This window comes from Streptomyces lanatus (genome assembly GCF_014655715.1).
Classification (GTDB): Bacteria; Actinomycetota; Actinomycetes; order Streptomycetales; family Streptomycetaceae; genus Streptomyces; species Streptomyces lanatus.
Genome location: NZ_BNBM01000022.1, coordinates 1 through 56951, shown reverse-complemented (window position 1 = coordinate 56951; position 56951 = coordinate 1). Strand labels below are relative to the sequence as shown.

At 70.5% G+C, this 56951-nt stretch carries 55 protein-coding genes (1 of these 55 running past the window's edge); 37 read left to right on the top strand and 18 right to left on the bottom strand.

All coding sequences use genetic code 11. The features are described from left to right. Both IE325_RS39765 and IE325_RS39760 read left to right on the top strand, forming a co-directional pair. On the top strand, positions 1-1057 hold the final stretch of the coding sequence (locus IE325_RS39765) for a bifunctional acetate--CoA ligase family protein/GNAT family N-acetyltransferase (protein WP_190075060.1). It extends 1787 nt beyond the left edge of the window; only the last 1057 of its 2844 coding nucleotides appear in the window; its start codon lies beyond the left edge, outside the window; the stop codon is at positions 1055-1057. 109 nt (positions 1058-1166) lie between these two features. Then, positions 1167-1625: a hypothetical protein gene (locus IE325_RS39760; RefSeq protein ID WP_190075059.1), complete on the top strand. Its 459-nt coding sequence runs from the start codon at positions 1167-1169 to the stop codon at positions 1623-1625. Positions 1626-1631: 6 nt separating this feature from the next. Here the strand turns inward: IE325_RS39760 and IE325_RS39755 are convergent, their stop codons facing one another. Then, positions 1632-2864, bottom strand: coding sequence for an IS110 family RNA-guided transposase (locus IE325_RS39755; RefSeq protein ID WP_190075058.1), 1233 nt, complete (start codon positions 2862-2864; stop codon positions 1632-1634). A 586-nt stretch (positions 2865-3450) separates the two neighbouring features. On the opposite strand from IE325_RS39755, the gene IE325_RS39750 reads away from it, so the two are divergent. From IE325_RS39750 to IE325_RS39740, 3 genes are read left to right on the top strand one after another with little or no spacing between them, the layout of a single operon-like run. Continuing rightward, positions 3451-4038 carry a DUF5998 family protein gene (locus IE325_RS39750; protein ID WP_190075057.1) on the top strand — a complete coding sequence of 196 codons (588 nt, stop codon included), beginning with the start codon at positions 3451-3453 and terminating at the stop codon, positions 4036-4038. Next, positions 4038-5231, top strand: a complete 1194-nt coding sequence (locus IE325_RS39745) for an alkaline phosphatase family protein (RefSeq protein ID WP_190075056.1) — start codon at positions 4038-4040, stop codon at positions 5229-5231. The genes IE325_RS39750 and IE325_RS39745 overlap by 1 nt, the downstream gene beginning before the upstream one ends. 47 nt (positions 5232-5278) lie before the next feature. Beyond that, the gene (locus IE325_RS39740) at positions 5279-5926 is read left to right on the top strand and encodes a thymidine kinase (protein WP_190075055.1); all 648 of its coding nucleotides are present in this window, start codon (positions 5279-5281) and stop codon (positions 5924-5926) included. A gap of 15 nt (positions 5927-5941) precedes the next feature. On the opposite strand, the gene IE325_RS39735 is transcribed toward IE325_RS39740, so the two are convergent. Further along, positions 5942-6745, bottom strand: coding sequence for a VOC family protein (locus IE325_RS39735; protein ID WP_190075054.1), 804 nt, complete (start codon positions 6743-6745; stop codon positions 5942-5944). Between the two features lie 296 nt (positions 6746-7041). Between IE325_RS39735 and IE325_RS39730 the strand changes: the two genes are divergently transcribed. Beyond that, on the top strand, positions 7042-7893 hold the full coding sequence (locus tag IE325_RS39730; protein WP_190075053.1) for a sulfurtransferase: 852 nt from the start codon (positions 7042-7044) through the stop codon (positions 7891-7893). A gap of 70 nt (positions 7894-7963) precedes the next feature. On the opposite strand, the gene sepH is transcribed toward IE325_RS39730, so the two are convergent. From sepH to IE325_RS39715, 3 genes are all read right to left on the bottom strand, one after another. After that, positions 7964-9001, bottom strand: coding sequence for a septation protein SepH (sepH, locus tag IE325_RS39725; RefSeq protein ID WP_190075052.1), 1038 nt, complete (start codon positions 8999-9001; stop codon positions 7964-7966). Between the two features lie 451 nt (positions 9002-9452). Further along, positions 9453-10772 carry a D-arabinono-1,4-lactone oxidase gene (locus IE325_RS39720; RefSeq protein ID WP_190075051.1) on the bottom strand — a complete coding sequence of 440 codons (1320 nt, stop codon included), beginning with the start codon at positions 10770-10772 and terminating at the stop codon, positions 9453-9455. Then, positions 10732-11970, bottom strand: a complete 1239-nt coding sequence (locus IE325_RS39715) for an MFS transporter (protein WP_190075050.1) — start codon at positions 11968-11970, stop codon at positions 10732-10734. Before IE325_RS39715 ends, IE325_RS39720 begins: the two co-directional genes overlap by 41 nt. 186 nt (positions 11971-12156) lie before the next feature. Here IE325_RS39715 and IE325_RS39710 point away from each other — a divergent pair, with 186 nt between their 5' ends. Further along, positions 12157-13284, top strand: a complete 1128-nt coding sequence (locus IE325_RS39710; protein WP_190075049.1) for a ferrochelatase — start codon at positions 12157-12159, stop codon at positions 13282-13284. Positions 13285-13292: 8 nt separating this feature from the next. After that, a complete protein-coding gene (locus tag IE325_RS39705; RefSeq protein ID WP_190075048.1) occupies positions 13293-14108 on the top strand; it encodes an inositol monophosphatase family protein in 816 nt (271 codons plus the stop codon). A gap of 76 nt (positions 14109-14184) precedes the next feature. On the opposite strand, the gene IE325_RS39700 is transcribed toward IE325_RS39705, so the two are convergent. Then, positions 14185-14358: a hypothetical protein gene (locus IE325_RS39700; protein ID WP_190075047.1), complete on the bottom strand. Its 174-nt coding sequence runs from the start codon at positions 14356-14358 to the stop codon at positions 14185-14187. A 446-nt stretch (positions 14359-14804) separates the two neighbouring features. Between IE325_RS39700 and IE325_RS39695 the strand changes: the two genes are divergently transcribed. From IE325_RS39695 to IE325_RS39680, 4 genes are all read left to right on the top strand, one after another. After that, a complete protein-coding gene (locus IE325_RS39695; protein WP_007385219.1) occupies positions 14805-15458 on the top strand; it encodes a response regulator transcription factor in 654 nt (217 codons plus the stop codon). 6 nt (positions 15459-15464) lie between these two features. Further along, positions 15465-16706, top strand: a complete 1242-nt coding sequence (locus IE325_RS39690; RefSeq protein WP_190075046.1) for a sensor histidine kinase — start codon at positions 15465-15467, stop codon at positions 16704-16706. 405 nt (positions 16707-17111) lie between these two features. Further along, on the top strand, positions 17112-17408 hold the full coding sequence (locus IE325_RS39685) for a DUF4193 domain-containing protein (protein WP_005481602.1): 297 nt from the start codon (positions 17112-17114) through the stop codon (positions 17406-17408). Between the two features lie 13 nt (positions 17409-17421). Continuing rightward, positions 17422-18345: a hypothetical protein gene (locus IE325_RS39680; protein ID WP_190075045.1), complete on the top strand. Its 924-nt coding sequence runs from the start codon at positions 17422-17424 to the stop codon at positions 18343-18345. Between the two features lie 129 nt (positions 18346-18474). On the opposite strand, the gene IE325_RS39675 is transcribed toward IE325_RS39680, so the two are convergent. Continuing rightward, positions 18475-18936 (bottom strand): DUF3093 domain-containing protein, encoded by a 462-nt coding sequence (locus IE325_RS39675; RefSeq protein WP_190075044.1) that lies wholly within the window; start codon positions 18934-18936, stop codon positions 18475-18477. 112 nt (positions 18937-19048) lie between these two features. Between IE325_RS39675 and IE325_RS39670 the strand changes: the two genes are divergently transcribed. From IE325_RS39670 to IE325_RS39635, 8 genes are all read left to right on the top strand, one after another. Beyond that, on the top strand, positions 19049-19633 hold the full coding sequence (locus IE325_RS39670; protein WP_190075043.1) for a PaaI family thioesterase: 585 nt from the start codon (positions 19049-19051) through the stop codon (positions 19631-19633). Further along, on the top strand, positions 19630-20181 hold the full coding sequence (dut, locus tag IE325_RS39665; protein ID WP_190075042.1) for a dUTP diphosphatase: 552 nt from the start codon (positions 19630-19632) through the stop codon (positions 20179-20181). Before IE325_RS39670 ends, dut begins: the two co-directional genes overlap by 4 nt. A 1-nt stretch (position 20182) precedes the next feature. Then, positions 20183-20941 carry a DUF3710 domain-containing protein gene (locus IE325_RS39660; protein ID WP_190075041.1) on the top strand — a complete coding sequence of 253 codons (759 nt, stop codon included), beginning with the start codon at positions 20183-20185 and terminating at the stop codon, positions 20939-20941. 159 nt (positions 20942-21100) lie between these two features. Further along, positions 21101-22267, top strand: a complete 1167-nt coding sequence (locus IE325_RS39655; RefSeq protein WP_190075040.1) for an alginate lyase family protein — start codon at positions 21101-21103, stop codon at positions 22265-22267. Between the two features lie 133 nt (positions 22268-22400). Continuing rightward, positions 22401-24974 (top strand): DUF4118 domain-containing protein, encoded by a 2574-nt coding sequence (locus tag IE325_RS39650; RefSeq protein ID WP_190075039.1) that lies wholly within the window; start codon positions 22401-22403, stop codon positions 24972-24974. After that, positions 24971-25654, top strand: a complete 684-nt coding sequence (locus IE325_RS39645) for a response regulator (RefSeq protein ID WP_190075038.1) — start codon at positions 24971-24973, stop codon at positions 25652-25654. The genes IE325_RS39650 and IE325_RS39645 overlap by 4 nt, the downstream gene beginning before the upstream one ends. 19 nt (positions 25655-25673) lie before the next feature. Continuing rightward, on the top strand, positions 25674-26072 hold the full coding sequence (locus tag IE325_RS39640; protein WP_147994217.1) for an OB-fold nucleic acid binding domain-containing protein: 399 nt from the start codon (positions 25674-25676) through the stop codon (positions 26070-26072). A 3-nt stretch (positions 26073-26075) separates the two neighbouring features. After that, a complete protein-coding gene (locus IE325_RS39635) occupies positions 26076-26834 on the top strand; it encodes a DUF3159 domain-containing protein (RefSeq protein WP_190075037.1) in 759 nt (252 codons plus the stop codon). A gap of 80 nt (positions 26835-26914) precedes the next feature. Here IE325_RS39635 and IE325_RS39630 read toward each other — a convergent pair whose 3' ends face one another. Both IE325_RS39630 and IE325_RS39625 read right to left on the bottom strand, forming a co-directional pair. After that, a complete protein-coding gene (locus IE325_RS39630; protein ID WP_190075036.1) occupies positions 26915-27592 on the bottom strand; it encodes a potassium channel family protein in 678 nt (225 codons plus the stop codon). After that, the gene (locus IE325_RS39625; protein ID WP_190075035.1) at positions 27592-28263 is read right to left on the bottom strand and encodes a potassium channel family protein; all 672 of its coding nucleotides are present in this window, start codon (positions 28261-28263) and stop codon (positions 27592-27594) included. The genes IE325_RS39630 and IE325_RS39625 overlap by 1 nt, the downstream gene beginning before the upstream one ends. Positions 28264-28770: 507 nt before the next feature. On the opposite strand from IE325_RS39625, the gene IE325_RS39620 reads away from it, so the two are divergent. Both IE325_RS39620 and IE325_RS39615 read left to right on the top strand, forming a co-directional pair. Next, the gene (locus tag IE325_RS39620) at positions 28771-30819 is read left to right on the top strand and encodes an APC family permease (RefSeq protein ID WP_190075034.1); all 2049 of its coding nucleotides are present in this window, start codon (positions 28771-28773) and stop codon (positions 30817-30819) included. A 109-nt stretch (positions 30820-30928) separates the two neighbouring features. Beyond that, positions 30929-32257 carry a class I SAM-dependent RNA methyltransferase gene (locus tag IE325_RS39615; RefSeq protein ID WP_190075033.1) on the top strand — a complete coding sequence of 443 codons (1329 nt, stop codon included), beginning with the start codon at positions 30929-30931 and terminating at the stop codon, positions 32255-32257. Positions 32258-32272: 15 nt separating this feature from the next. Here IE325_RS39615 and IE325_RS39610 read toward each other — a convergent pair whose 3' ends face one another. Further along, a complete protein-coding gene (locus IE325_RS39610) occupies positions 32273-33136 on the bottom strand; it encodes a leishmanolysin-related zinc metalloendopeptidase (protein WP_190075032.1) in 864 nt (287 codons plus the stop codon). 261 nt (positions 33137-33397) lie between these two features. Here IE325_RS39610 and IE325_RS39605 point away from each other — a divergent pair, with 261 nt between their 5' ends. Next, the gene (locus tag IE325_RS39605) at positions 33398-34255 is read left to right on the top strand and encodes a caspase family protein (RefSeq protein ID WP_190075031.1); all 858 of its coding nucleotides are present in this window, start codon (positions 33398-33400) and stop codon (positions 34253-34255) included. A 71-nt stretch (positions 34256-34326) separates the two neighbouring features. Here IE325_RS39605 and IE325_RS39600 read toward each other — a convergent pair whose 3' ends face one another. Then, positions 34327-34695: a winged helix-turn-helix transcriptional regulator gene (locus IE325_RS39600; RefSeq protein WP_190075030.1), complete on the bottom strand. Its 369-nt coding sequence runs from the start codon at positions 34693-34695 to the stop codon at positions 34327-34329. A 47-nt stretch (positions 34696-34742) separates the two neighbouring features. Further along, a complete protein-coding gene (locus IE325_RS39595) occupies positions 34743-35135 on the bottom strand; it encodes a nuclear transport factor 2 family protein (protein WP_190075029.1) in 393 nt (130 codons plus the stop codon). Between the two features lie 228 nt (positions 35136-35363). Here IE325_RS39595 and IE325_RS39590 point away from each other — a divergent pair, with 228 nt between their 5' ends. From IE325_RS39590 to IE325_RS39555, 8 genes are all read left to right on the top strand, one after another. Beyond that, a complete protein-coding gene (locus IE325_RS39590) occupies positions 35364-36098 on the top strand; it encodes a response regulator transcription factor (protein ID WP_190075028.1) in 735 nt (244 codons plus the stop codon). Then, a complete protein-coding gene (locus IE325_RS39585) occupies positions 36095-37549 on the top strand; it encodes a sensor histidine kinase (protein WP_190075027.1) in 1455 nt (484 codons plus the stop codon). The genes IE325_RS39590 and IE325_RS39585 overlap by 4 nt, the downstream gene beginning before the upstream one ends. Positions 37550-37722: 173 nt before the next feature. Further along, positions 37723-38994 carry a DUF3500 domain-containing protein gene (locus tag IE325_RS39580; protein WP_190075026.1) on the top strand — a complete coding sequence of 424 codons (1272 nt, stop codon included), beginning with the start codon at positions 37723-37725 and terminating at the stop codon, positions 38992-38994. 103 nt (positions 38995-39097) lie between these two features. Then, entirely contained in the window at positions 39098-39523 is a 426-nt protein-coding gene (locus IE325_RS39575; protein WP_190075025.1) for a hypothetical protein, read from the top strand. A gap of 179 nt (positions 39524-39702) precedes the next feature. Then, the gene (locus tag IE325_RS39570; protein ID WP_229912376.1) at positions 39703-40116 is read left to right on the top strand and encodes a hypothetical protein; all 414 of its coding nucleotides are present in this window, start codon (positions 39703-39705) and stop codon (positions 40114-40116) included. Positions 40117-40302: 186 nt separating this feature from the next. Then, positions 40303-41391, top strand: a complete 1089-nt coding sequence (locus IE325_RS39565) for a PLP-dependent cysteine synthase family protein (RefSeq protein WP_190075024.1) — start codon at positions 40303-40305, stop codon at positions 41389-41391. Then, the gene (locus IE325_RS39560; protein ID WP_190075023.1) at positions 41388-42680 is read left to right on the top strand and encodes an MFS transporter; all 1293 of its coding nucleotides are present in this window, start codon (positions 41388-41390) and stop codon (positions 42678-42680) included. The genes IE325_RS39565 and IE325_RS39560 overlap by 4 nt, the downstream gene beginning before the upstream one ends. Positions 42681-42855: 175 nt before the next feature. Then, positions 42856-43986, top strand: coding sequence for an FAD-dependent oxidoreductase (locus tag IE325_RS39555; protein ID WP_190075022.1), 1131 nt, complete (start codon positions 42856-42858; stop codon positions 43984-43986). 121 nt (positions 43987-44107) lie between these two features. Here the strand turns inward: IE325_RS39555 and IE325_RS39550 are convergent, their stop codons facing one another. The 3 genes from IE325_RS39550 to IE325_RS39540 form a co-directional block, all read right to left on the bottom strand. Then, positions 44108-44587, bottom strand: coding sequence for a hypothetical protein (locus IE325_RS39550; protein ID WP_190075021.1), 480 nt, complete (start codon positions 44585-44587; stop codon positions 44108-44110). A 259-nt stretch (positions 44588-44846) separates the two neighbouring features. After that, positions 44847-45464, bottom strand: coding sequence for a TetR/AcrR family transcriptional regulator (locus tag IE325_RS39545; RefSeq protein ID WP_190075020.1), 618 nt, complete (start codon positions 45462-45464; stop codon positions 44847-44849). After that, on the bottom strand, positions 45461-45793 hold the full coding sequence (locus IE325_RS39540) for a non-heme iron oxygenase ferredoxin subunit (protein WP_190075019.1): 333 nt from the start codon (positions 45791-45793) through the stop codon (positions 45461-45463). The genes IE325_RS39545 and IE325_RS39540 overlap by 4 nt, the downstream gene beginning before the upstream one ends. A 335-nt stretch (positions 45794-46128) precedes the next feature. Here IE325_RS39540 and IE325_RS39535 point away from each other — a divergent pair, with 335 nt between their 5' ends. Beyond that, complete coding sequence (locus IE325_RS39535; protein ID WP_190075018.1) at positions 46129-46677, top strand: DUF1062 domain-containing protein; 549 nt, start codon at positions 46129-46131, stop codon at positions 46675-46677. A 79-nt stretch (positions 46678-46756) separates the two neighbouring features. Here the strand turns inward: IE325_RS39535 and IE325_RS39530 are convergent, their stop codons facing one another. Continuing rightward, positions 46757-47794: a LacI family DNA-binding transcriptional regulator gene (locus tag IE325_RS39530; protein ID WP_190075017.1), complete on the bottom strand. Its 1038-nt coding sequence runs from the start codon at positions 47792-47794 to the stop codon at positions 46757-46759. A gap of 236 nt (positions 47795-48030) precedes the next feature. On the opposite strand from IE325_RS39530, the gene IE325_RS39525 reads away from it, so the two are divergent. From IE325_RS39525 to IE325_RS39510, 4 genes are read left to right on the top strand one after another with little or no spacing between them, the layout of a single operon-like run. After that, positions 48031-48927, top strand: a complete 897-nt coding sequence (locus IE325_RS39525) for a carbohydrate ABC transporter permease (protein WP_229912374.1) — start codon at positions 48031-48033, stop codon at positions 48925-48927. Next, complete coding sequence (locus IE325_RS39520) at positions 48924-49745, top strand: carbohydrate ABC transporter permease (RefSeq protein ID WP_190075016.1); 822 nt, start codon at positions 48924-48926, stop codon at positions 49743-49745. The genes IE325_RS39525 and IE325_RS39520 overlap by 4 nt, the downstream gene beginning before the upstream one ends. A gap of 32 nt (positions 49746-49777) precedes the next feature. Further along, positions 49778-51043: an ABC transporter substrate-binding protein gene (locus tag IE325_RS39515; RefSeq protein ID WP_190075015.1), complete on the top strand. Its 1266-nt coding sequence runs from the start codon at positions 49778-49780 to the stop codon at positions 51041-51043. A gap of 14 nt (positions 51044-51057) precedes the next feature. Continuing rightward, a complete protein-coding gene (locus IE325_RS39510) occupies positions 51058-54180 on the top strand; it encodes an alpha-L-rhamnosidase (RefSeq protein WP_229912372.1) in 3123 nt (1040 codons plus the stop codon). A 5-nt stretch (positions 54181-54185) separates the two neighbouring features. On the opposite strand, the gene IE325_RS39505 is transcribed toward IE325_RS39510, so the two are convergent. Then, entirely contained in the window at positions 54186-55151 is a 966-nt protein-coding gene (locus tag IE325_RS39505) for an amidohydrolase family protein (protein WP_190075013.1), read from the bottom strand. Between the two features lie 186 nt (positions 55152-55337). Between IE325_RS39505 and IE325_RS39500 the strand changes: the two genes are divergently transcribed. Beyond that, positions 55338-56288: an SMI1/KNR4 family protein gene (locus IE325_RS39500; RefSeq protein WP_190075012.1), complete on the top strand. Its 951-nt coding sequence runs from the start codon at positions 55338-55340 to the stop codon at positions 56286-56288. Between the two features lie 17 nt (positions 56289-56305). Here the strand turns inward: IE325_RS39500 and IE325_RS39495 are convergent, their stop codons facing one another. Further along, positions 56306-56731, bottom strand: coding sequence for a DUF6174 domain-containing protein (locus IE325_RS39495; RefSeq protein ID WP_190075011.1), 426 nt, complete (start codon positions 56729-56731; stop codon positions 56306-56308). Between the last annotated feature and the right edge of the window lie 220 nt (positions 56732-56951).

Below are 56951 nucleotides of genomic sequence, written 5' to 3'. Positions count from 1 at the left end.
GCGGGTCCCGGGCAAACCCGTCCTGGTGGTCCACGTGGAACTCGGAGGGCTCGCCGAGGCACTGTCGGCCGCGGCCAGCACCGCACCCCAGGCGCGCCCGAAGCCCTCGGCCACCGCGACGCGCGCCCACCCCATCCGCCCGCTCGACTTCCCGGCCGAGGCACCGCCCGAGCAGTCGGACACCTCCGAGAGCCCCCGTCTCATCCCCGCCTACCCCGCCGCCGAGCGTGCCGTCCGCGCCCTAGCCGAGGCCGTCAACTACTCCCAGTGGCGACGCGAGGCGGCCGAGCCGGGCAAGGTGCCCGAGTACGAGGACATCGACGAGAAGGGCGCCGCCCGGCTGATCGACGGACTGCTCGCGCGCGGGCAGGGGCTCACGCTCGGCCCGGACGAGACCTGCGACCTGCTCGGCAAGTACGGCATCCAGGTGCACCGAGCCCTGCACGCCCCCAGCCCCGACGCGGCCGCCGACGCCGCCCGCACCCTCGGCTACCCCGTCGCCCTCAAGGCCACCGCCCCGCACCTGCGCCACCGGGCCGACCTCGGGGGCGTACGGCTCGACCTGACGGACGAGGAGCAACTGCGCCGTGCTTACGCCGAGTTGAACGAGCTGTTCGGCAGGCCGGAGGAGCTCAGGCCGGTCGTGCAGAGCATGGCCCCGCGCGGCGTCGACACCGTCGTACGGGCCGTGATCGACCCCGCGGCCGGCGCCGTGCTGTCCTTCGGGCTCGCAGGAGCCGCCTCCCAGCTGCTCGGCGACACCGCGCACCGGCTGATCCCGGTCACCGACCGCGACGCGACCTCGATCGTCCGGTCGATCCGGACGGCACCGCTCCTCTTCGGCTGGCGCGGCTCCAAGCCGGTCGACACCCCCGCCCTGGAGGAGCTGCTGCTGAGGGTGTCGCGGCTGGTCGACGACCATCCCGAGGTCGTCGCGGTCACCCTGGAGCCGGTCGTCGTCGCGACCCACGGCGTGAGCGTCCTCAGCGCCTCCGTGCGCCTGGCGCCACCGCCCGCCCGCGACGACCTCGGACCGAGGACCCTGCCCACCTACTGAGTGCGTGAGCGGTGCCTCGCAGTCAGTGCGCCCCCGTAGACACCTCAGGGGCCTAACTCGTCAAGTCTGGAGGCTCGTTGTTCGAGTCAGCATCGGTAGCATCATGAACATGCCCGATGTGTGGATCGGCTTCAGCTCTGCTGATCGGCAGAGGTACTGGTGGCGGAACGGCATCGTGATGCTGGCGCTTGCCGGAGTGACGGTGGCGGTGGGCCTGACCGCGCGTGCACCTGGCCGTTGGTGGTGGGTCGGTGGCTTCTCGGTCCTCTCCTTGGCCATCTTCGTCGGCACGATCAACTCGATCTATGGGCGGGTGCTTCTGACTGCGACGGGTGTGGAGTTCCGCACGTTCGTCAGCGGGCGCTCGATCCGTTGGGATGAGGTCGCCGGTATCGAGAGGCGGCAGCGAGCGTTGCGGAGCGGAATCTGGTGGGACCTGCGGATCGTCCGGGTTCGTGGGCGTTCGCTCACGATTCCGGGGACCTTCACCAACCGGATGATGGATGCCGAGCTTGAGCGGAAGCAGGCCGTCATCCATGAGCGCTGGTCCCGCGCAGTCGCCGGCTGAGGGATCTCATGCCGCGGCAGTCTCGGCGGTCGTGGGGAACGCGACGTCCTCGTCGAAGCGCTGTCCGTGCTGGAGGCAGTGGTAGAGCTGTCCGATCATGCGATTGAAGAGGTTCCTCTGGGCAGCTGCGTGCCAGTCTCCGTGGTCGTCGCGGCGGCGCCGGTAGTGGGTCTTGGCGCCGGGTGAGGCGGTGATCGCGGAGAAGGCCCAGAGGTAGCCGGCGTGGTTGAGGCGGTCGTTCTTGACCCACCGACGGGTGATGGCGGACTTCTTGCCGGAGGCCCTGGTGATGGGCGAGGAACCGGCGTAGGCCTTCAGGCCACGGGCGTCGGCGAAGCGATTGCGATCGTCTCCGATCTCGGCGAGCACCCGGGCGCCGAGCTGGACGCCGAGGCCCGGGAAACTGAGGACGATCTCAGCGTCCGGGTGCTTGGGGAAAGCATCCTCCACCGCCTCGGCAAGCTGGTCGGATGCGGTGCAGGCGGCCTCCAGCTGCAGGACGAGGGCGAGCATCTGCTTGCCAAGCGCTTCCTCGACCAGGGGCGGCTGGTGGGCCGAGTCGGCCCGGAAGACCTCGCGAAGCCGGTCGGCGTCGGCCGCGATACCGCGCTTACGGCCGGCCCGTTTGAGAGCGGCCTGAAGCTGAGTGCGAGTAAGCCGCGCAGCCCGGGAAGGAGTTGGCGCGAGCCGGAGGAGTTCGTGAGTCTCAGGTCGGCACAGACCGTTGGTCCACATCGCAAAAGCGTCCAAGGCAGCTGGGTAGTACTCGCGGAGCAGGGAACGGAGCTGGTTAGCAGTCTGCTGCCGATTCCAGACGGCGTCCTGCTGGGCGCGGGCCAGGACGGCGACGGCGCGAGCCAGGTCGCTGTCGCTGGGGAGGGGCCGGTGGGCGTGCATGTCGGTGCGCAGGATGTTCGCCAGGACCAAGGCGTCGCCGGGGTCAGACTTCTTGCGCGAGACGCTATGCCGGTCGCGGTAGCGGGCGGCGGCCATCGGGTTGATCGCGAACACCTGCCGCTTGCCGGTTCGCAGGACCGCCACCAGCAGGCCGCGGGACGTCTCGATCGCCACCGGGATCGGGTGCTCCGCCGTGTCGCCGTACTCGGCGAGCAGGTTCAGTAGGATCTTGTAGCCGGCAGTGTCGTCCGTGATGTGCCGTTTGGCCAGCAGCTGGCCGGCGTCGTCGACAAGGGCGACGTCGTGCGTCCTCTCCGCCCAGTCGATGCCGCAATAGATCAAGGTTCCTCCCAGTGCTGCCTTGCGTTTGTGCTGGTCACGAGCTCATGAGGAACCACGCAGCGACCTAATCCCAGGACTCGGCATCGTTGGCCGGTCCGCCACCTCAGTAGCTGTTCGTGGCACCAGCTCGTCGCACGGACCTCGGTCTAAGCGGGAGCTCAGGTCGGCTCGGGCGTTTCAAGAGGTCACCGTGTGGCGGGCTCGCACCACCAACACCAACGAGTGATCAGATGACAAGTGCTTGGCGGGCTCGGGACGCCGGTCGGTACCACTCTCTTCAGGGGCGTCAGGGCCACGTTGCGCTGAGGCATCCGACCCCGGCGACCACGAGCCCGACAAGCTCTCTGTGGCGGCAGCCGCGAAGACGCTGGACGCCGCTCGCTCTGTGGTGAGGCATCGAGGCCTGGATGATCAAAGGCATCCGTCCAGCGCCCTCGCAGCCGCCGCCACGACCAGAACCGTCCGCCGCTCTACGGGAAGGCCCCACGGCCCGGATGGGCGAAGGCATGACGGCCCTGCTGTTCGAACGGCCCCGGTGCTCTCGACTGGCCCGGACCGTCCTTACACGGGGATTAGGATGGGCGTCATGGCCAAGACCAGTACGACGACCCAGGGGCTGCGAGCGGCGATCGAGCGCAGCGGCTACTACCCGGCCCTCGTGGCCGAGGCGGTGGAGGCCGCCGTGGGCGGCGAGCCCATGCGGTCGTTCCTGGTCCACCAGGAGACCACGTTCGACCAGAACGAGGTGCGGCGACATGTGACCGTCCTCGTCCTCACCGGTAACCGCTTCATCGTCAGCCACACCGACGAGCAGGCCGCCGACAGCACCTCCCCGACGCCCTACGCCACGACCTCGACGGAGTCGGTCAAGCTCGGCCGGATCTCCTCGGTCGTGCTCAGCCGCGTCGTCGCCAACCCGGAGCAGTACACGGTGGGCACGCTGCCCCGCGAGGTCGTCCTCACCATCGGCTGGGGCGCCGTCTCCCGTATCGACCTGGAGCCCGCCGCCTGCGGCGACCCCAACTGCGAGGCCGACCACGGCTACACGGGCAGCTCCACGGCGGACGACCTCAGCCTGCGCGTCAGCGAGGCCGGCGACGGTCCTGAGACGGTGCGCCAGGCGCTCGCCTTCGCGCAGGCCCTCTCCGAGGCGACCGCGGACATCGCGCGCTGATGACGCAGTCCACCGCCTGGGACCCCCATCCGGAACCCCTTGCCGTCACTTCCGCGCCCCTCCCCGAGTACGGCAGCGGCTCGCTCGCCGACCTCCTGCCCACGCTGGCCGCGGGCATGGCCGTACCCGGCATGACCGCCACCATCACCGAGCTGACCGCCGCCGACCGCAACTGCGTGTTCCTGATCGACGGTCTCGGCTGGGAGCAGCTCAGGGCGCACCCCGAGGAAGCGCCCTTCATGGCCTCGCTGCTCGGCAGCTCACGTGGCGGCACCGGTCGCCCGCTCACCACCGGCTACCCGGCGACCACCGCGACCTCCCTCGCCTCCGTCGGCACCGGCCTGCCGCCCGGCGCGCACGGCCTGCCCGGATACACCGCGCGCAACCCCGAGACCGGCGAGCTGATGAACCAGCTGCGCTGGAACCCCTGGACGCCGCCGCACATCTGGCAGCCGTACCCCACCGTCTTCGAGCTGGCGCACCGGGCGGGTGTGCACGCGGCGCAGGTGTCCTCGCCCACCTTCCAGAACACCCCGCTGACCAAGGTCGCACTCAGTGGCGGAACGTTTTTGGGACGGCTCACCGGCGAGGAGCGCATGGACCTCGCGGCCGAGCAACTGGCCGCCGGCGACCGCTCCCTGGTCTACACGTACTACGCCGAACTCGACGGCGCCGGCCACCGCTACGGCGTCGACTCCGACACCTGGCGCGGCCAGCTCATGTACGTCGACCGGCTGGTCCAGCGCCTCGCGGAGCAGCTCCCGCCGCGCACCGCGCTCTATGTCACCGCCGACCACGGCATGATCGACGTGCCCTTCGACGACGAGCACCGCATCGACTTCGACGCGGACTGGGAGCTGCGCGCCGGCGTCGCCCTGCTGGGCGGCGAGGGCCGGGCGCGGCACATCTACGCGGTGCCCGGCGCCGCGAACGACGTCCTGACCTGCTGGCGCGAGGTGCTCGGCGAGCAGTTCTGGGTGGCCTCCCGGGACGAGGCGATCGAGGCGGGCTGGTTCGGGCCGCGGATCGACGAGCGGGTGTACGACCGCATCGGCGATGTGGTCGCCGCCGCCCGGGACGACGTCCTGATCATCGCGTCCGAGCGGGAGCCGAAGGAGTCGGCGATGGTCGGCAACCACGGCTCGATGACCCCCGTCGAGCAGCTCGTCCCGCTGCTCGAAGTACGCTCCTGAAATCTCCTCCCCAAACCCCTTCGTCGCCGAAAGGTGCTCAACTCCACATGCCCGAGCTGGTGTTCTTCTCCGGAACCATGGACTGCGGGAAGTCGACGCTGGCCCTCCAGATCGAGCACAACCGTTCGGCACGTGGCCTCGCCGGCATCATCTTCACCCGTGACGACCGCGCGGGCGAGGGCAAGCTCTCCTCGCGGCTGGGCCTGGTCACGGACGCGGTGGAGGTCGAGGACGGCATGGACCTGTACGGCTATGTCGTCGACCATCTCTCCCGGGGCGGCCGCGCCGACTACGCCATCGCCGACGAGGCCCAGTTCCTCGCCCCGGACCAGATCGACCAACTCGCGCGCGTCGTCGACGACCTGGGCCTCGACGTCTACGCCTTCGGCATCACGACCGACTTCCGCACCAAGCTGTTCCCCGGCTCTCAGCGCCTGATGGAACTCGCCGACCGGATCGAGGTGCTCCAGGTGGAGGCCCTGTGCTGGTGCGGCGCCCGCGCCACGCACAACGCCCGCACCATAGGCGGCGAGATGGTCGTCGAGGGCGCCCAGGTGGTCGTCGGCGACGTCAACCAGGCGGACGCCGTGGGCTACGAGGTCCTCTGCCGCCGCCACCATCAGCGCCGGATGACGGCGGCCGGCGCGAGGGCGGCGGCACTGTCCCCGGACGTCCTGCCGGTCCACCAGGCCTGAGCCGCGCCCTCCGTATCAGCGCGGATCCTGGATCAGCGAGAACCGGGCCCCCTCCGGGTCCGCCACCGTCGCCACCCGGCCGTGGGCGCTGTCGTGCGCGGCCCGCAGCACATGGCCGCCGAGCTGCACGACCTGGGCCAGCGTCTCGTCCGTGTCGGCGACCTCGAAGTACGTCATCCAGTGCGGACCCCGGTCGCGCGGCAGGGAGTTGCCGACGCCCTGGATACCGGCGACCGGCCGACCGTCGATGTTCAGGGTGACGTGGTCGACGTCGGTGGAGACCTGCGCCGCCTCCTCGTAGCCGAACACCGTCTCGTAGAACTTGGCGACGTTCACGGACTCGAAGGTCAGCAGTTCGTTCCAGGCTGGGGTGCCGGGCACGCCCGTGATGTCCGTGCCGAGGTGGGCCGCCGCCTGCCAGAGGCCGAAGACGGCGCCGGAGGGGTCGGAGCAGATCGCCAGCCGCCCGGCCTCGGCGGCGTCCAGCGGGCCGACGCCGACGGTGCCGCCGCACAGCCGTACCGTCTCGGCGGTCAGGTCCACGTCGTCCGAGGCGAGGTAGGGCGTCCAGGCGATGGGGAGGTGACGGTCGGGCGGCAGCCGGCCGATGCCGGCCACGTCACGGTCGTCCAGCAGGGCCCGCACATAGGGGCCGAGCTGCTGGGGGCCCGGCCGGAACTCCCAGCCGAACAGGGCCCCGTAGAACTCCTGGGTCGCGGCCAGGCCGTGCACCATCAGGCTCACCCAGCTGGGCGTGCCGGGCGTGTGCCGGGCGTGCGTCGTGCCGCTCTGGCCGGCCGACCCCCTTGCCTCGGTCATCGTCACTCTCTCCTCGGCCCCTCGCAGAGGCCGCGTCTTCTTCCGCAGTCCGGAACCCCGTGCCGATGCTCGCACCACCCATGGCCGGGCGCGCTTCGGGCGCGCCGCCGCACGAAGGCCGGTGACCGGAGGATGCCCGGTGTGCGATTTACCGCCCGTTTCCGTGCGATTGCCGACGGATGTCGATCGGCGGTACAGCATGTGCCCGATCCCGTACGCCTCGTGATCGGGTCTGTACGGCGGGAGAGTATCCGGAGCCGACCGCTGCGGCCACCCCGTGCGCAAGGATGGTGGCCATGAACGTCATCATCTCCGCGACAGACCTCGCGAGCGCGCTGACGGGGGAGAACCCGCCGGTGCTGCTCGACGTCCGCTGGCAGTTGACGCTGGCCAAGACGCCCGGCGAGCCACCGTTCGACGGCCGGGCCGCCTACGAGGCCGGGCACATCCCCGGCGCGGTCTACGTCGATCTGGACCGCGAACTGGCCTCCGCACCCGGCGCGCACGGCCGCCATCCGCTGCCCGACTTGGCTGAATTCGGTACGGCGATGCGCCGGGCGGGGGTGTCGTCCGGGACGCCGGTCGTCGTGTACGACGGCGGGCAGGGCTGGGCGGCGGCCCGCGCGTGGTGGCTGCTGCGCTGGACGGGGCACCCCGATGTCCGGGTCCTCGACGGCGGGCTGCCGGTCTGGCAGGGCCCGCTGGAGCGGGCCGTACCGACTCCGGCGGAGGGCGATTTCGAGCCGGTGCCGGGTGCGGCGGGCCTGCTCGACGCCGACGGCGCGGCGGCGCTCGCCCGGTCGGGCGTACTGCTGGACGCGCGAGCGGGGGAGCGGTACCGCGGCGAGGTCGAGCCCATCGATCCGGTCGGCGGCCACATCCCGGGCGCCCTGTCCGCCCCCACCAACGAGAACGTGGCCACCGACGGCCGCTTCCTCCCCGGCGAGGAACTCACCGCCCGCTTCAAGGCGTTGGGCGCCTCCGGGGACACCCGGGTCGGTGTGTACTGCGGCTCGGGTGTGTCCGCCGCCCACCAGGTACTGGCGCTTGCGGTGGCGGGCATCTCCGCCGATCTGTACGTCGGCTCGTGGTCGGAGTGGTCCTCGGACCCGTCCCGGCCGGTGGCCGTGGGCCCGGACCCGCAATAGCGAGGGATGCCGGTACGACGACGAGGGCCGCGCCGACTGCCCGGCGCGGCCCTCGTCGTCGTACCGCTTGCTACTCCTGCTTCTTCCGGCGTGTGCCGAACACGATCTCGTCCCAGCTCGGGACGGCCGCGCGGCGGCCCGGACGGACGCCGTCCGCCTCGGCCTGGCGGTCCGTGGCGCCGATGAGACGGTCGCGGTGGCTGCCGACCGAACGGGGCATGAGGACGTCCGCGTAGGCGGAGCCGGCCGACGCGGCCGGCGCCGGAGGCTCCTCCTCGGCCGGTTCGGCGGGCGGTTCCTCCACCTCGGGCTCGGTGGGCCGCTCCGGGACCACCATGTCGCCGCGGAAGCTGGGCACCGCCTCCAGCAGGCTGGTCAGCGAGTCCCGCTCCTCCGCGACCTCCTCCACCGGCTCGGAGGCCTGCGCGGGCAGGCTCGGCCGCGCGGTGTCGAGGGCACGGTCCATCGACCGCTCTCGGGGCAGCCGGGCGATGCGCGGCACGAACGGGAAGCTGGGCTCAGGTGCGGCGAGGTCGTCGGACTCACCGATCAGCGAGCGCGCCTCGTCGTCCACGGCCTGGACGAGCCGCCGGGGCGGGTCGTACGTCCAGCTGGCCGAGTGCGGTTCGCCCGCCACCATGTAGACCAGCAGCACTTCCCAGGTGCCGTCGTCGCGGCGCCAGGAGTCCCACTGCACGGTGTCCTTGTCGGCGCCGCGCAGCAGGAGTCGCTCCTGCACGGCCTCGCCGAGCTGGGGCCCCGCAGCGTTCTCGCCGGGCCGGCGGACGGGTGTCTTGCGGGCGCGCTCGGCCATGAAGGCGCGCTCGGCGAGGACGGGGCCCTCGAAGCGCCGGACGCGGTCGACGGGGATGCCCGCGAGCTGGGCGACCTCTTCCGCGGTGGCGCCAGCGCGTATACGCGCCTGGATGTCGCGGGGGCGGAGATGGCTCTCCACCTCGATCTCGATCTGGCCGAGGCGTGGCCGGTCGCCGCGCACGGCTGCGCGCAGGCGTTCGTCAATAGGAAGGGTGTACTCCGTTGCGTCGGCAGCCTTGAGCACCAGCCGTGTGCCGTCATTCGAGACGGCCACGACACGCAGTTCGGGCATGGGGACCTCCCGGGTGGTGCCTGCCGACGTCACGTGCGTCGCTGCTTCCGCTAGTCGAGTGTGGCCTGCCCGGGTGCAGCCTGCCACAACCTTGCCGAGTTGCCCGGCGTGTCGGGCCAGGGCCCTGGATCGCCGTTATGGCACGGTTACCTATTCGCAACGCTAAGTGACGAACTCCGTCACCCTGTGCAACTAGCCCCCTCCCGGCGGTCCTTGAAGGCCACGGATGCCCAGGCGGGAGACCGGACCCAGGGCTCGCCACAGTACTCCATTTGGGCCACGTGCGTGGATTGGCACGCCGCCCAACTTCTGGCAAGGGGCCTGAGTCGGCCGTAGCCATGGGTGTTCGGGCCTCTGAACGTGGCGTACTTCACGTAAACGTCAGAAACGGAACCAATGTGGGGAGTTGGTCCGAGACCGGGTCCGGGAGCCGGTTCGCGCCGGTCGGACGCTATGTCCCCAACACCCTCCGCAGGTAGTCGTTCTGGAACAGACGGTCGGGGTCGAGCCGGTCGCGCAGCGCGGTGAACTCGCCGAAGCGCGGATAGACGTGAGAGAAGTACTCGGCGTCGCGCGTGTGCACCTTGCCCCAGTGCGGGCGCCCCTCGTGCGCCGTGAAAATGCCCTCTGCGGCGGTGAAGTAGCGCTGGTACGGGGTGCCCTTGGCCATATGGACGGCGATGTACGCGGTGTCGCGACCGGAGGCGGTGGACAGCGTGATGTCGTCGGCCGGGGCGGTGCGCACCTCGACAGGGAAGCTGACCCGCAGGCCGGAGCGGTCGACCATGGTCTTCAGTTCACGCAGCGCCTCGACGACGCCCTCGCGCGGAAGGGCGTACTCCATCTCCACGAAGCGCACCCGGCGCGGTGATGTGAAGACCTTGTAGGGGATGTCGGTGTAGGCCCGCGCGGACAGCGCCTTGCTGGAGATCCGGGCGATGGCGGGGATCGTGGCGGGGGCCGCGCGGCCGACCCACTGGGCCACCTGGAAGACGCCGTTGGAGAGCAACTCGTCCTCGAACCAGCCCGCGAGCTGCCCCACCGGCTTCTCGGGGCCGGCGCTGCGGTTGTTGCGCTTGGTGTTGGTGCTGCCGGTGTGCGGGAACCAGTAGAACTCGAAGTGCTCGTTCTCGGCCCACAGTTCGTCGAACTCGGCCAGCACGCGCGCGAAGGGCATCGGCTCCTCCCGCGCGGAGAGCAGGAAGACGGGCTCCACGGCGAAGGTGATCGCGGTGACGACGCCCAGGGCGCCGAGGCCGATCCGTGCCGCCGCGAAGACCTCGGGGTTCTCCTTCTCGGAACAGGTGAGCACCGAGCCGTCGGCGGTGACCAGCTCCAGTCCCTTGATCTGGGCGGCGATCGAGGCCGAGTCACGGCCCGTGCCGTGGGTGCCGGTGCTGGTGGCGCCGGAGACCGTCTGCTCCATGATGTCGCCCATGTTGGTGAGCGACAGGCCCTCGCGCGCCAGGGCCATGTTGAGTCTCTTGAGCGGGGTGCCGGCCTCGACCGTGACGGTCATGGCCTCGCGGTCGACGGTGCGTATGCCGGTCAGCAGTTGAGGGCGGATCAGCACACCGTCGGTCGCGGCTATGGAGGTGAAGGAGTGCCCGCTGCCGACCGCCTTCACCTTCAGGCCGTCCTCGGCGGCCCGGCCTATCGCCGCGGCCAGCTCCTCCACGGACGCCGGAGTGACCTCCCGCGCGGGCCGGGCGGCGACATTGCCGCCCCAGTTACGCCACGTGCCGTTCTTCCCGCTCGCTGTGCTGCTCAACGGTGCCCTCCCGACGCGGAGCCGGCCTGCTGAGCCGGCGGTACCCCAGGAAACCGACCGCGACCGCGACGGCCCCGGACACCGCCGGAACCCCGTACCCGGCGTCCGCGCCGGCCGCGTCGATCATCCAGCCGGCCATGGAGGAGCCGAGCGCGACCCCGACCGCGAGCCCGGTGCTCACCCAGGTCATGCCCTCGGTCAATTGCGCGCGTGGTACGTGCTCTTCGATCAGGGACATGGTGGTGATCATCGTGGGAGCGACGGCCATGCCCGCAACGAACAGCGCCACGGCCAGAAACGGCAAGTTTCCGACCAGTAGGAGGGGGATCATACTCACGGCCATGGCGCATATGCCCAGCAGCCAACGACGTTCGGGCGCCCCCTTGAAGCGCAACAGCCCGAAGACGAGGCCCGCCCCGCAGGAGCCCGCCGCGTACAGCGCGAGGACCACGCTCGCGGCGCCCTTGTGGCCCTGCTCGTCCGCGAAGGCCACGGTGACCACGTCGACGGCACCGAAGATCGCGCCGGTCGCCACGAAGGTGGCCACCAGGACCTGGAGTCCCGGGGCGCGAAGAGCCGAGGCGCCGCCCTGCTTCTCGCGTGGATGCGGCGCGGGTTCGGTGGAGCGCTGCGCGGTCAGCCAGAAGACACCGGCCGCCAGGAAGCAGCCGGCCAGCAGCGGCCCGGCCTCCGGGAACCACGCCGTGGACAGCCCGATCGAGATGATCGGCCCGAAGATGAAGCACACCTCGTCGATCACGGACTCGAAGGAGTACGCGGTGTGCAGCTGGGGCGTCCCCCGGTACAGCGCGGCCCAGCGGGCCCGGATCATCGCGCCGAGGCTCGGCACGCACCCGATGCCGACACAGGCCACGAACAGCACCCAGTCCGGCCACGCGTAGTGCGCCGCGAACAGCAGCAGGGCGCCCGCCGCGAGCGAGATCAGCGTCGCCGGGCGGAGCACCCTGCGCTGCCCGTACTGGTCGACCATCCGCGAGACCTGAGGCCCCGCCACCGCGGCGGAGAGCGCGATGGTGGCCGACAGGGCACCGGCCAGGCCGTACCGCCCGGTCAGCTGCGACACCATGGTCACCACGCCGATGCCCATCATCGACAGCGGCATCCGGCCGAGGAGACCCGCGGCGGAGAAGGCCTTGCTGCCTGGGGCGGCGAACAGGGCGCGGTAGGGGCTGGGCACGGGGGTCTCCGGTCAGGCGGAAGCAGACGTGGACGAGTGAGGCTCTGGAGCGCGCGGTAAGGCGTGTCGCCAGCCGAGACAGCTTACGAGTCAGGCGACCCTAATGCACTCGTTCGGACTAACGGGGAACCCGGGCGGTCACCCCGCCGTTTCCCGGCTGTCAGCACCGGATGACAGGATCGACCCATGCCAGAAGCGCGCGATGCCCACCCCTACGACGCCCTGCTCCTGCTCTCCTTCGGCGGCCCCGAGGGCCCGGACGACGTGATCCCGTTCCTGGAGAACGTCACCCGAGGGCGGGGCATCCCCACCGAACGCCTGAAGGAAGTCGGCGAGCACTACTTCCTGTTCGGCGGCGTCAGCCCCATCAACGACCAGAACCGCGCCCTGCTCGACGCCCTGCGCAAGGACTTCGCCGAGCACGGCCTGGATCTGCCGATCTACTGGGGCAACCGCAATTGGGCGCCGTATCTGACGGACACGCTGCGCGAGATGGTCGCCGACGGCCATCGCCGCATCCTCGTCCTCGCCACCAGCGCCTACGCCTCCTACTCGGGCTGCCGTCAGTACCGCGAGAACCTCGCCGAGTCGCTCGCCGCGCTGGAGGCCGAGGGCCTGGAACTGCCGAAGATCGACAAGCTGCGGCACTACTACAACCACCCCGGCTTCCTTGAGCCCATGATCGACGGGGTGCTCCGCTCCCTCGCCGAGCTGCCCGAGGAGGCCCGCGCGGGCGCGCACATCGCCTTCTCCACGCACTCCATCCCGACCGCCGCCGCCGACAGCTCCGGCCCGGTCGAGGAGCACGGGGACGGCGGCGCGTACGTCGCCGAGCACCTGGACGTGGCCCGGCTGATCGCCGACGCCGTCCGCGAGCGCACCGGCGTCGACCACCCCTGGCAGCTCGTCTACCAGTCCCGCTCCGGCGCCCCGCACATCCCGTGGCTGGAGCCCGACATCTGCGACCACCTCGAGGAGCGGCACGAGGCGGGCGTCCCCGCGGTGGTGATCGCCCCCATCGGGTTCGTCTCCGACCACATGGAGGTCCTCTACGACCTCGACACCGAGGCCAAGGACAAGGCGGAGGAGCTGGGCCTGCCCATGCGCCGCTCGGCCACCGTCGGGGACGACCCGCGTTTCGCCGCCGCCATCCGCGACCTCGTCCTGGAGCGCGCCGCCGTGGAGCGCGCGGAGGAGGTCACGCCCTGCGCCCTCGGCGCGCTCGGCGCGAGCCACAACCTCTGCCCGGTCGGCTGCTGCCCGTCCCGCGCCCCCAAGCCCGCCGCAGCGGGCGCCGACAGCCCCTACGCATGAGGAGCCCCGTGACCGACGCCCCGCACACGGACCTGCTCACCCTGGCCCAGGACGCGGCCCGTCGCGCGGGCGAGCTCCTGCGCGACGGCCGCCCGGCCGACCTGGCCGTCGCGGCGACCAAGTCGAGCCCGATCGACGTGGTCACCGAGATGGACATCGCGGCCGAGAAGCTGATCACGGACCTGATCTCCGAGCAGCGCCCCGACGACGGCTTCCTCGGCGAGGAGGGCGCCTCCATCGAGGGCACCAGCGGCGTCCGCTGGGTGATCGACCCCCTCGACGGCACGGTCAACTACCTCTACGGACTGCCGACCTGGTCCGTCTCCATCGCCGCCGAGCAGGACGGCGAGACGGTGGTCGGGGTCGTGGCGGTGCCCATGCGCGGCGAGACGTTCCACGCGGTGCGGGGCGCCGGCGCCTGGGCGCGTGGGTCCTGGGACGGCGAGCGCAGGCTCACCTGCCGTCCCACGGCGCCGCTGGAGCAGTCCCTGGTCTCGACCGGGTTCAACTACGTCACCGAGGTCCGCACCCACCAGGCAGAGGTCGCCCGGCGTCTGATCCCGCTGCTCCGTGACATCCGCCGCGGCGGATCGGCCGCCATCGACCTGTGCGACCTGGCCGCGGGCCGCCTGGACGGCTACTACGAGCGAGGGCTCAACGCCTGGGACTTCGCCGCGGGCGACCTGATCGCCAGGGAAGCGGGCGCGCTGACCGGTGGGCGGCCCGGGGAGCGGCCGTCACGCGACCTGACGGTGGCTGCCACGCCGGGCGTCTTCGAGCCCCTCCAGCAGCTTCTGGAGGACTTCGGCGCCTGGCACGACTGACGCACGACGGATACGGACAGCAGCGGGCCCCCGGCGCTGGATTCGCCGGGGGCCCGCTGTCTTGCCTGCAAGCCGGTCAGACGCTGGTCGCGCCGACTTCCACACCATGCTCGGCGGCGAGGCGGCGCAGGTCGTCGAGCTCGCCCTGCTCCACCTCGACGAGAAACTCGTCGCCCTCGTCAAGCGCCCGCGTCAGGTCGGACTCGGTCGCCTTTATGCGCTGCAGAAGTCCTGCGGTGAATGCGTCCATGCTGCGCCCCCTCGTCCTGGGTCGTGGGTCGATGGCACGGGGGTGTGCCGTTCGGAAGGGGCGATCACGTCTCCGGTGGGTGCCCAGCGCTGCCCGCGCCGGGCGGCGACGGTGCCGGACACCCGCACCCGCTCTGCGGAAAGCGGATTGCTTCGTACCGCATGGTGGTGCGGTACAAGCAGAGCGTGATCGCGGGGTGTACATGCCGTCCTCCCCCCGCTCCCTTCCACGGAAACCTCAACCCATCGAGAAAATCTCGCATTCCCGGGCCTCACACCCGTGTCGAAGGTCCCCCTCAACCGTCTTACCGCCGACTTATGGCCGAAAAGGGCAGGATGGAGGCCAAGACACCCAGTCATGGCCTCTGGCCAGGACACCCGACCAGGACCCCTGCCCGCGGCGCGAGACCAAGCGCTACGCGGGTGGACACAGGAAGGACAAGCGACGTGCGCGTACTCGTCGTCGAGGACGAGCAACTGCTCGCCGATGCGGTGGCCACCGGACTGCGCCGGGAGGCCATGGCCGTCGACGTCGTGTACGACGGTGCGGCCGCCCTGGAGCGCATCGGCGTCAACGACTACGACGTGGTCGTCCTCGACCGCGACCTCCCCCTCGTCCACGGCGACGACGTCTGCCGCAAGATCGTCGAGCTGGGCATGCCCACCCGCGTGCTGATGCTCACGGCCTCCGGCGACGTCAGCGACCGCGTCGAGGGACTGGAGATCGGCGCCGACGACTACCTCCCCAAGCCCTTCGCCTTCAGCGAGCTGACGGCACGCGTGCGTGCCCTCGGCCGCCGTACGAGCGTGCCCCTGCCGCCCGTCCTGGAGCGTGCCGGCATCAAGCTGGACCCCAACCGCCGCGAGGTCTTCCGGGACGGCAAGGAGGTGCAGCTCGCGCCCAAGGAGTTCGCCGTCCTTGAGGTGCTGATGCGCAGCGAGGGCGCGGTCGTCTCGGCCGAGCAGCTCCTGGAGAAGGCCTGGGACGAGAACACCGACCCGTTCACCAACGTGGTGCGGGTGACCGTCATGACGCTGCGCCGCAAGCTGGGCGAACCGCCGGTGATCGTCACCGTGCCCGGCTCCGGCTACCGGATCTGATCGACCATGGCCGCGACCCCCGCGCCTCCTCAGGCGCCCCCCAAGCCCACCTGGGACCCCCGCCGGGCGGAGCCGCCCTTCCCGTGGCTGCGCCCGACCATCCGCATAAGGCTCACGCTGCTGTACGGCGGCATGTTCCTGATCGCCGGGATCCTGCTGTTGTCGATCATCTATCTGCTGGCGGCGCAGGCCCTCCATGAGGGCAGCGGCCAGTCGTTCCAGGTGACCGGCACGAACATAGACATCACCAGCACGACCTGTCCCCAGCTGGATGCGGCGAACACCAACAGCGAGCTCAACCAGGTCCTCAAGCAGTGCGAGGCCGACCAGCGCGCGGTCGCCCTGGACGACCTCCTCAGCCGCTCCCTCCTCGCCCTCCTCGGCCTCGCGATCATCGCCTTCGCCTTCGGGTACGCCATGGCCGGACGGGTGCTCTCGCCGCTGGGCCGGATCACCCGCACCGCCCGCGCGGTGGCGGGCTCGGATCTGTCCCGCCGTATCGAGCTGGACGGTCCGGACGACGAGCTGAAGGAACTGGCCGACACCTTCGACGAGATGCTGGAGCGCCTGCAGCGGGCCTTCACCGCCCAGCAGCGCTTCGTCGGCAATGCCTCGCACGAGCTGAGAACACCGCTCGCGATCAACCGCACGCTGCTCGAGGTGCACCTCTCCGACCCGAACGCGCCGATGGAGCTCCAGCAGCTCGGCAAGACGCTGCTGGCCACCAATGAGCGCAGTGAGCAGCTCGTGGAGGGCCTGCTGCTGCTCGCCCGCAGCGACAACCAGATCGTCGAGCGCAAACCGGTCGACCTCGCCGAGGTCGCCGAGCAGGCCGTCGACCAGGTGCACGCCGAGGCGGAGGCCAAGGGCGTGGTGATCCGCGGCGAGCAGAAGCCCGCGGTGGTCCAGGGCAACGGCGTCCTGCTGGAGCGCATCGCCCTGAACCTGGTGCAGAACGCCGTGCGGTACAACGTCCCGCAGGCCGGCTGGGTCGAGGTCATCACCGAGGTCGAGCACGGACAGGCGGTCCTGGTCGTCTCCAACACCGGGCCGGTGGTGCCGGCGTACGAGATCGACAATCTCTTCGAGCCGTTCCGACGGCTGCGTACGGAGCGCACGGGCAGCGACAAGGGCGTCGGCCTCGGGCTGTCCATCGTGCGGTCCGTGGTGCGGGCGCACGGCGGGCATATCGCGGCGCAACCGCGTGAGGGAGGAGGCCTCGTGATGCGGGTGACCCTTCCGGTCTGAGACCATGTGCGCCGACACCTGCCGCCACTACGGGGATGTTCGCTTTGCGCGGAATTTTCAGGGCACTCAGTGAGCGTTCCCGTGTGTGATCGATCACAAGGGCGAATTTCCGGCCATCTACTCTCCGTGATCATGTGGCCTGCCGGAAAGCCGGGAAAATCCGGGTTTTCGGGGGTCTTGATCACGGGAAGTACACGGTGAGACGCCTTTGAACTGCGGCATTAGGACCGTGTACGGTCCCGTTCGCCATCCAAGCCGATCACTCTTGAGGAGTTCGGTTGGGTGTCGATTGAGTAACAGACCTTGATGTGAGGCAAAATCTCCGCCTCGGGTCGGGCACAAGTCCGGCCTCTCACGCGTTACGTGCGCTGGAGACACCGCAGACACCCAGAGGGGGAGAGCGACATGGCAACGGATTACGACACCCCACGCAAGACCGACGACGACGTCGACTCGGACAGCCTTGAAGAGCTGAAGGCCAGGCGGAACGACAAGTCGACCTCCGCAGTGGACGTCGACGAGTTCGAGGCCGCCGAAGGCCTGGAGCTGCCCGGCGCAGACCTCTCCAATGAGGAACTGGCCGTCCGGGTGCTGCCCAAGCAGCAGGACGAGTTCACCTGCATGAGCTGCTTCCTGGTGCACCACCGCAGCCAGCTGGCCCGGGAGAAGAACGGTCAGCCGATCTGCCGCGACTGCGACTGAGGCAGGGTCGGGCATGACTGGCTCGACCTCTCCTCGGAAGCGCCGCTTCCGTAAGCGGAAAGCGGACTCAGGGCCGTCCGACGGCCCGTACGGCGTGCGTGACGACGAGCGGGGCTCATCAAGTGAGGGAGCCTCGCTCGAACCGATGTCCGGGGCTGACCTCCCGGCGACGGTCGAGGTTCCCGCACCCGTCGCGAGGCGCAGGGTCGCGGTGATCCGTGAGAGGGCCAGAGAAGGCGCCCGTAAGGGCGGCAGCGCCGCCAGAGCGGGCCTCGGGCACCTCGCCGACCGGATCATCGAGATCGCCCCGCGTATCCCCGTACGTGACCTCGCGACCCTTCGCCGGCAGTTCCCCGGCCTAGGGCCCGAGCAGCTCGCGGACAAGCTCGTGGCGGGCGCGGCGAACGCGAGCTCCACGGTCGGGGCCGGCGTGGGCGCGGCGGCGATGCTGCCGGTACCGCCCGCGATGCCGACCGAGCTGGCCGCCGAGATCACCGGTGTGGCGGCGATCGAGATGAAGCTGATCGCCGAACTGCACGAGGTCTACGGCGTACGCCCGCCCGGCAGTCTGCGTGCGCGCAGCACCGCGTATCTGTCCTCGTGGACCGAGGAGCGCGGCATCGACCCGATGAAGCCCGTGACGGTCAACGCAGCTCTCGGCGGGCAGATGAAGCGTGAGCTGCGGCAGCAGATCATGAAGCGCATGGTGCGCAATCTGCCGAACCTGATGCCCTTCCTGGTGGGCGCCGCCGTCGGTGCGGTCATGAACCGCAGGGACACCAAGAAGCTCGCGGCACGCATCCGCGCCGACCTGCGCAAGATCCAGGTGCCGTGGGAGGAGTTGGCGGAGCTGCCGGCGCTGGAGCGCCCGGCCGAGCCGCTGCCGATGGACGACTCCGCGCGCAGCCACTGGCGCAAGGAGCTCGGGGGCGGCTGAGATCCCGCTCTCAGGGGCGCGAAGCCCGTGCTCGACGACCCCGCATCGGCCGTTCGGCGTGCCGAGGCCGAGTTTTTGCCGTCGGGAGGGGAAATCTTGACCGGGCCGGTGAAAGCCCGATCTTGTGTGCTACGCCGAGGCCTTGGCGGCCCGGATCGCCTCCGCCAGACGCTCCGGCTCCCGCGTCGACAGATACAGGTACGGAGTGGGGTCCTCGGGATCCGTGACCTCCACGCGCAGAGCCGTGGGGATGTAGGCGCGCAGCAGCAGGAAGGCCCGGGTGTCGGCCTTGTAGGTGCGCCAGGCGCGGGCCTCCTCCGGGTCCAGCACGTGTGCCTCGCCCAGCGCCCGCACCGGGACCTTCGCCTCGCCCGCGATCAGCGATTCGCCCACCACGCGGATGCGGATGGAACCGTACGAACTGGCCGCCACGGCCGCCGAGGCGGTGCCGCCGGCCAGGCCCGCGAGCATGGGCAGCGTGCCGAACGGCAGAAGGATCAGGGCCAGGGAGAGTCCGACCAGGAACGAGATCAGCCACCAGGAGCGGGGGGCCGTCAGGCGTTCTTCGTACGGGGCGGCGGAGAGCTGCATGGAGCCAAGCTTGGCACGGTGTCCGGTTCCGACCATTGTCAGGGGGGGCGGCGCGAAGCGCCGTCAGGCAGGGCGGCGGTGGGAGACGGGCGGGCGGGTAAGGTCTGCGGCTGTGAGAGGTACTTCCGCAGCTCTAGAGCCCCCGGCCGACGCCGTGAAACCGGTGCGGCATCCGGATGCTCCCGCTCCCGGTGAGCTTCTCGGCGCGCACTACGGCGAGTGTTTCGGCTGTGGCGGCGAGCAACCCCACGGGCTGCATCTTCAGGCGCGGGCCGGGGACGGCGTGAGCATCACCGCCGAGTTCACCGTGCAGCCCGCCCATCAGGGAGCGCCCGGTCTCGCGCACGGCGGCGTGCTCGCCACCGCCCTCGACGAGACCCTCGGCTCGCTCAACTGGCTGCTGCGGACCATCGCCGTGACCGGACGCCTGGAGACCGACTTCGTGCGCCCGGTCCCGGTCGGCACGGTGCTGAACCTGGAGGCCGAGGTGACCGCGGTCGCGGGCCGCAAGATCTACTCCACCGCCACCGGCCGGATCGGCGGCCCCGAGGGGCCCGTCGCCGTGCGTGCGGACGCCCTCTTCATCGAGGTGAAGGTCGACCACTTCATCGACAACGGCCGCCCGGAGGAGATCCGGGCCGCCATGAACGACCCGGACCAGGCGCGGCGGGCCCGTGCCTTCGAGGTGAACCCGTGAGCCGTGACCCCCTGAACGTGGCGATCCGGCGCGTCGACGCGGACGTACCGCTTCCGACGTATGCGCACCCCGGCGACGCGGGGGCCGATCTGCGCACCACCGAGAGCCGTGAACTGAAGCCGGGCGAGCGGGCCGTTCTGCCCACGGGGGTGTCGATCGCCCTCCCGGAGGGGTACGCGGCCTTCGTGCACCCGCGTTCCGGTCTCGCCGCCCGTCTCGGTGTCGCCCTGGTGAATGCCCCAGGGACGGTTGATGCCGGGTACCGTGGGGAGATCAAGGTGATCGTGGTGAATCTCGACCCGCATGAGACCGTGCGGTTCGAGCGCTTCGACCGGATTGCCCAACTGGTCGTCCAGCAGGTCGAGAGGGTTCGCTTCCAGGAGGTCGCGGAGCTTCCCGACTCGGCACGGGCCGAGGGGGGCTTCGGGTCCACCGGGGGTCATGCCGCGGTGGGCGGCACAAGCGATACAGACGGTCAGGCCGCCGACGGCGGCCGGGCGGGTGGGAATCGATACGCTTCGGTCGTATCCGACCGGGAAGGACAGTGACGTGTTCGGACGTCGCAACAAGAAGGGTGCCGCCGAGGACGCGGCCGGCGAGCCCGAGCAGGTCGTCGACATCGACTCTGAGGCGGACGACGACGGCACGCGTGAGCGCGTACGGCTCGAGCCGGAACCGCGGCCCGACGGACCGTGGGACAGCGCCGAGGTCCGTGAGCCCGGCGAGGGCCGGGTGGACCTGGGCGGCATGCTCGTGCCCGGCGTCGACGGCATGGAACTGCGCGTGGAGGTCGCGGGCGACGCGATCGTCGCGGCGACGGTCGTGCTGCGCGACAGCGCCATCCAGCTGCAGGCCTTCGCAGCGCCCAAGCGCGAGGGCATCTGGAGCGAGGTGCGCGAGGAGATCGGCTCCGGCATCACCCAGCAGGGTGGCATCATCGACGAGGTCGAGGGCCCGCTCGGCTGGGAGCTGCGGGCCCAGGTGCCGGTACAACTGCCGGACGGCACGGGCGGATTCCAGGTCGTGCGGTTCGTCGGTGTGGACGGTCCGCGCTGGTTCCTGCGCGGTGTGATCTCGGGCCAGGGCGCGGTGCAGCCGCAGGCGGCCGGGCTCCTCGAGCAGATCTTCCGGGACACGGTCGTGGTCCGTGGCGAGGGTCCGATGGCCCCGCGCGACCCGATCGTCCTGCAGCTGCCGAACGACGCCCAGATGGTCCCCGAGGGTGTCCAGCAGGAGGAGGCCGGATCGCGCTTCTCCGGCGGCATGGGCCAGCTCCAGCGCGGACCGGAGATCACCGAGGTCCGCTGAGCATCACAGCGACATCAGGGCCGTACCCCTTGTGGGTGCGGCCCTTTCTCGTGCGTGAACTCTTGACGGCGCATTGGTCTGTACCTACCGTCTCCGGCCAACGCGTCTGTTCATAAAGGCGCTTCGCGTTCATATACGAGAACGGAAGGCCCCCCACGCATGCGCAGAACCGCTCTCCTCGCGACCGCCGCCGCCCTCGTGGCCGGTGTCCTCGCCTGGCCCGCCGACGGCGCGCCCGCCACCTTCGCCCACCCCGGAGTCACCGTCTCCAAGGCCCAGTTGGACTTCACCCGCTCCAAGGTCAACGCCGGCGCCCAGCCCTGGACGGGTGCCTACGACCAGATGATGGGGAGCAAGTACGCCGCACTGAACCGCACGCCCAAGCCCCGCGCGGTCGTCGAGTGCGGCTCCTACTCGAACCCCAACTACGGCTGCACCGACGAACGCGAGGACGCGATAGCCGCCTACACGCAGGCCCTCGCCTGGTACATCACGCGCGACGAGCGGCACGCGAAGAAGGCCATCGAGCTGATGGACGCCTGGTCCGCGGTGATCAAGGACCACACCAACAGCAACGCGCCCCTCCAGACGGGCTGGGCCGGTTCCTCCTGGCCCAAGGCCGCCGAGATCATCAAGTACACGTACACCGGGAGCTGGCCGAACTCCGGCCGCTTCGCCACCATGCTGCGCAACGTCTACCTGCCGGAGATCATCAACGGCTCGAACTCCAACGGCAACTGGGAGCTGTCGATGATGGAGGCCGCCGTAGGGATCTCCGTCTTCCTGGAGGACAAGGCGTCGTACGACAAGGCCATGGCGAAGTTCCGCACCCGTACCGCCGCCTATGTCTATCTGTCCTCCGACGGTGATCTGCCGAAGACCGTGCCGAGCCAGAACCTCGACACCCGGGACAAGATCGTCAAGTACTGGCAGGGACAGGGCACCTTCGTCACCGGTCTCACCCAGGAGACCTGCCGCGACTTCACCCACACCGGCTACGGCATCTCAGCGATCTCCCATGTCGCCGAGACCGGCCGCATCCAGGGCCAGGACCTCTACGGCACCGACGTCGGCGAGCGGCTGCGGCAGGCGCTCGGGTTCCAGGCGAAGTACCAGCTGGGCACGGCCGCCCCGAGCTGGCTGTGCGGCGGCTCGCTCAAGCTCGGCCTCGGACCGGTCACCGAGGTCGGCTACAACGCCCTGCACAACCGCCTAGGCATCGCGATGACCAACACCCAGACCCTCACCGAGCGTGGCCGCCCGGCCGGCTCCAACAACCTCTTCGTGGCCTGGGAGACCCTTACGCACGGTGACAACCCGAACTGAGACCTAATGACGGCGGGGGCGTCAGAGTTGCGTCAAAGACGTCCCCGCCACCGCACCCGGCCCCATTTGTCGCGAATATTGGCCGTAAGGTCAACGCTGCGTAGGCAGTACGGACCGGAACACAATGGGGACCATGGGACGCGGCAAGCTTCGGATCTACCTCGGTGCGGCACCGGGCGTCGGCAAGACGTACGCGATGCTGTCCGAGGCGCACCGCCGTGTGGAGCGGGGCACCGACTGCGTCGTCGCCTTCGTGGAGCACCACGGCCGGGCGCGCACCGAGGTGATGCTCCACGGCCTGGAGCAGATACGGCGCAGGGAGCTGGCGTACCGGGGGAGCGCCTTCACCGAGATGGACGTCGACGCCGTCCTGGCGCGGCGTCCGCAGGTCGCCCTGGTCGACGAGCTCGCCCACACCAACATCCCCGGCTCGCGCAACGCCAAGCGCTGGCAGGACGTCGAGGAGTTGCTCGCCGCCGGCGTCGACGTCATATCGACCGTCAACATCCAGCATCTGGAGTCCCTCGGGGATGTCGTCGAGTCCATCACCGGCGTGCGGCAGCAGGAGACCGTGCCCGACGAGGTGGTGCGCCGGGCCGATCAGATCGAGCTTGTCGACATGTCGCCCCAGGCGCTGCGGCGGCGCATGGCGCACGGCAACATCTACCAGCCGGACAAGGTCGACGCGGCGCTGTCGAACTACTTCCGCCCCGGCAACCTCACCGCCCTGCGTGAGCTGGCGCTGCTGTGGGTGGCGGACCGGGTCGACGAGTATCTGAAGCAGTACCGCAGTGATCACCGGGTGTCGAAGATCTGGGGCTCGCGGGAGCGGATCGTCGTCGGGCTGACCGGCGGCCCGGAGGGGCGCACGCTCATCCGGCGGGCCGCGCGGCTCGCGGAGAAGGGCGCGGGCGGTGAGGTGCTCGCCGTCTACATAGCGCGCAGCGACGGGCTGACGTCAGCCTCGCCCAAGGAACTCGCCGTCCAGCGCACCCTCGTCGAGGACCTCGGGGGCACCTTCCACCATGTCGTCGGCGACGACATCCCGGCCGCGCTGCTCGCCTTCGCACGCGGGGTGAACGCCACCCAGATAGTGCTCGGCTCCTCCCGCCGCCGGACCTGGCAGTACGTCTTCGGACCCGGCGTCGGCGCCACGGTCGCCCGCGAGTCCGGACCCGACCTCGATGTGCACATCGTCACCCACGAGGAGGTCGCGAAGGGCCGCGGACTGCCCGTGGCCCGGGGAGCGCGCCTAGGCCGGTCCCGGATCCTGGCCGGCTGGCTCATCGGCGTTGGCGGCCCGGCGCTGCTCACCCTGCTGCTGACACACGTCGACGCCGACCTCGGGCTCGCGAACGACATGCTGCTGTTCCTGACCCTGACGGTGGCGTCGGCCCTGCTCGGCGGGCTCTACCCCGCGCTCGCCTCGGCGGCGGTCGGTTCGACGCTGCTGAACTGGTTCTTCACGCCACCGCTGCACCGCGTCACGATCGCGGATCCCAAGAACCTCCTCGCCCTCGTGATCTTCGTCTTCGTGGCGGTGTCGGTGGCCTCCGTGGTGGACCTGGCGGCCCGCCGCACCCACCAGGCGGCCCGGCTGCGCGCCGAGTCCGAGATCCTGTCCTTCCTCGCCGGCAATGTCCTGCGCGGCGAGACCGGCCTGGAGGAGCTCCTGGAGCGCGTCCGCGAGACCTTCGGCATGGAGTCGGCGGCGCTGCTGGAGCGGGAGAGCGACGTCGAGCCCTGGACCTGCGCGGGCCGGGTGGGCGTCGGAGCGGCCCCCGCACGGCCCGAGGACGCGGACGTCGACGTCCCGGTCGGCGACCACATGGCCCTCGCCCTGACGGGCCGGGTGCTGCCCGCCGAGGACCGCCGGGTGCTCGCCGCCTTCGCCGCCCAGGCCGCGGTCGTACTGGACCGCCAGCGCCTCCAGCGCGAGGCCGACCAGGCCAAGGAACTCGCCGAGGGCAACCGGATCCGTACGGCGCTGCTGGCCGCCGTGAGCCACGACCTCCGTACGCCTCTCGCCGGCATCAAGGCATCTGTCACCTCCCTGCGGTCGGACGACGTGGCGTGGTCCGAGGAGGATGAGGCCGAACTGCTGGAGGGCATCGAGGCGGGTGCCGACCGGCTCGACCACCTGGTCGGGAACCTGCTCGACATGTCCCGCCTCCAGACCGGCACCGTCACCCCCCTGATCAGGGAGATCGACCTGGACGAGGTGGTGCCGATGGCGCTGGGCGGGGTGCCTGAGGGCAGCGTGGAGCTGGACATCCCGGAGACGCTGCCCATGGTCGCCGTGGACCCGGGGCTGCTGGAGCGGTCGGTGGCCAACCTGGTCGAGAACGCCGTCAAGTACAGCCCCGACGGCAGCAAGGTCCTGGTGTCCGCCAGCGCCATCGCCGACCGGGTCGAGGCCCGGGTGGTCGACCGGGGGCCCGGCGTCCCGGACGAGGCCAAGGAACGCATCTTCGCGCCCTTCCAGCGCTACGGCGACGCCCCGCGCGGGGCGGGCGTAGGACTCGGCCTGGCCGTCGCGCGCGGGTTCGCCGAGGCCATGGGCGGCACGCTCAACGCCGAGGACACCCCCGGCGGCGGACTCACCATGGTGCTCACTCTGCGGGCGGCGGGGTCGCGCGCGGAGCTTCTCGAAGAGCGGGGCGTGCCAGTGGAGCACCCCGTGGAACCAGAAAGGCAGACCACATGACCCGGGTACTGGTGATCGACGACGAGCCGCAGATCGTGCGCGCCCTCGTGATCAACCTCAAGGCCCGCAAGTACGAGGTCGACGCGGCCCACGACGGGGCCACCGCCCTCGAACTCGCCGCCACCCGCCACCCCGACGTGGTCGTCCTCGACCTCGGTCTGCCCGACATGGACGGCGTCGAGGTGATCCGCGGACTGCGCGGCTGGACCCGGGTGCCGATCCTGGTGCTGTCCGCCCGGCACACCTCCGACGAGAAGGTCGAGGCCCTCGACGCGGGCGCCGACGACTACGTCACCAAGCCCTTCGGCATGGACGAACTGCTGGCCCGGCTGCGCGCCGCCGTCCGCAGGGCCGAACCCACCGGGGGCGGCGAGGACGACGTGATGGTGGAGACCGAGGAGTTCACCGTCGACCTGGCCGCGAAGAAGGTCAACAGGGGCGGGAAGGACGTACGGCTCACCCCCACGGAGTGGCATCTGCTGGAGGTGCTGGTCCGCAATACGGGACGTCTCGTCAGCCAGCGGCAGCTGCTGCAGGAGGTGTGGGGGCCGTCATACGGGACGGAGACCAACTATCTGCGGGTCTACATGGCCCAGCTGCGCAGAAAGCTGGAGGCCGACCCGTCGCACCCCAAGCACTTCGTCACGGAGCCGGGGATGGGCTATCGGTTCGAGAAGTGATGCCCGGTACGCTTCAGACATGAGTGCTGTTCCTCGTTCCGAAAAGTCGGTGGGCCGGTTCAGGCGCATGCTCGACCGGCTCTCCTCGTCGCAGGAGGACCTGGAGTCCGAGGAGCTGCGGGAGGACGCCGAGACCACCGGCTGTATCAAGATCGGTGACTGCCATGACCGCCAGATCGTGACGGTTACTGGTACCTTGCGCACGGTCACTCTGCGGCCGCGTGCGGGAGTCCCGGCCCTGGAGGCCGAGCTGTTCGACGGCTCCGCCGCCCTGGACGTGGTGTGGCTCGGCAGGCGCTCCATAGTGGGCATAGAGCCCGGGCGCCGGCTGATCGCATCGGGCCGTGTCTCCATGAGCCGGGGCCGCCGTGTGCTGTTCAACCCGAAATACGAACTGAGACCCCTCGGACGGGAGTAGCCGGTGACGTCGCTCGACAAGCCGACCGAAGACACCACCGCAGACACCGAGCACGACTCCCGGGCGGTGACCGAGGCCGCGCTGTTCGAGGCTTTCGGCGGCATGCGCGGCATGGTCGAGACGGTCCTGCCCGGCCTGCTCTTCGTCACCATCTACACGATCAACAAGGATCTGCACCTGTCGGCCATCGCCGCGCTCGCGGTGTCCCTGGTGCTGGTCGTCGTACGCCTGGTGATGCGGGACACCGTCAAGCACGCGTTCAGCGGGGTCTTCGGCGTCGCCTTCGGTGTCGTGTTCGCGATGATGACGGGCAACGCCAAGGACTTCTATCTGCCCGGCATGCTCTACACCCTGGGGCTCGGGCTCGCGTACATCATCACTACCCTGTTCGGTGTGCCGCTGATCGGGCTGATCCTCGGTCCGGTGTTCAAGGAGAACCTCTCCTGGCGCACCCGCAACCCCGGCCGCAAGAAGGCCTACGCGAAGGCCAGTTACGCCTGGGGCGCGATCCTGCTGGCCAAGTGCGCGATCCTCTTCCCGCTGTACTGGTGGGCCGACACGACCCAGCTCGGCTGGGTGCTGGTCGCCCTGAAGATCCCGCCGTTCCTGCTGGCCGTGTGGCTGACGTGGGTCTTCCTGGCGAAGGCGCCGGCGCCGATCGACGTGTTCGCGGAGATGGAGGCGGCGGAGAAGGCGGAGGACGAGCGCAAGGCGGCGCTGGCCGAGGAGACCGCGGGCGGGCAGCACCGGCGCGACGCGTAGATTTCCGTACTTTCCGTACGACGCCGGAGGGCGCCCTGCGTGTGCAGGGCGCCCTCCGGCGTCGTAACCCCTCGAAAGCCTCAGCCCGCCGCATCCTCCCGGCGCACCGACAGCAGGTCCTCCAACTGCTCCTCCCGCGCCTGTGCGGCCACGAACAGCAGCTCGTCGCCCGCCTCCAGGGAGTCCTCGCGGGACGGCGTGAGGACGCGGTTGCCGCGGATGATCGTCACCAGGGAGGTGTCCTGGGGCCACTCGACGTCGCCGACCTGGGTGCCGGCCAGGGCCGACTCCTCCGGGAGGGTCAGCTCGACGAGGTTGGCGTCGCCGTGGCTGAAGCGGAGCAGGCGGACCAGGTCGCCCACGCTCACCGCCTCCTCGACCAGGGCGGACATCAGACGCGGGGTGGAGACGGCGACGTCCACGCCCCAGGACTCGTTGAAGAGCCACTCGTTCTTCGGGTTGTTCACCCGGGCGACGACACGCGGAACGCCGTACTCCGTCTTCGCCAGCAGGGACACGACCAGGTTGACCTTGTCGTCACCCGTGGCCGCGATCACCACGTTGCAGCGCTGGAGCGCCGCCTCGTCCAGCGAGGTGATCTCACAGGCGTCGGCCAGCAGCCACTCCGCCTGCGGGACCCGCTCGACCGAGATGGCGGTCGGGGCCTTGTCGATCAACAGGATCTCATGGCCGTTCTCCAGCAGTTCGCCCGCGATCGAGCGGCCCACCGCGCCGGCACCGGCAATGGCGACCCTCATCAGTGACCGCCCTCCTCTTCGGGACCCTTGGCGAACGCCGCCTCGACCTTGTCGACCTCGTCGGTGCGCATCATCACGTGCACCAGGTCGCCCTCCTGCAGCACCGTCTGCGAGGTGGGCAGGATCGCCTCGCCGAGGCGGGTCAGGAACGCCACGCGGACGCCCGTCTCCTCCTGGAGCCGGCTGATCTTGTGGCCCACCCAGTCGGTGGACGTATGCACCTCGGCGAGCTGGACGCCGCCGGTGGGATCACGCCACAGCGGCTCTGCGCCCGAGGGCAGCAGCCGGCGCAGCATCTGGTCCGCCGTCCAGCGGACCGTGGCCACGGTGGGGATGCCCAGGCGCTGGTAGACCTCGGCGCGGCGGGGATCGTAGATCCGCGCCGCGACGTTCTCCACGCCGAACATCTCGCGGGCCACGCGCGCGGAGATGATGTTGGAGTTGTCACCGCTGGAGACGGCGGCGAAGGCGCCCGCCTCCTCGATGCCGGCCTCGCGCAGGGTGTCCTGGTCGAAGCCCACACCGGTGACGCGGCGGCCGCCGAACCCGGGGCCCAGCCGGCGGAACGCGGTGGGGTCCTGGTCGATCACCGCGACCGTGTGCCCTTGTTGCTCCAGGGTCTGGGCAAGAGCGGAGCCCACCCTTCCGCAACCCATGATGACGATGTGCACGGCGCTTACCCCGCACTCCTCGTGAGGCGTCTGACTTGCGTGAACGTGGTGCTCATAACCTTCTCTCGGTTCGCCGGGCGACGGTCGCGGGCCGGTCGCGGACCGCTGGGCAACATCATGCCGGGCAATGGCCTGAATGATCCCTCGCGGTACGGATCGTGGACGCGCGAGTGCCTCGGTCCCACCGTAGCCGCCGGGTCCGACACACCGGCCGGGGCGTCCGCCGGTGCCCTCAGCGGCGGTTGAAGCTGCGGAGGCTCGCCAGTGCCAGGACACCGAGCGCAGCGAGCGAGACGAGGGCCCCGACGAGCTCAGCGGTCGTCTGCGACATGAGGTCCTCCCGGATCCGACCGGATGTGATGAGCGTACCGACGCAGGTCATGGAGGCACGCGGACGCCACGCGGCCCGGTGCCCGGCGCGAGCGGAACGCGGAATTCACCCCCGCGCCGTGCGCGATTTCACCCGGATGTGCTCCGCCCCAGACCGGGGGCTTACGATTCTCTGTTGTGTCCAAACTGACCGACGTGCCCAAGCGGATTCTGATCGGGCGCGCACTGCGCAGTGATCGGCTGGCGGAAACGCTCCTGCCGAAGCGCATCGCGCTGCCCGTGTTCGCCTCCGACCCGCTGTCCTCCGTGGCGTACGCGCCCGGAGAAGTGCTGCTGGTCCTCTCCATCGCGGGCGTGTCGGCCTATCACTTCAGCCCCTGGATCGCGGTCGCGGTCGTCGTGCTGATGTTCACCGTGGTCGCCTCCTACCGGCAGAACGTGCACGCCTACCCCAGCGGCGGCGGCGACTACGAGGTGGCGACCACCAACCTCGGCCCCAAGGCGGGCCTGACGGTGGCCAGCGCGCTCCTGGTCGACTACGTCCTGACCGTCGCAGTCTCCATCTCCTCCGGCATCGAGAACCTAGGCTCCGCGATCCCGTTCGTCGTCGAGCACAAGGTCGAGTGCGCGGCCGCGGTGATCCTGCTGCTGACGGTGATGAACCTGCGCGGCGTCCGCGAGTCCGGCAGCCTCTTCGCGATCCCGACGTACGTCTTCGTCGCGGGCGTCTTCATCATGATCGCCTGGGGCGCGTTCCGCGGCTTCGTCCTGGACGACACCATGCGGGCGCCCACGGCGTCGTACGAGATCAAACCGGAGCACGAGGGCCTGGCGGGCTTCGCCATGGTCTTCCTCCTCCTGCGCGCCTTCTCCTCCGGCTGTGCCGCGCTCACCGGCGTCGAGGCCATTTCCAACGGCGTCCCGGCCTTCCGTAAGCCCAAGTCGAAGAACGCCGCGACCACGCTCGCGGCGATGGGCCTGCTGGCCGTCACCATGTTCTGCGGCATCATCGGGCTCGCCATGGCGACCAAGGTCCGGATGGCCGAGAACCCGGCCGTCGACCTGGTCAAGGACGGTGTCGCGGTCGGCTCCGGCTACGTCCAGAACCCCGTCATCACCCAGGTGGCCGAAGCGGTCTTCGGCAAAGGCAGCTTCTTCTTCATCGTGCTCGCCGCGGCCACCGCCCTGGTGCTGTTCCTGGCCGCGAACACCGCCTACAACGGCTTCCCGGTGCTCGGCTCGATCCTCGCCCAGGACCGCTACCTCCCGCGCCAGCTGCACACCCGCGGCGACCGGCTCGCCTTCTCCAACGGCATCGTGCTCCTCGCCGGCGCGGCCGCGCTGCTGGTGTGGATCTACGGTGCCGACTCCACGCGCCTGATCCAGCTCTACATCGTCGGCGTGTTCGTGTCCTTCACGCTCAGCCAGATCGGCATGGTCCGGCACTGGAACCGCCTGCTGGCCACGGAGAAGGACCAGGCCCAGCGCCGCCACATGGTCCGCTCCCGCGCGATCAACACCTTCGGCGCCTTCTTCACCGGGCTCGTCCTGGTCGTCGTCCTGGTCACCAAGTTCACGCACGGCGCCTGGGTCGCCCTGCTCGGCATGGTGATCTTCTACGTCACGATGACGGCGATCCGCCGCCACTACGACCACGTCTCCCAGGAACTCGCCGCCCCCGAGGGCCCCAGCGACGACAGCGTACGGCCGTCCCGGGTGCACTCGGTCGTCCTTGTCTCCAAGATCCACCGCCCCGCGCTGCGCGCCCTGGCCTACGCCAAGCTGCTGCGCTCGGACACCCTGGAGGCGCTCAGCGTCAACGTCGACCCGGTGGAGACCAAGGCGCTGCGCGAGGAGTGGGAGCGACGCGGGATCGACGTACCGCTGAAGGTCCTCGACTCGCCGTACCGCGAGATCACGCGGCCGATCATCGAGTACGTGAAGGGGGTGCGGAAGGAGTCCCCGCGCGATGCGGTGTCCGTGATCATCCCCGAGTACGTGGTCGGTCACTGGTACGAGCACTTGCTGCACAACCAGAGCGCGCTGCGCCTGAAGGGCCGGCTCCTCTTCACGCCGGGCATCATGGTCACTTCGGTGCCCTACCAGCTCCAGTCGTCCGAGGCGGCGAAGGTCCGTGCCCGCAAGCGCGGGGAGTGGAACGCGCCGGGTGCGGTGCGGCGGGGGCCGGCGCAGGAGCGGGCGAAGGAGACGGAAGCCCGGAAGTGACCCGGGAGTGACGGGGGCGGGGAGCACGTAGACTGGTGGGCTGTTGTCAGGCCCTCAGGAGACCTCTGGTCGGGGCCGCGCCCCCCTCTCGATCTGGAGTCACCCCACCATGCAGGCAGAAGAGAAGAAGTCGCTGGTGGGGGAGGAGTACGAGGTCGAGATCGGCCCCGTCGCCCACGGTGGGCACTGCATCGCCCGCACCGACGCCGGCCAGGTGCTGTTCGTCCGGCACACGCTGCCCGGTGAGCGGGTCGTGGCCCGGGTGACCGAGGGCGAGGAGGGCGACCGCTTCCTGCGCGCGGACGCGGTGACCGTGCTGGACGCGTCCAAGGACCGTGTCGAGGCCCCCTGCCCCTTCTCAGGCCCCGGCCGCTGCGGCGGCTGCGACTGGCAGCACGCCAAGCCGGGAGCCCAGCGCCGGCTGAAGGGCGAGGTCGTCGCCGAGCAGCTGCAGCGGCTCGCGGGACTGACGCCGGAGGACGTCGGCTGGGACGGCACGGTGATGCCGGCCGAGGGCGACAAGCTGCCCGCGGGACAGGTCCCGCAGTGGCGCACGCGCGTGCAGTACGCCGTCGACGCCGAGGGCCGCGCGGGTCTGCGCCGGCACCGTTCGCACGAGGTCGAGCCGGTCGACCACTGCATGATCGCCGCGGAGGGTGTCAGCGAGCTGGGCATCGAGAAGCGGGACTGGACCGGCATGGCGTCGGTGGAGGCGATCGCGGCGACGGGTTCGCAGGACCGCCAGGTGATCCTCACGCCGCGCCCCGGCGCGAGGCTCCCGATCGTCGAACTGGACCGCCCGGTGTCGGTGATGCGCGTGGGCGAGAAGGACGGCGGGGTGCACCGCGTCCACGGCCGCCCCTTCGTCCGCGAACGCGCGGACGGCCGCACCTACCGCGTCGGCAGCGGCGGCTTCTGGCAGGTCCACCCGAAGTCCGCGGACACCCTGGTGACGGCGGTCATGCAGGGTCTGCTCCCGCGCAAGGGCGAGATGGCGCTGGACCTGTACTGCGGCGTGGGCCTCTTCGCCGGCGCCCTCGCCGACCGCCTCGGCGACAAGGGCGCGGTCCTCGGCATCGAGTCCGGCAAGCGCGCGGTGGAGGACGCCCGGCACAACCTGGCCGACTTCGAGCGTGTGCGTATTGAGCAAGGCAAGGTCGAGGCGGTACTGCCGCGTACCGGAATCACCGAGGTGGACCTGATCGTCCTGGACCCGCCTCGGGCGGGGGCGGGCCGCAAGACGGTCGAACACCTTGCTTCGCTGGGCGCGCGGAGGATCGCATACGTGGCCTGCGATCCGGCGGCGCTGGCGCGGGACTTGGGGTACTTCCGGGACGGGGGGTATCGGGTGCGGACTCTGCGGGCGTTCGATCTGTTTCCGATGACTCATCATGTGGAGTGCGTGGCCATCCTCGAACCGGCGGCCAAGGGCTCCTGATCCGCGGGTCGCCCGTCAGGGCGTGGTGGCGGGTAGCTGCGTGGGCACTGCGGGGAGCATGATGCCGTCGCCGAGGGGTGCGGTGTGGGGCAAGAGTCCACCCGAGCGGGCGATTTGGAGGAGGTCGGGGAGCGTGTACGGCTCGGCGCCGTCGAGGTCGACCTGGTAGCCGAGGTCGCCGAGGCTCGCGGCGGTCATCCGGCTCAGGGGGTTGTTGCTGCCCGAGATGAACGGCGACATGAGCTCGTTGACGAACACCGCTTCCCGCCAGTGGCTGTCCCTGGTGCCCGGTCCGCCGAAGTTGGCGACGGGTACCGGTACCGGCTGGGCCTCCGAGACGAGCGTGGCGAACTCGGCCTGGGCGCGGGGGCCGGTGAAGGTGGGGTCCTGGCCGCCGGCTCCGCTGAGGAGGCCGAGGGGCTTCCACAGGGTCCCGATGCCCAGTACGTGCCCCATTTCATGGGTGATGACATCGACGAGCGTGCCGTTCGCCTCCATCTCCGCGAGATCGGTGGAATCGAACCTCATCAGACCTTTCGCGGGAAGCAGCGGACCGAACTGGGCGTTGCCGTCACGGAAGTCGGTGGGGCCGGCCATGCCGAGGATGCCGCCGGGGCCGTCGATCGTGACGCCTTCCGCCTCGATCAGCAGGTCGTCGATGACGTCGCCGCCGACTACCGCGGTGTCGAGGTCCCCGATGATGACCTTGGCCCAGCGATCGGCCGCTGCCGCGAAGGCGTCCTGCTGATTTTCCGTCAGTCCGCCGACGAAGCGGACTTCAATGGTGAACGGCGAAGTGGTGTTGGCGATTTCCCTGGCGCGTTGGGAGTCGGCCACCGCCCGGTACGTCTTGAAGGTGCCAGTGGCGACTTTGGTCATGACGGATCTCCCTTCCTCCCGTCCGATGAAAGTCACCCCCTCTCACCAGGCTAGGCCGAACGGGGTAACGGTGCGCGTCGGTACCGGGTCGGTTCCCGCTGGTGCAGGGTGATGGCCGGTGGGTGCCGAGAGTCTGCGAGGAAAACTAAAAAGGCGCAACTTGGGGCAAACTTGGATATAGTTGGCATTAACGGGTGACTATCTCGGGCTCGGGGGATCCGCTCCGGACGCTTCGCCGTCCGTAGAGAAGGGGGCCACCCCATGGCCAACGGCATATCGCTCCACATCGGACTGAATCGTGTCGACCCCGCTCGATACGGCGGCTGGGACGGCAAGCTCAACGCGTGCGAGAACGACGCTCGCGACATGGAACAGATCGCCAGGAACGCCGGGTTCGACAACCGCAAGGTGCTGCTCACGGCGGACGCGACGGTCGACAAGGTGACCGAGGAACTCCGAAGGGCGGCCGGGGTCCTGGTACCCGGCGACATCCTTCTCCTCACTTACTCGGGTCATGGCGGCCAGGTGCCCGACCGGAACGGGCCCGAGGACGAGCCGGACCGTCTCGACGAGACCTTGGTCCTGTACGACCGCGAGTTCATAGATGACGAGCTGTACAAGGAATTCGAGGCGTTCGCCGAAGGGGTACGAATTTCCGCCTACTTCGACTGCTGTCACAGTGAGACGGCCGTCAGAGCGGTGCGACAGATCCTCACCCCGGACGCGATGGAGGAGCAGTACCAGACCCGCGACCCGGATCGCATCGAAGTCACTTCCCGGGTCATGCCGCCGGACACCCAGCACGAGGCGTATGCGCGGGACAAGACGCTCTACGACACGATCCAGCGGAACCTGAATCCGAAGGACACCCTCGAACTGGCGGCCAGTGTCCTGCTCATCTCTGCCTGCGCGGACAATCAGCTGGCCGCCGACGGCTGGGAGAACGGGCTGTTCACCGGCACACTCCGCGAAGTGTGGAGCGAAGGGAAGTTCACCGGCGGGCACAAGTCCTTCCAGCGTGAAATTCTCCGCAGAATGCCGCCCAACCAGAGCCCCGGCCTCTTCGTGACCGGCAGTGCCAATAACGAGTTCCTGCAGCAGCGGCCCTTCACCGTTTGAGGAGCATCGTTGGAGCGCGAGCCATGTTCGGCATGCTTCACACAGCTGTCAGACAAGTTCGTGGACACGGATCACTGACGGGCGTCGTAGGCCTCCCGTGCCGCCAGTACCTCGGTGATGTGGTCCTCGGCCCAGCGGCCCAGTGCCTGAAGAGGTGCGTGCAGGGTGTGTCCCAGTGCGGTCAGCTCGTACTCGACCCGGGGAGGGACCTCGGCGTACACATGGCGCGTGACGATTCCGTCGCGTTCCAGATCGCGGAGTGTCTCGGTGAGGACCTTCGCGCTGATCCCGTCGACCGCGGAGCGCAGGTCGCGGAAGCGCATCTGGCCGGCGCTGAGGGCGATGACCACCATGGCCGTCCACTTGTTGGCGATACGAGCGAGCGAGGTCCGGGACGGGCAGGTCGCCGTCATGACATCGAAAGCCGGCAGCTGCGGCATGTGCGCGTCCTCCTTCGGGTCGGGCGGGTCGACCGGGCGCCGGCCGATCAAGCCCAGAAGGCGTCCTCGGCTCGCTGGTCGCCGGAGAACAGCCACACCTCGGCGATCTTGCCGTCCTTGAGGCGCAGGAGGTCGACGCCGTCCATGCTCATGGAGCCGGTGGTGTGGCTGCCTGTGAAGTGGATGGTGGCGGCGACGGTGTCGCCGTTGCCCATCAGGGCGTGGACCTGGTCGATGGCGAAGCTGCCCTGGCTGGTCTCCATCATCCCGCCGAGCAGGGCGAAGACGGCGTCGCGGCCCTGGTGTTCGCCGGAGAACCGGTTGGTGCCCGGCTGGTGCCAGACGACCTGCTCGTCGAGGAGTTCTCCGACCTTGGCCAGGTCACCGGTCTGGACGGCCTGGAAGTAATCGCGGGCGATGTCGATGTTCTTGCTGGTCATGGTCACTCGTTCCTTTCGGTCCGACGGGGCGCCACGGCACTCTGCCGCGTGGGGTTCGTCCCCCGTGCCTCTCCATGCTCACCGTCGGTAACCAGGAACCTCAACGTAACCAATGGGTGAGCGTGGCGTAGGTCACAACAATTGGCGGGGGCCGCGCATGTGCCATCCATGATCGGACCACAGAACACCCACAGCGGTCTCTCAGGGAGCCGGGGCAGGCTCACGCGTATGCCTGTCGTCAGTGGAGCCCCGGCCAGTCGCCGGAGTGCGGTGCGTGTGCTGATCGTCGATGATGAACCCGAGTTGACCGAGCTGCTGTCGTGGGCTGTCGCGGATGCGGGGTGGCAGCCCTTCGTCGCGGAGGACGGACGCAGTGCCCTGACGCTCGCCCGGGGGTGCGCGCCGCATGCCGTCGTGCTGGACGGGATGCTGCCCGATCTGGACGGTGTGCAGGTGCTGCGGCGGCTGCGGTACGAGAACGCGCGGCTGCCCGTGCTCATGCTCACCGCCCGTGACGCCCTGGAACACCGCCTCGACGGGCTGTCGGCCGGCGCCGACGACTATGTGACCAAACCCTTCGCCATGGAAGAGGTCATGCTGCGGCTGCGCGGCCTGCTGCGTCGCGCCGGCGCCGAACGCGAGGCGGCCGACCACGACGTACGGGTGCTCGGCGATCTGACGCTGTCCGAGACGACCCGGCAGGTGCAGCGCGCCGGGACGCCGATCGCGCTCACCGCGAAGGAGTTCGACCTGCTCGGCTATCTGATGCGCCATCCCAGGCAGGTGCTGAGCAAGGCGCAGATCGTCGGGGAGGTCTGGAACAGCACGTTCGAGAGCGAGGGCAATCTCGTCGAGGTGTATGTGTACAGCCTGCGCGGAAAGATCGACAAGGGTCGGGCGCCGATGATCCACACGGTGCGCGGCGCCGGATACGTCATCAGGGCGGCGGACGGCGGCACATGACGCCCCTTCGGGCCAGGGGCCGCTCACTGCGGGCCAGGCTGGTGCTGTTCACCACGGTCGCGCTGGCCCTCGTCTGCGCGGCGATGGCGCTCACCACGGTCCTGGTCCAGCGCGCCCATCTGCTGGACAGCTTGGACCAGCGCGTCCGCGACGCCGCGCAGCGCGGCGAGGGCGGCGCCCACTACCGGGCCGGCGGTGCCACGGACCTCAGCTTCCTCAGCGAGCGGGGGCAGCCCGCCGGCACCGTCGCCGCACGCCTCGCGGACGGCGAGGTCACGGCCGCCGAGGTGGTGGACGAGGACGGAGACCGCACCACTCTTACCGCGACCCAGCGCGCCGCCCTGTCCGGGGTCGACGCCGACGGCACGCTCCACACCCGCACCATCCCGGGCCTCGGCACCTACCGGGTGGCCGCCGTCAGCGGCGACGGCGCCGCCGTGCTGGCCGGGCTCCCCATGGCCGCCGTACAGGACACGATCCACCGGCTGATCGTGACGCAGACGGCCATCGCCGGAGCCGGACTCGTCGTCGCGGGATGCGCCTGCGCGGTGGTCATACGGCGCCAGCTGCGGCCGCTCGGCCGGGTGGCCGCCACCGCCGTCGAGGTGGCACGGGCACCGCTGGACCGCGGTGCGGTCACCGGCCTCACCCGGGTCCCCGCCGGGGACACCGACCCCACCACCGAGGCCGGCCAAGTGGGCGCCGCGCTCAACCACTTGATCGACCGCGTGGAGTCCTCGCTCGCCGTGCGCCGGCGCACCGAGGAACGCATGCGCCGCTTCCTCGCCGACGCGAGCCACGAACTGCGCACCCCGCTCGCCTCCATCGCCGGTTACGCCGAGCTGATGGACCGGGGCACGGCGCCGATCGACGCGGGTCAGGCCTGGCGTCGGGTCTCCGCGCAGTCGGCCCGGATGACCGGGCTCGTCGAGGACCTTCTGCTGCTGGCCCGGCTCGACGAGGGACGGCCGCTCGCGGCGGAGGACGTCGACCTCGCCACCCTGGTCGCGGAGGCGGTGTGGGACGCGCGGGCGACCGGCGTCGACCACGACTGGCAGCTCGCGCTGCGCCTCGACGAACCGGCCACGGTGACCGGCGACCCGGCCCGGCTCACCCAGGTCGTGGCCAACCTGCTGGCCAACGCCCGCGCGCACACCCCGCCCGGCACCCGGATCACGGTGACCGTGGAGGCCACGCGCGCGTGCCGCGTCATCCGCGTGCACGACGACGGCCCCGGCATCCCGCCCGCGCTCCTGCCCACCGTCTTCGAACGCTTCACCCGCGCCGACACCTCCCGCACCCGGACCCCCGGCAAGGGCGGCGGCTCGGGCCTCGGCCTGTCCATCGCCGCGGCCATCACCCAGGCGCACGGCGGCCGCCTCGACGTCGAGAGCGAGCCCGGGCACACGCAGTTCACGGTCGCGCTGCCGCACGCCGCCGACGCCCGCTGAATCCACGGCACATTCACAGACACGCAGGTCAGCGGTGTGCCGTACGGCGATATCGGCGCCGCTGCCGCCGCCGTACGCGATGCGGTTCAGCTCAGCCTCAGCTGGGGGCCCCAGGGTTGGCACCCGTGGCCGCCCAACGGTGGACGTGCCCACGATGAGAGGAGCCCGTGACGATGACCGCCCACGCGAGCCGTCGCAACTTCATGCGCAAGGTCTTCTTCGCCTCCGGTGCCACTGCCGTGGCGACGATGGGCGGTGCCGGTGCCTGGGCCGCGATGGCCGAAGACGCCACCACCGACGCCTCGGCGAGCCCGGCCCCGAGCGGCGCTCCCAGCGGTGCTCCCGGCGGCGGAGGCCCCGGGAACCAGACCATCACCGAGGACTTCTTCGGCCTGACCACCGACGGGAAGCGGATCGACGACCTGTTCACGATCCACTCCACCAAGGTCGCCACCGCCCCGGTCATCTCCGCGGCGAACGCCTTCCTGGCCGGGCTCACCGACACCCAGAAGACGTCCACGCAGTTCACCGTCCACTCCACCGAGTGGCGGCTGTGGTCCAACATCGACTCCTACGACCGTCAGGGCGTCTCCCTCGCCGATCTGAGCGACGACCAGAAGGCCCTCGGCACCGCCCTGTTGAAGGCGGCGCTCAGCGCGGACGGCCTGGAGACCACGGAGAAGATCCGCAGGATCAACCAGGCGGCCGGCGAGGCGATCGGCAACACGAACTCCTTCAACGAGGACGCCTACTACTGGACCCTGATGGGCACCCCGTCCGCGACCGAGCCGTGGGGCTTCCAGTTCGACGGCCACCACCTCGTCGTCAACTACTTCGTCCTCGGCAGCCAGGTGGTCATGAGCCCCTGCTTCTGGGGTTCGGAACCGACCTCGATGGAGATCGACGGCGAGACCGTCACCGTCTGCCACGAGGAGGTCGTCGCCTCACTGGCCTTCATCAACTCCCTCACCACGGCGCAGCAGTCCGTCGCGATCGCCTCCTCGACCAAGTCGAACGAGTCGATGAAGGCGGGCGCGTTCGCCGACAACACGGTCCAGGCGTACGAGGGCCTGCGCGGCGACAAGCTGAACGCCGCCCAGAGGAAGAAGCTCCTCGGCATCGTCGAGGCGTTCGTGGGCCGCGCCAAGGCGGACGCCGCGAAGGTACGGATGGCGGAGGTCGCCGAGCACCTCTCCGACACCTATGTCACCTGGGCGGGCGGCATCGCCGACGACTCCGCCTTCTACGTCCGTGTCCACAGCCCCGTCGTCTGGGTCGAGGTCGACTGCCAGGGCCCGGGCCCGCTGGCCGGCGCCTACGGAGCCACCCAGGGCGACGGCCCCACCCAGAAGCACGTCCACTCCGTCATCCGCACCCCCAACGGCAACGACTACGGAAGGGAACTCCTCCGGCAGCACTACCTGACCTCACCTCACCATCGGTGAGAACGCGCACTCGCCGTAGCAAACAAGCCATTCACCTGACGAGTTCGACCGATGTCGCGGGACGTCCCGTCGAGCACCGTCGGTGAGCCGTTACGATCACGGCATGGTTACGGCTTGGTCGCCCTGGCGCATCGGCGGGACCCGCGCGGACGCGGGTTCCCTGCCACGCGTACTCGCCCTGGCCGTCCTGCTGTTCGGGGTCCTCATGACGCACGGCGGGCATGCGGAGAGCGCCGACGGACACCTGTCCATCAGCGCGACGGCCTCGGCGGCGCCGGTGTCCTCGTATACGGCCGCCGGAGCCGACGACCACCGCGGCGGCCATACGCCGGCGCATCCTGGCGAGCAGTGCCTGTCCGGGCAGCCGCAGCAGGGGTCGGCCCTGGCGGCGCCCTGCTCCGCGGCGCGGGTGCGGGCATCGACCGGCGCCGATGACGCGTTGCTTCCGCGTACGCCCGCCATGAGCCGGCCCGTCGACGAGGCGTCACCGGCGGCGCTGAGATCAGCCTCCGTGGTGCGGCAGGTCTAGGAGGCACGGAGCCCTCCGGACGGCCCGCCGGTTGTCACCGGTTCGGCCGGTACCGCGCGACGAGGCCCGTACCCCATGCTCATGATGGGTCGTCACGTCTCGTCGATGCCGTCCTGCCCCCACCCATGCGTCTCACTCCGTGCCCCACCGCGGAGGCGAGCCAGCAGCGCGGAGGACCTGTGCCGACTCACTCCCGTACGCCCGCATCCTGGCGCCGATTCGTCCCGGCGATCCGTGCCACGCTGGTCATGGCGCTCATGCTGTGCGCCGTCATCCATGGCGCGACCGAGCAGACGCACGCGTCGGTGCCCCTGCCCGCCGCCGCATCGGTGGCGGTGACCGCGGGCGGTGACCCGCACGGCCCCCATGGCCCCCACGGCCCCTACGAGTCCGAGGACTGCGCCGCGGACGCGATCGTCCGCAGCGCCGCTCCCTCGGCCGAGGACCTTCCCCTCGGCGCGATGGCCCTGGTCGTGCTCATCGCCCTGTCCGTGCTGGTGGGAAGGCCTCTCGTGCGGCCGTCGCCCCGCGGACGCCGTAGCGCACGCACCGGCCGTGTGGCGCTCGTCCGTACGTCCCGCTGGCGGATCTAGACCACTCGCTCGCAGCCGAACGCCCTCGTCGGCTGCCGCGCATCCATGGCGTGCACACGGACTCCGCGGTCCGTCGCCCCGTCGCCGTGGGCGCGAGATGAACCCGCATCGCGCACCGCGCATGTATCGCCTTCGTCGCGTGCATCGCCTTCATCGCATTCATCGAGCGAGAGTGAACACACAGACATGCAGTCATTGACCAAGGCCGCGATCCCCTCGGGCGGCCAGGCCGCCCTGTCCGGGCTGGTGGGCAACACCCCGCTGCTGCGGGTCTCGGAGCCGCTCGCCCCGGCCGGACGCGGCTTCTGGGCGAAGCTCGAAGGGTTCAACCCCGGCGGGATCAAGGACCGTCCGGGTCTGTACATGGTGGAGCGGGCCCGCGCCCGCGGCGACCTGCGGCCCGGCGGACGGATCATCGAGTCCACCAGCGGCACCCTCGGCCTCGGCCTGGCGCTGGCCGGGATGGTGTACGGCCACCCCGTCACCCTGGTCACCGATCCGGGCCTGGAGCCGTCCATGACCCGGCTGCTGACCGCGTACGGCGCCCAGGTCAACGTCGTCGCCGAGCCGCATCCCACGGGCGGCTGGCAGCAGGCCCGCCGCGAGCGCGTACAGCGGCTCCTGGAGCAGCACCCCGACTCCTGGTGCCCGGACCAGTACAACAACCCGGACAACGTCGCCGCCTACACCCCGCTGGCCCTCGAACTCGCCGCCGAGATGGGCCATATCGACGTGCTGGTGTGCAGCGTCGGCACCGGAGGCCACTCGGCCGGGGTGTCGGGGGTTCTGCGCCAGCTGTACCCGGAGCTGACCGTCGTCGGCGTGGACACGACCGGTTCCACGATCTTCGGCCAGCCCGCCAGGCCCCGCCTGATGCGTGGCCTCGGCTCCAGCATCTACCCCCGCAACGTGGCCTACGAGAACTTCTCCGAGGTGCACTGGGTGGCCCCGGCCGAGGCGGTGTGGACCTGCCGTCAACTGGCCGCTTCCCATTACGCCACCGGCGGCTGGAGCGTCGGCGCGGTCGCGCTGGTGGCGGGCTGGCTGGCCCGGACCATGTCCGCCGACGCACGGATCGTCGCGGTCTTCCCCGACGGCCCGCAGCGCTACCTGGGCACCGTCTACGACGACGACTACTGCGCCGCCCACGGCGTCCTCGACTCCCCGCCGGCGCCCGAACCCGAGCTGATCGGCCGCCTGGACGAGAAGGAGGTCACCTGCTGGACCCGCTGCACCACGGTGATCGACCCCCTCACCCTGGAGGAGGACCGGTGAAGGGGCTGCTCACCCAGGTCGGGTCGTACGAACGCAGCGTCCAGCTGCTGATGGTGAACCAGTTCACGATCAACCTCGGCTTCTACATGCTGATGCCCTATCTGGCCGCCCATCTCTCCGGCACCCTCGGCCTGGCCGGCTGGATCGTGGGACTCGTCCTCGGCGTACGGAACTTCAGCCAGCAGGGCATGTTCCTGTTCGGCGGCACACTCGCCGACCGGCTCGGCTACAAGCCGATGATCGTGGCCGGCTGTGTGCTGCGCACATTCGGCTTCGCCACCCTCGGCCTGGTGGACTCGCTGCCCGCGCTGCTCGCCGCCTCCGCGGCCACCGGGCTGGCCGGCGCTCTGTTCAACCCGGCCGTACGGGCCTACCTCGCGGCCGACGCGGGGGAGCGCAGGGTCGAGGCGTTCGCCCTGTTCAACGTGTTCTACCAGGCCGGCATCCTGCTGGGCCCGCTGGTGGGCATGGTGCTGACCGGGGTTGACTTCCGTATCACCTGCCTGGTGTCGGCGGGGATCTTCGCCCTGCTGAGCGTCGTACAGATCCGTGCCCTGCCCGCCCGGCGGGCCGAGGACACCGGGCGCCGGGCGACCGAGGGTGTGCTCGCCCAGTGGCGCGGCATCCTCGCCAACCGGCCGTTCCTGCTGTTCTCCCTCGCCATGATCGGGTCGTACGTCCTGTCGTTCCAGGTCTATCTGGCGCTGCCGCTGGAGGTGCGGCGGCTCGGCGGTGACGGGGAGTTCGGGACGGCGGCGGTCGCGGCGCTGTTCGCCGTGTCCGGGCTGAGCACGATCCTCGGCCAGACGCGGGTGACGGCGTGGTGCAAGGCGCGGTACGAGCCCGGGCAGGCTCTTGTGCGGGGGCTCGCGGCGATGGGGCTGGCCTTCGTGCCGCTGCTCCTGGCCACGGCCGTACCCGTACCGGAGTCCGGGTTCGGGCTGTGGCTGCTCGCGGCGGTGCCGCCGACGCTCGCCGCGCTGCTGCTCGCCATTGGCACGATGATCGCCTACCCGTTCGAGATGGACACCATCGTCCGGCTCTCCGGCGACCGGCTCGTCGCCACGCACTACGGGCTGTACAACACCATCTGCGGCATCGGCATCACCGTCGGCAACCTCGGCACCGGCGCCGCCCTCGACGCGGCACGGTCGGCCGGGATGCCCGCGCTGCCGTGGATCACGCTGGCTGTGATCGGTGCCGTATGCGCTGGGGCCTTGTACGGCCTGCACCGCAGCGGCCGACTGGCGGCACCGCCCGCTGCCGAGCCGGTGGGAGCGGCTATCTGACCGCCTGGGGGGCGGGGCATCGCAGGGTGCCCCGCCCTCGTCGTGTACCGCGGTATCGGGGCCTGTCGGCCCGGTGTCGGTGGCTGTCGGTCCGGTGTCGGCGCCTTGTCGGCAGGGCCCGGCACCTTGCTTCGAAGACGGCCGCCGCGGGCGGCCCGATCCCGAAGGAGCCACCATGCACACACCCGTCACGATCATCGGCGCCGGACTCGGCGGACTGACGCTGGCCCGAGTCCTGCACGTCCACGGCATCCCGGTCACCGTCTACGAGGCGGAGGAATCCCCGTCGGCGCGTACGCAGGGAGGGATGCTCGACATCCACGACTACAACGGGCAGCTCGCCCTTCAGGCGGCCGGCCTGATGGACGAGTTCCACGCCATCGTCCTGGAGGGCCGTCAGGCGCTGCGGGTCATCGACCGGGACGGGAGCGTCCTGCTCGACCAGGCCGACGACGGCACGGGCGGACGCCCCGAGGTGCAGCGCGGTGAGCTGCGGCGGATCCTGCTCGACTCGCTGCCGGCCGGCACCGTCCGTTGGGGACACAAGGTCACCCGCACCCGTGCCCTCGGCGAGGGCCGCCACGAGGTGACGTTCGCGGGCGGCGGCGCCGTCGACACCGGTCTGCTGGTCGGCGCGGACGGCGCGTGGTCACGGGTACGGCCGCTGCTCACCTCGACCGTGCCCGAGTACGCGGGAACGTCGTCCGTCGATGTGTATCTGTACGACGCCGACACCCGGCACCCGGTCGCCGCGAAGACGGTCGGCGGCGGGTCGATGATCGCGCCCGCACCCGGCAGGGAGATCTTCGCGCACCGGGAGAGCGGCGACACCCTGCACATCTTTGTGCTGCTGGCGAAGCCTCAGGACTGGTTCGCCGTCATCGACTTCACCGACGCGACCGCGGCCGGTGCACGCATCGCGGCGGAGTTCGACGGCTGGGCACCCGAACTCACCGCGCTGATCACGGACGGCGACTCCACGCCGGTCCTGCGCCCCCACTTCACCCTGCCGACCGGGCACCGGTGGGACAGGGTGCCCGGGGTGACACTGGTCGGCGACGCCGCCCACCTCGCTGTCCCGAACGGCGAAGGGGCCAACCTGGCCATGCTCGACGGCGCCGAACTCGGCAAGGCACTCGCCGCCCACCCGGGCGACATCGAGGCCGCGCTCACCGAGTACGAGCAGGCCATGTTCCCGCGCAGCGCCGAGGCCGCCACGCTCGACGGCGGTGAGATCATCCCGCTCGACTCCGAGGACAACACGGCGCACGGGCTGATCAACATGGTCACCGGGGACGGCCGATGAAAGGAGTTCAGGATCGCGGCGCCCCGTTCGGCGTCGTCCACGCTGACGGCGAAGTCCCTGCCCCCGGCGCGGATGGCGAGGCATTCGCCGCGGCGCAGCATCACCGTCGTGCCCAGCCCGCTCAGCCGGTAGCCCCAGCTGCCCACCTGCACCGGGGTGCGCTGGTCGACGCGAGCCGATTCGATGTCCTCGACAGCCCAGCGTCGGGCGGGCAGGCCGAATGGCTGACCTGCGCCTGCACCGAGGCACAGCCGAGGACCAGCAGCGAGCCGAGCGTCAACGGTGCGATCAGGGCCAGCGCTTGGAGCGGATCCGCCAGCCCTCCTACGGCGGCCGCGCCGGCGGCGAGTGCCACGAGCCCGGTGACGGCGGCGATCAGGTGCAGCCACGGATTGGACGTACGGGAGAACCACACCAGTCGCCGCCCCTCGGGGATGTCCATGCGCGGGCCGTCCACCGCCCCGCCCCGCGCCGCCGGGTTCTGACGGGTCCGGCGGGCCGCGAACCAGACGACCGCCCCCGCCACCAGCCCGGTCGTCACGAAGGAGCCCGTCACCGAGCCGGCCTCGCGCCAGTCGGCCCGGTCAAGGTTCGCCCGCACGACCGACGCCTGACCGCCCAGCAGAAAGAGCCCCCGGATGCCAAGGTCAAGCCTTCCGGGCCGCCCATCGCGCGTCCTGACCGCCGCAGCCCGACGAGCACACTCAGAGCCATCACCGCCCCGATCAACGCCGGACCGCGCGCCGGAGGGAGCCGGCTCGTCGAGGGGCACGTCATCGATCTCCGTCACGCCTTTCCCGACGTCGACCGGACCCGACCCGCGAAGTTCCGCACGCCGGGTCCGAGATGGCCGGTGAGCTTCAGCGATGTCCGACCGGCTCCCCGGCCCTCGCCACCACCCGCCGCACCAGCTCCGCCCACGTCGTCCGCAGCCGTGCGGTGCTGATCCGGTGTTCGTTGCGCAGGTAGTCCACGGTCTCGGAGTTGGCCGTGGCGAGCATGGTGTGGGCCAGCATGTCGGTGTCGCCCTCGACGCCCGCTTCGCGCAGCAGGGAGGCGATGTGGTGGTGGAAGGCGCGGGCGACCTGGGAGCCGTGGAGCCGTTCGAGGGGGACCTGGCGGGCCAGGGCGGCGCCCAGGTCCGTGTCGTCGGCGAGGCGCTCGATCAGGGCGCAGCCGAACGCTGTGAGCCGGTCACCGGCCGGCGCTCCCGGCCCGAGCGGCGGGGGACCGAGGGTGTACGTCTCGTGGAACTCGGCCTCGGCGTCGGCCAGCAGGGCGAGCAGCAGCCCGGTGCGGTCGCCGAACCGGCGGAAGAGCGTGCCTTTTCCCACCCCGGCAGCCCGCGCGACCTCGTGCATGGTCACGTGCTCCGCTCCCCGTTCGGCCACCAGCCGGGCGGCCGCCTCCAGCAGCCGGGCCCGGTTGCGGGCCGCGTCGGCCCGTTCCGCACCGGCATCGCCCGGCGTCCGCGTCACCGCTCACTCCGCGGCACCACGCGCGCGTACACGCCCCCGTCCTCGATCTGCACCGCGTACACCGGCACGGGGCGGCTCGCCGGCGGGTCGAGGGCCTCGCCGGTGCGCAGGTCGAAGCGGGAGCCGTGCAGCCAGCACTCGACCGTGCAGCCGTCGACCTCGCCCTCGGAGAGCGAGACGGCACTGTGCGAGCAGGTGTCATGGATCGCGAACACCTGCTTCTCGGTCAGTACGAGGCTGACGGGGACCCCCTCCACCTCGAACCGCCGGGGGACGCCCTCCTCCAGTACGCCGAACTCGCAGAGGTACGTGTATCCGCTGCTGGGCATCGCTCTCCTCGGGTGCGGCACACCTGTGACGTGCGCTGATCGCCCACGCTAGCGACGCGGCCCACGTCCGGGACCCGACCGCGGTCCGAACCGGACTCGGCACTTCGGCCTAGGGCCTGGCGGTACGGCGTTCGGGAACCGGTCGAAAATCAGTGGAGCGGCGCCGCCGCGCGCCCTTACCGTGCTGCCGTCCCAAGTCGTCTGGTCGAGGACGTGCCCTTGTACACCCTGTGAGACCTCCCGAGCGCTGATCTGTCGCGCGTCGCCGCATGCTCGCCGCATGTGCGCCGCGCTGCTTTTTGCTGCGGACTTCTCACTGAAACCGGTGTACTCCCGTGCTCGAAAACTGGGTGGTCGTTCCCACCTGCCTTCCGCTCGTCCGGCGCCGCTGTCACGCGTGCGCGTCCGACGTCTTCCGGACAAGCGGCAAATTCCGCGTCAACGCCAACCACAAGCTCCTCGACGCCTGGCTCCTCGTGCTCTGCGCCTCGTGCGGGGTGACCGCGAAGCTCACGGTCCTGGAGCGGATGAACGTCCGTTCCGTGCGACCTGAGCTGCTGGACCGGATGCATGACAACGACCCCGGCCTGGCGGGCGAGTTGCTCCAGGATCCGGTCCTGCGGCGCCGTAATCGCATCGCCCTGGACTGGACGGGCGCCTGGCGCCTCGACACCGGCGGCACGGTTCACCCGGACCGCGAGGTGATCGACGTATCGGTCCGCTTCGCGGCGCGGATCCCGGTCCGGCCGGTCCGGCTGATCGCCGAAGGGTGCGGTCTCTCACGGGCCGAGGTGGAGCGTCTCATCGTGGAGCAGAAGGTCGTCGCGGCCGTCCGGCTGAACGGCAGGCTCTCCGACGACTTCACCTTCACGCTCAAGCGCTGAGCCCTCCGGGCGACCAAGGGCACCAGGGGCCTGTCCGGCGTTCCAGCGGAATCCGCCGGACAGGCCCAGACCTGCGCGCCTACCCCGCCGGCCGAGCCGTGGTACGCCGCGCCACCAACGTCGGGGACAACTTGACCTGCACCGACGTCTTGCCACGGTCCTCGATCCGCTCCAGCAGAAGCCGCGCGGCGTTGCGGCCGATCTCGCGGCCCGCCTGGTCGACGCTCGTCAGGGAGATCTGCCCGAGCGCGGCGAACGTCGTGTTGTCGTAGCCCGCCACCGAGAGGTCGCCCGGCACGGACAGCCCGGCCTCGGAGACCGCCTCCAGGACTCCCATGGCCACGATGTCCGCGCCCGCGAAGATCGCCGTGGGCCGGGGGCGGCGGGCGAGCAGTTCCTTCGCGCCCTCGTAGCCGCCCTGCTGGGTGTAGCTGGTGGAGACGACGTCGATCCCCTCGTGCAGGCCGAGATCCCGCATGGCCTGCCGATAGCCGTCCGCGCGCTGGGCGTTGGGCATCTCGGCGATGCGCGTCGGGTCGGTCTCGTGGTGCTCGATGTGGGCGATCCGGCGATGGCCCAGCGCGGCGAGGTGGCCGACGACCAGCGCCGCGCCCGCCACATCGTCGTCGGCGACGCTGTCGTACTTGGGGGAGTGGCTGTGCCGGCCGATCACGACGGTCGGTACGACGGAGGCGACGTGTTCGAGACGGGCGCGCGGTGAGACGGGGGCGACCAGGACGAGGCCGTCCATGCCCCGGTCGATCATGGCCTCGGTGACGCGGGCCTCCTCCTTCTCCCCGTTGCAGCCGGGGCCCAGCAGGACCTGGTAGTCGGTGTCCGCCAGGCAGCCGGTGACGCCGTCGAGGATCTCGGGGAAGAAGGGGTTGCGGATGTCGGGCAGCATCACGCCGATCGTGTACGTCCGGCCCCGCAGCCCCCGCGCGGCCGCGAGGGGCCGGTAGCCCAGCTCCTCGATCGCGCGGCGCACCTTGGCCCGCATCTCGGGGCTCGCCCCATAGGCGTTGCGCAGCACCTTGGACACCGCGGTCGTGGACACCTGGGCATGACGGGCCACGTCGACGATGGTGACGCGGCGGGGCGATGCGGGCGGCTCCATGCGGCTTTCCTCCGACGTCGTGGGCAACGTTGGCCAAAAGTCTACGGAGAGAGTGCGCGTGAGGTAAGAGCGGTCGCCGACATTCCGGTAGCCGGGTCCCGTCGCAATCATGCAGCTTGCGCAGCATCTTGACGTCATGCGGGGTGCTCTCTAGGGTCTGGCACCACCGATGGAAAACGTTACCCATCGGCCGTCTCAAACATGGGTTGAAACGTTTCAAGGAAGCAGGTCCGCCCGTGACCCTCGCCTCTCCTGCCCGCCGCGCCCGCACCACGCCGCCCTGGTGGTTCATGGCGCCGGCGCTGCTGCTGTTCGCCTTCGTCGTCCTCGTGCCGAGCGCCCGCGGGGTGTACTACGCGTTCACCGACTGGGACGGCCTCGATCCGCACCACTCCTTCGTGGGCCTCGGCAATTTCGCCGACATGGTCCGTGACGCGGACGCGGTGCAGGCGATCTGGCACACCCTGGTCATCGCCGTCTCCATCACCCTCGTGCAGAACGCCGTGGGGCTGCTGCTGGCGCTCGGCGTGAACTCGGCCATCAAGTCCCGCAATGTGCTGAGGGTGTTCCTGTTCGCCCCGGCCGTGGTCACCCCGATCGTGACCGCATACCTGTGGCGCAACCTGCTCGGTCCGGACGGGGCGGTCAACAGCCTGTTCGGTGCCGTGGGGCTCGACTCGTGGCGGCAGGACTGGCTCGGCAGCGCGGATCTGGCGCTGTGGGCGGTCGTCGCAGTGATCGTGTGGCAGTTCGCGGGCTACTCGATGGTCATCTTCCTGGCGGGACTCCAGTCGGTGCCCCAGGAGGTCCACGAGGCGGCGGCGCTCGACGGGGCCGGTCCCGTACGGCGCTTCTGGTCGGTCACCCGGCCCCTGCTCGCGCCCGCCTTCACCATCAACCTGATGCTGTCGATCATCGGCGGGATCAAACTCTTCGACCAGGTCTACGCGTTGACCGGCGGCGGCCCCGGCCACGCCACCGACACCCTGTCGACCCTGATCTACAAGGACGCCTTCACCCTCGGCGAGTTCGGCTACAGCATCGCCCTCGCGGTGGTCCTCACGATCATCGTCGCGGTCGCCTCCACCGGGCAGTACGCGGTGCTGTCCCGCAGCGAGAGGGCCGCGTCATGAACCGCTACCGCCCCCGCACTCTCGCCCTGGAACTCGGGATGATCGCCACCGCGCTGGTCGTCGGCTTCCCGGTGTACGTCCTGGCCAACCTCGCCGCACGGCCCGCCTCCGACACCTCGTCCCCCATCCGCCCGACCGGCTCGCCGACCCTGGAGAACTTCACCCACGCCTGGCAACAGGGCGCGCTCGGCGGGGCGTTGGCCAACAGTGTGCTGGTGACGGCGTGCAGCGTCGCCATCGTGCTCGCCGTCTCCGCCCTCGCCGCGTATCCGCTGGCCCGCGTCACGGCCCGCTGGTCCCGCAGCACCTATCTCCTCGTCCTCCTCGGACTGGTGCTGCCGTTCCAGCTCGCCTCGCTCCCGCTGTACCAGACCATGCGCGACCTCGGTCTGCTCGGCACCCCCTGGGCCCTGGTCCTGTTCCACTCCGGCCTCCAGGTCCCGTTCACCGTCTTCCTCTACGTCGGCTTCCTGCGCGCCCTGCCCCGGGACTTCGAGGACGCGGCGCTCATCGACGGATGCACCCCGCTGCAGGGCTTCCGGTACGTCGTCCTGCCGATGCTCAAGCCCGTCACCGTGACCGCGCTCGTGCTGAACGCGGTCGCCGTCTGGAACGACTTCTTCACCCCGCTGCTGTACCTCAGCGGCAGCGACCGGCAGACCATGCCGGTCGCGATCGCGGGCTTCGTCGGCCAGTACGTCACCGACTGGAACCTCATCTTCGCCGCCCTGGTGATCAGCATCCTGCCCGTCCTGCTCGTCTACTTCCTCCTTCAGCGCATCATCATCAACGGCTTCGCCGGAGGGCTGCGGGGATGAGCCCCGCCTTCTTTCTCCGCAAGGGAGACCTCATGACCACACGCACACTCACGGCCGTGACCGCCGCCGCGACAGCCGCTGTCCTCCTGGCCGCCTGCAGCGGCGGCACCAAGGCGGAAGGCGGTGGCGGCGGCGACAGGACCCTGACGCTGGCCTCGGTCGACCAGGGGTCCGTCGAGGACGTCGTCAAGGCGTTCGAGAAGGCCAACCCCGGCGTCAAGGTCCGCTACACCACCAGCGGCGCCGACCAGTACCAGCAGCAGATCCGCACCCAGCTCTCCTCCGGCACCGCACCCGACGTGATGTCGGTGTGGCCGGGCAACGGCAACCCCGCCGCCACCTACGTCCTGGCGAAACCCGGCTATCTGCGGGACCTCTCCGACCAGCCCTGGGCCGCCGGGCTGCCGGACGCCATGAAGAGCGTCGCCCAGTACGAGGGCAGGACGTACAACGCCGTCTTCGGGCAGAACGGCATCGGCGCCGTCTACAACCAGCAGGCCATGGCGAAGGCCGGGCTCACCCCGCCGGACACCTGGACGAAGCTGCTGGCGTTCTGCCGGGACGCCGAGGCGAAGGGAACTCCCGCGTTCGCCCTGGGAATCCAGGACAACTGGGTGACCCAGCTCGTCCTGTACTCCCTCGTCGCCACGACCGTCTACGGCCCCGACCGCGCCTTCGACCAGAAGATGCAGGCCGGACAGGCGGACTTCACCGACTCGCCCTGGACCACCGCGCTGGAGAAATACCTCGCCATGCGGAAGGCGGGCTGCTTCCAGAAGAACCCCCTGGGCACCAACTACGAGGCCAGCCAGCAACTCGCCGCCTCCGGCAAGACCCTCGGCATCATCCAGGGCAACTGGGTCATCGCCCTCCTCAAGGGCAAGAACCCGCAGGGCACCTTCACGCTGAAGGCGCTGCCCGCCACCGACGACCCGTCCGCCACCCTCATCCCGGCCGCGGCGGGCGCGGGCTACGGCGTCAACGCCAAGGCGAAGAACCCCGAACTGGCCCTGAAATTCGTGAACTTCGTGATGTCGCCCGAGGGCATGAACGTGCTCAACAAGAAGCAGGGCAGCCTGCCCACCCTCCCGGACACGGGCTATCAGGCCGACCCCGCGCTCACCGAACTCTCCAAGTTCATCGAAACGAACCGCACCGTGCCGTTCATGGACCAGCTGTGGCCCAACCCCAAGGTGCAGCAGACCATGCTCAGCGGCCTCCAGGAGATCTTCAGCGGCCAGTCCACGCCCCAGGACCTCCTCAAGGACATGGACACCGACTACAAGGCCGGCTCATGAGAAGGGACGACTCGATGACCGACGCAGACGCAGATGCAGACGCAGACGCGGCGCACGGACGGCGGACGGGACCTCGCCGCCGCACCGTGCTCGCGGCGACCGCGAGCGCCGTACCCGTACTGGCCGGCGCGACGACCGCGCAGGCCGCACCGAATCGCCCCGTGGAGGACGGCGCCGTGTACGGATTGACCGTGGAACACCGCACCGACCCGCTCGGCGTGGACGCCCCGCACCCCCGCTTCGGCTGGCGCATACGGTCCGCCGGACGCGGGCGGAGTCAGGGCGCGTACGAGATCCTCGTCGCCACCTCGCCGGGCCGGCTGACCACCGGCCGCGCGGACGTCTGGAACAGCGGACGCGTCAGGTCCGCCGATTCCGTGGCCATCCGCCATCGCGGCGAGCCCCTGGCCGCCTCGACCCGCTACTACTGGACCGTCACCGCCTGGGACACCCGGGGCCGCCGGCTCGGCAGCGGCCCCGTGGCCTGGTTCGAGACGGGCCTGATGAGCACCGACGGTGTCACCGGCTGGGCCGGCGCACAGTGGATCGGCATGAAGGACAAGGCGCCCCGCTCGCCCGGCGCACCCCTGCTGCGCACCGAGGCACCGCTGCGCGGCCGGGTCCGCGAGGCGCGGCTGTACGTCTCCGCGCTCGGGGTGTACGACGCCTACGTCAGCGGCCGGCGGGTGACCGTCCCGCAGGACGGCGACCACACCCTCGAACTGCTGCCGCCCGGCTGGACGAACTACGACGCGCGCGTCAACTACCTCACCTACGACGTCACGCACCTCGTGGCCCGGGAACCGGCCGTCGCCCTGGCCGCCGTCCTCGGCAACGGCTGGTACAACGGCCGTATCTCCGAGGGCAGTACGTACTACTCCGAGGACGGCAACGCCCTCGCCCTCAAGGCCAGACTGCTGATCCGCTACACCGACGGGACGACCCAGTCCGTGGTCACCCGCCCGGACGGCTCGTGGAAGGGCACCGACACCGGCCCCCACCGCGCCGACGACATCTACGACGGCGAGACCTACGACGCCCGCAGGGAACTCCCCGGCTGGACGTCGTCCGGCTACGACGACTCCGCCTGGTCGGACGTGGCGCCGGTCCCCTTCGAGACCAGATACCCCGATGCCCTGCTCTGCGCCTACCCGGCCGAGACCGCCCGCCTGATGGGCAAGTGGGACCGACGGCCGCGGTCGGTCACCGTCTACTCGGGAACGACCGGCGCGGGCAGGGGCCGTATCACCGTGGACCCCGACCGGACGGTGACCGACCCGCACCGGGCGGCCGACAGCCCGGTCACCCTCGGCCCCGGCGACACGGCCGTCTTCGACCTGGGCCAGAACATGGTCGGTGTGCCCCGCTACAGCGTGCGCGGGCCCGCCGGAGCGCGGGTCACCTTCCGGTTCGGCGAGATGCTCAACGACAGCAGCGCCGGAGCGGACGGCCCCGAAGGCTCCCTCTACCGGGCCAACCTGCGCAGCGCCGAGGCCACCAGCACCTACATCCTCAAGGGCGACCGGCGGGGGGAGACCCACCAGGACTCCCTGACCTTCTACGGCTTCCGCTACGCGTCCGTCACCGCGACCGAGACCGTCACCATCACCGGCCTGACCGGCAAGGTCGCCACCTCCGCCATCCACGAGACCGGCACCCTCACCACGAACGACCCCGACACGAACCAACTGATCAGCAATATCCGCTGGGGCCAGCGCGGCAACTACCTCTGGGTGCCCACCGACTGCCCGCAGCGCGACGAACGCCTCGGCTGGACCGGCGACACCCAGGTCTTCTCCACCACGGGCCTGTACAACGCCGACGCCGGCCCCTTCCTCAGCCACTTCCAGCAGACCACGATCGACTCCCAGACCCTGTACGGCATGGACAAGGCCCAGTTCACCGGGGTCGCACCCGGCGGACGCTACAACTTCCCCGGCGGCGGCAGCGGTTGGGCGGACAGCGGCGTCATCCTCCCGTGGACCCTGTGGCAGATGACCGGAGATCCCACCGTCATCGAGGACAGCTGGCCCGCGATGACCCGCTACCTCGACTGGATCCGGCGGCAGACCGGCGACACCCACGCAGGCCAGGGCTCCCTCACCGGCGACTGGCTCGCCCCGCAGAAGACCAGCGCCCAGCTGATGAGCGACGTCTACTACGGCTACGTCGCCCGCCTCATGGCCCAGATGGCCCGAGCCGTCGGCCGCCCGGCGGAGGCGGCGGCGTACGAGGCGCTCTTCGGGGACATCAAGAAGGCGTTCATCAGGAAGTACCTCAGTACCGAGGGCGGCACGGCCACTGTGAGGTCCAGCCTCGGCGAGGCCTCCCCGATCGAGCCCGGCGCCGACCCCGCCCAGAAGACCGAGGACAACACCCAGACCGCCCTGCTGTGGGTGCTCAAGCTCGGCTTCTACGACACCGAGGCCCAACGCCGCGCCCTCGTCGGCCACTTGGCGGACAACATCGGCAACGACGCGGCCTACAAGGCGGCCCACCCCGAAAGCAGCCGCGTCAAGTACGCCGAGAACACGCTGTCCGTGGGCTTCCTGGGCGTCAACGTCCTCGCCCCCGTCCTCAGCGACGAGGGCCGCTCGGACCTGGCGTACGAACTGCTCCACCAGGACGAGCTGCCGTCCTGGCTGTTCTCCGTGCGCAACGGTGCCACGACGGTCTGGGAGCGCTGGAACTCCTACTCCAAGGACGCCGGCTTCGGCCCGGTCAGCATGAACTCCTTCAACCACTACGCGTACGGCGCCGTCATGGAGTGGATGTACGCCTACATGGCCGGGATCGCCCGCGACCCCGACAGCCCCGGCTTCAAGCACTTCGTCCTACGGCCGCACCTCGACCCCACCGGCCGGATCACCCATGTCGCCGGCACCCACGAGTCGCCGTACGGCGAGATCAGAAGCGAGTGGAAGGTCGGCGACACCGGCAGAACGCTCACCTACGACGCACTGATACCGGCGAACACCGAAGCCACCCTGCACCTCCCGGCGACCTCCGCCGACTCCGTCCGCGAGGGCCGAACCCCCTTGGCCCGCCTGGACGGAGTCCGCTTCCTCGGGCACACGGACGGCGTGGCGTCGTACCGGCTGCCGTCGGGCTCGTACGGGCTGACCAGCGAGCTGTGAGCGGGTCAGGGCCGTGCGAGGCGGGGGATGAGGAGTTCGGCGTTGCCCCGGTCGATGGCGTCGAGGAGGCCGGGGCCGAGGTGCGGGTGGTCGTCCAGCAGGGTGTCGAAGTCCGTGCCCCACTCCTCGGGGAGCATCGGAAAGTCACTGCCGTACAGGACATGGTCCGGCGCGGCGAAGGCCAGGAGTGAGGGGAGCGTCGTCGAGCCCGTCGAGATGGCCGTGTCGAAGTAGAAGCGCCGCAGATCGGCGAGGAAGTCCTCGGGGGTGGTGCCGGGCCCGTCGGTGGGGAGACGGGCGGCCAGGGCGAAGCGGTGGGCGGCGTACGGCAGGAAGCCGCCGGCGTGGGGGAGGATCATCCGCATCCGGGGGTACCGGCGCGGCACGCCCCGCATGGTCAGCTGCAGGGCCGCGCGCGTCGTGTCGTACGGGAAGTCCGCCAGCGGTGGGGGCACATCGGGCAGCGGGGCGCCCGGTGGTGCGGTCGGATGGACGAGGACGACGGCGGAACGGGCGTCGAGTTCGGCCCACAGCGGCTCGAACTCCGGGTCGCCCGGGTAGCGGCCGTGCGCGTTGGACAGCACCATCACGCCGTCCGCCTCCAGTTCGTCCAGGGCATGCGCCGCCTCGGCGAGGGCGCCGTCCACGTCGGGCAGCGGGAGGGCGGCGAAGTGACCGAAGCGGTCGGGCCGGTTCTTGACCAGCTCGGCCGTGAACTCGTTGACGATCCGGGCCACTTCGCGCGCGGCGACGGGATCGTCGGGGCCGGCTAGCGGCGCGGCGTACGACAGCACCCCGGTGGCGATGGACCGCCGGTCCATCATGGCGATCGCGCCACGCTCGTCCCACACGGGCGCGGGCCATCCGACGGCGGCGGCACGGCCGGCCATGGCGCGGCCCCGGTCGGGCGGGATCACATGCTGATGGATGTCGATACGCCGTCGAGGGCCCGTGCGTCCGGGATCCGCCATGCCCGTCCCCGCCTCCTCGTGCCGTGAACGACATCACCGTACAAAGAGATGATATCCGGGCATTTCGCTTCCCTCCATGGGAATGCGTCGGGCCACTGTCCGGTCCGACAGGGGATCTCCCGCCGATGCGTGTCGGCGTCCTAGTGTTGGCCCGCTCTCCCACCGACCAGCGAGGAGCGACGGGCCGTGAATGTCGAGATCCCCCAGTTCGTGAGCGACACCGCCACCTCGTTCGGTGAGGGAGTCCCCTACGCCCTGCGGGTGCTGGCCGGACAGTTGGCCGAAGACCCGGACATGGGGCGGCCCTCGGGGTTACCCGGCATCCTCACCGTCATGATCGACGGCGATCTGTTCGAGGACTGTCCCGACCTTGCCGTCGGCTACATCCGCGAACCCGACCGGATCCAGATCCGGTACCTGAGCCGGGCCCAGCCCGAGGAGTCCGAAGAGCCCGCCGTGTCCGAGGGGGAGGGCCGGGAGCGGGACGCGTCGGCCGACCCCGCCACCGACGCGCTCACCGTGCGGGAGGTCGCCGACGCCTGGCATCGCCTCACCGGCTGGCTCCGGCGCAACGCCCCCGACTCCTACGCCGCGCTCCGCCCCGGCGCGGGGCCCGCCGCCGTCGCCGCCCTCGAAGACGACCTCGGCCTCGCGATACCCCTTGAGCTGCGCGTCCTGTGGACCCTGACCGCGGGCGACAGCGGGGTCGACGGCGCGGGATGCCTGCCCGGCAACGAGGCGCTGCTGCCCCTGGACGCCGTGGCCGCCCTCCACCGGCGGCAACTGGACGCCCAGGCCGACGAGGACGCCCTCAACGCGGAACGCCCCGAGGACGAGCGGACCTACTTCTGGAAACCGGCCTGGATACCGGTCGCGACCCGCGGTGTCATCGACACCACCTCGGGCTGGTACCTGGACGCCGAGACCGGCTACCTGGGCCGCTGGTCCCGCTTCAACGAGCCCCCCGGCGACGAACTCGACACGCTGGTCACCTACTTGGAGGAGGCCGCCGACATGCTCGAGGCCCCGACCCTGGCCACCCGGGACGAGCCGGGCCTGGTCGACGGGGCGCTGGCGTGGCGCAGGGGACTCGCCCCCGCACGGCAGGACCGGTGGCGGCCCCTGACCGGCAGATGACCGGCAGACCGTGAGGATCATTTCCCGGCGAAGTCGCTGACGACATACAGGGCTTCGTCGTCGATCGCGTTCTCCAGCCAGTCCAGGGTGATCCGCTCGGGGTGCCCGTCCGCCGCGTACTCCACCTCGGCCGTGTCCGCACCGTCCCGCCGCGCCTGCTCCCACTCGTCGAGGAGTTGCCCGATCGTGGGCACCGCGTCGGGGTTGTCCTTCACCACGCGCCGGCCGCTGTCGTCGAGCCCCACCGCCTTGGTCACGGTGCCATCGCGGACGGTGATCCGGAAGGCACCGATCAGGGCCCGTTCCCCTTCGCTGGAGCGGAGCGTGTAGGTGTACGAGGCGGGCTCCCGCCAGGTGTCGGCGGTCCCGGTGCCGCAGGCGGCGGTCGCGCAGATCAGGCCTGAGACCAGTACGGCACGGGCGGTCACGGATACGGCGGTCATGACGGCACTCCCTTCGTGGACGCACACCGCTATGACGCCGGCCGCCCGGCGAACGTTCGTCGAGCCCTCCAACTCCCGCACCGCCGTACGCAGTCGCCGGGCGACGCTCCGTGATTTGGATGTGCGCTTCTCATGCGCTGCATCAGCGCTGTACGGGCGCTAAAGGGTGTTGCACAAGGCTCTGAGCTGGGCATCTTCTGTGTATGGCCGGGGTCTTACG

Coding starts and splice junctions, on each gene's coding strand:
- IE325_RS39760 (WP_190075059.1), top strand. CDS start 1,167: ATGCCCGATGTGTGGATCGGCTTCAGCTCTGCTGATCGGCAGAGGTAC.
- IE325_RS39750 (WP_190075057.1), top strand. CDS start 3,451: ATGGCCAAGACCAGTACGACGACCCAGGGGCTGCGAGCGGCGATCGAG.
- IE325_RS39745 (WP_190075056.1), top strand. CDS start 4,038: ATGACGCAGTCCACCGCCTGGGACCCCCATCCGGAACCCCTTGCCGTC.
- IE325_RS39740 (WP_190075055.1), top strand. CDS start 5,279: ATGCCCGAGCTGGTGTTCTTCTCCGGAACCATGGACTGCGGGAAGTCG.
- IE325_RS39735 (WP_190075054.1), bottom strand. CDS start 6,745: ATGACCGAGGCAAGGGGGTCGGCCGGCCAGAGCGGCACGACGCACGCC.
- IE325_RS39730 (WP_190075053.1), top strand. CDS start 7,042: ATGAACGTCATCATCTCCGCGACAGACCTCGCGAGCGCGCTGACGGGG.
- sepH (WP_190075052.1), bottom strand. CDS start 9,001: ATGCCCGAACTGCGTGTCGTGGCCGTCTCGAATGACGGCACACGGCTG.
- IE325_RS39710 (WP_190075049.1), top strand. CDS start 12,157: ATGCCAGAAGCGCGCGATGCCCACCCCTACGACGCCCTGCTCCTGCTC.
- IE325_RS39700 (WP_190075047.1), bottom strand. CDS start 14,358: ATGGACGCATTCACCGCAGGACTTCTGCAGCGCATAAAGGCGACCGAG.
- IE325_RS39690 (WP_190075046.1), top strand. CDS start 15,465: ATGGCCGCGACCCCCGCGCCTCCTCAGGCGCCCCCCAAGCCCACCTGG.
- IE325_RS39685 (WP_005481602.1), top strand. CDS start 17,112: ATGGCAACGGATTACGACACCCCACGCAAGACCGACGACGACGTCGAC.
- IE325_RS39680 (WP_190075045.1), top strand. CDS start 17,422: ATGACTGGCTCGACCTCTCCTCGGAAGCGCCGCTTCCGTAAGCGGAAA.
- IE325_RS39675 (WP_190075044.1), bottom strand. CDS start 18,936: ATGCAGCTCTCCGCCGCCCCGTACGAAGAACGCCTGACGGCCCCCCGC.
- IE325_RS39655 (WP_190075040.1), top strand. CDS start 21,101: ATGCGCAGAACCGCTCTCCTCGCGACCGCCGCCGCCCTCGTGGCCGGT.
- IE325_RS39650 (WP_190075039.1), top strand. CDS start 22,401: ATGGGACGCGGCAAGCTTCGGATCTACCTCGGTGCGGCACCGGGCGTC.
- IE325_RS39645 (WP_190075038.1), top strand. CDS start 24,971: ATGACCCGGGTACTGGTGATCGACGACGAGCCGCAGATCGTGCGCGCC.
- IE325_RS39640 (WP_147994217.1), top strand. CDS start 25,674: ATGAGTGCTGTTCCTCGTTCCGAAAAGTCGGTGGGCCGGTTCAGGCGC.
- IE325_RS39630 (WP_190075036.1), bottom strand. CDS start 27,592: ATGAGGGTCGCCATTGCCGGTGCCGGCGCGGTGGGCCGCTCGATCGCG.
- IE325_RS39615 (WP_190075033.1), top strand. CDS start 30,929: ATGCAGGCAGAAGAGAAGAAGTCGCTGGTGGGGGAGGAGTACGAGGTC.
- IE325_RS39610 (WP_190075032.1), bottom strand. CDS start 33,136: ATGACCAAAGTCGCCACTGGCACCTTCAAGACGTACCGGGCGGTGGCC.
- IE325_RS39605 (WP_190075031.1), top strand. CDS start 33,398: ATGGCCAACGGCATATCGCTCCACATCGGACTGAATCGTGTCGACCCC.
- IE325_RS39600 (WP_190075030.1), bottom strand. CDS start 34,695: ATGCCGCAGCTGCCGGCTTTCGATGTCATGACGGCGACCTGCCCGTCC.
- IE325_RS39595 (WP_190075029.1), bottom strand. CDS start 35,135: ATGACCAGCAAGAACATCGACATCGCCCGCGATTACTTCCAGGCCGTC.
- IE325_RS39590 (WP_190075028.1), top strand. CDS start 35,364: ATGCCTGTCGTCAGTGGAGCCCCGGCCAGTCGCCGGAGTGCGGTGCGT.
- IE325_RS39585 (WP_190075027.1), top strand. CDS start 36,095: ATGACGCCCCTTCGGGCCAGGGGCCGCTCACTGCGGGCCAGGCTGGTG.
- IE325_RS39580 (WP_190075026.1), top strand. CDS start 37,723: ATGACCGCCCACGCGAGCCGTCGCAACTTCATGCGCAAGGTCTTCTTC.
- IE325_RS39575 (WP_190075025.1), top strand. CDS start 39,098: ATGGTTACGGCTTGGTCGCCCTGGCGCATCGGCGGGACCCGCGCGGAC.
- IE325_RS39565 (WP_190075024.1), top strand. CDS start 40,303: ATGCAGTCATTGACCAAGGCCGCGATCCCCTCGGGCGGCCAGGCCGCC.
- IE325_RS39555 (WP_190075022.1), top strand. CDS start 42,856: ATGCACACACCCGTCACGATCATCGGCGCCGGACTCGGCGGACTGACG.
- IE325_RS39540 (WP_190075019.1), bottom strand. CDS start 45,793: ATGCCCAGCAGCGGATACACGTACCTCTGCGAGTTCGGCGTACTGGAG.
- IE325_RS39530 (WP_190075017.1), bottom strand. CDS start 47,794: ATGGAGCCGCCCGCATCGCCCCGCCGCGTCACCATCGTCGACGTGGCC.
- IE325_RS39520 (WP_190075016.1), top strand. CDS start 48,924: ATGAACCGCTACCGCCCCCGCACTCTCGCCCTGGAACTCGGGATGATC.
- IE325_RS39515 (WP_190075015.1), top strand. CDS start 49,778: ATGACCACACGCACACTCACGGCCGTGACCGCCGCCGCGACAGCCGCT.
- IE325_RS39510 (WP_229912372.1), top strand. CDS start 51,058: ATGACCGACGCAGACGCAGATGCAGACGCAGACGCGGCGCACGGACGG.
- IE325_RS39505 (WP_190075013.1), bottom strand. CDS start 55,151: ATGGCGGATCCCGGACGCACGGGCCCTCGACGGCGTATCGACATCCAT.
- IE325_RS39495 (WP_190075011.1), bottom strand. CDS start 56,731: ATGACCGCCGTATCCGTGACCGCCCGTGCCGTACTGGTCTCAGGCCTG.